General features: G+C 44.9%; 59 protein-coding genes (1 of these 59 running past the window's edge). 21 read left to right on the forward strand and 38 right to left on the reverse strand.

What is annotated here, in order from left to right; translation table 11 throughout:
- The first annotated feature begins 79 nt into the window (after window positions 1-79).
- A complete protein-coding gene (locus QME20_RS09025) occupies window positions 80-718 on the forward strand; it encodes a substrate binding domain-containing protein (RefSeq protein ID WP_281715811.1) in 639 nt (212 codons plus the stop codon).
- Between the two features lie 62 nt (window positions 719-780).
- On the opposite strand, the gene QME20_RS09030 is transcribed toward QME20_RS09025, so the two are convergent.
- The 5 genes from QME20_RS09030 to rluD form a co-directional block, all read right to left on the reverse strand.
- Complete coding sequence (locus tag QME20_RS09030; RefSeq protein ID WP_014976971.1) at window positions 781-1,908, reverse strand: DcaP family trimeric outer membrane transporter; 1,128 nt, start codon at window positions 1,906-1,908, stop codon at window positions 781-783.
- 180 nt (window positions 1,909-2,088) lie between these two features.
- Window positions 2,089-2,409 carry a hypothetical protein gene (locus tag QME20_RS09035; RefSeq protein ID WP_281715812.1) on the reverse strand — a complete coding sequence of 107 codons (321 nt, stop codon included), beginning with the start codon at window positions 2,407-2,409 and terminating at the stop codon, window positions 2,089-2,091.
- Window positions 2,410-2,640: 231 nt separating this feature from the next.
- Entirely contained in the window at window positions 2,641-5,217 is a 2,577-nt protein-coding gene (clpB, locus tag QME20_RS09040) for an ATP-dependent chaperone ClpB (RefSeq protein ID WP_014950068.1), read from the reverse strand.
- A gap of 249 nt (window positions 5,218-5,466) precedes the next feature.
- Entirely contained in the window at window positions 5,467-6,222 is a 756-nt protein-coding gene (gene pgeF / locus QME20_RS09045; RefSeq protein ID WP_281715813.1) for a peptidoglycan editing factor PgeF, read from the reverse strand.
- A 16-nt stretch (window positions 6,223-6,238) separates the two neighbouring features.
- The gene (rluD, locus tag QME20_RS09050; RefSeq protein ID WP_014950071.1) at window positions 6,239-7,222 is read right to left on the reverse strand and encodes a 23S rRNA pseudouridine(1911/1915/1917) synthase RluD; all 984 of its coding nucleotides are present in this window, start codon (window positions 7,220-7,222) and stop codon (window positions 6,239-6,241) included.
- Between the two features lie 186 nt (window positions 7,223-7,408).
- On the opposite strand from rluD, the gene QME20_RS09055 reads away from it, so the two are divergent.
- Complete coding sequence (locus tag QME20_RS09055) at window positions 7,409-8,173, forward strand: outer membrane protein assembly factor BamD (protein ID WP_014950072.1); 765 nt, start codon at window positions 7,409-7,411, stop codon at window positions 8,171-8,173.
- Between the two features lie 109 nt (window positions 8,174-8,282).
- Here the strand turns inward: QME20_RS09055 and QME20_RS09060 are convergent, their stop codons facing one another.
- The 3 genes from QME20_RS09060 to QME20_RS09070 all read right to left on the reverse strand — a co-directional run bounded on the left by QME20_RS09060 (window position 8,283) and on the right by QME20_RS09070 (window position 10,324).
- Window positions 8,283-9,026: a ChrR family anti-sigma-E factor gene (locus QME20_RS09060; RefSeq protein ID WP_075177093.1), complete on the reverse strand. Its 744-nt coding sequence runs from the start codon at window positions 9,024-9,026 to the stop codon at window positions 8,283-8,285.
- Window positions 9,019-9,630, reverse strand: coding sequence for a sigma-70 family RNA polymerase sigma factor (locus QME20_RS09065; RefSeq protein WP_049586614.1), 612 nt, complete (start codon window positions 9,628-9,630; stop codon window positions 9,019-9,021). Before QME20_RS09065 ends, QME20_RS09060 begins: the two co-directional genes overlap by 8 nt.
- A 118-nt stretch (window positions 9,631-9,748) precedes the next feature.
- Window positions 9,749-10,324: an LON peptidase substrate-binding domain-containing protein gene (locus tag QME20_RS09070; RefSeq protein WP_014950075.1), complete on the reverse strand. Its 576-nt coding sequence runs from the start codon at window positions 10,322-10,324 to the stop codon at window positions 9,749-9,751.
- A gap of 256 nt (window positions 10,325-10,580) precedes the next feature.
- On the opposite strand from QME20_RS09070, the gene QME20_RS09075 reads away from it, so the two are divergent.
- The 5 genes from QME20_RS09075 to QME20_RS09095 are packed head-to-tail and all read left to right on the forward strand — an operon-like array spanning window position 10,581 to window position 15,027.
- A complete protein-coding gene (locus QME20_RS09075) occupies window positions 10,581-11,036 on the forward strand; it encodes a nuclear transport factor 2 family protein (protein WP_049586611.1) in 456 nt (151 codons plus the stop codon).
- Window positions 11,033-11,752 carry an SDR family NAD(P)-dependent oxidoreductase gene (locus QME20_RS09080; RefSeq protein WP_049586609.1) on the forward strand — a complete coding sequence of 240 codons (720 nt, stop codon included), beginning with the start codon at window positions 11,033-11,035 and terminating at the stop codon, window positions 11,750-11,752. Before QME20_RS09075 ends, QME20_RS09080 begins: the two co-directional genes overlap by 4 nt.
- A gap of 10 nt (window positions 11,753-11,762) precedes the next feature.
- Window positions 11,763-13,028 carry an FAD-dependent oxidoreductase gene (locus QME20_RS09085; protein ID WP_049586608.1) on the forward strand — a complete coding sequence of 422 codons (1,266 nt, stop codon included), beginning with the start codon at window positions 11,763-11,765 and terminating at the stop codon, window positions 13,026-13,028.
- Window positions 13,025-13,768, forward strand: coding sequence for a DUF1365 domain-containing protein (locus QME20_RS09090; protein WP_080986395.1), 744 nt, complete (start codon window positions 13,025-13,027; stop codon window positions 13,766-13,768). Before QME20_RS09085 ends, QME20_RS09090 begins: the two co-directional genes overlap by 4 nt.
- Window positions 13,769-13,770: 2 nt before the next feature.
- Window positions 13,771-15,027 carry a cyclopropane-fatty-acyl-phospholipid synthase family protein gene (locus QME20_RS09095; protein ID WP_049586606.1) on the forward strand — a complete coding sequence of 419 codons (1,257 nt, stop codon included), beginning with the start codon at window positions 13,771-13,773 and terminating at the stop codon, window positions 15,025-15,027.
- Between the two features lie 86 nt (window positions 15,028-15,113).
- Here QME20_RS09095 and QME20_RS09100 read toward each other — a convergent pair whose 3' ends face one another.
- Together QME20_RS09100 and pomA are read right to left on the reverse strand one after the other, a co-directional pair.
- Entirely contained in the window at window positions 15,114-16,043 is a 930-nt protein-coding gene (locus tag QME20_RS09100; protein WP_014950081.1) for a flagellar motor protein MotB, read from the reverse strand.
- Window positions 16,043-16,804, reverse strand: a complete 762-nt coding sequence (pomA, locus tag QME20_RS09105) for a flagellar motor protein PomA (protein ID WP_014950082.1) — start codon at window positions 16,802-16,804, stop codon at window positions 16,043-16,045. The genes QME20_RS09100 and pomA overlap by 1 nt, the downstream gene beginning before the upstream one ends.
- 410 nt (window positions 16,805-17,214) lie before the next feature.
- Here pomA and xseB point away from each other — a divergent pair, with 410 nt between their 5' ends.
- From xseB to dxs, 3 genes are read left to right on the forward strand one after another with little or no spacing between them, the layout of a single operon-like run.
- Complete coding sequence (gene xseB / locus QME20_RS09110; protein WP_014976981.1) at window positions 17,215-17,457, forward strand: exodeoxyribonuclease VII small subunit; 243 nt, start codon at window positions 17,215-17,217, stop codon at window positions 17,455-17,457.
- Window positions 17,458-17,486: 29 nt separating this feature from the next.
- The gene (locus QME20_RS09115; protein WP_014950084.1) at window positions 17,487-18,377 is read left to right on the forward strand and encodes a farnesyl diphosphate synthase; all 891 of its coding nucleotides are present in this window, start codon (window positions 17,487-17,489) and stop codon (window positions 18,375-18,377) included.
- A 32-nt stretch (window positions 18,378-18,409) separates the two neighbouring features.
- Window positions 18,410-20,290, forward strand: coding sequence for a 1-deoxy-D-xylulose-5-phosphate synthase (dxs, locus tag QME20_RS09120; RefSeq protein WP_281715814.1), 1,881 nt, complete (start codon window positions 18,410-18,412; stop codon window positions 20,288-20,290).
- A gap of 135 nt (window positions 20,291-20,425) precedes the next feature.
- Here dxs and QME20_RS09125 read toward each other — a convergent pair whose 3' ends face one another.
- The 10 genes from QME20_RS09125 to lpxD all read right to left on the reverse strand — a co-directional run bounded on the left by QME20_RS09125 (window position 20,426) and on the right by lpxD (window position 29,115).
- Window positions 20,426-20,926, reverse strand: coding sequence for a phosphatidylglycerophosphatase A (locus QME20_RS09125; RefSeq protein WP_187446180.1), 501 nt, complete (start codon window positions 20,924-20,926; stop codon window positions 20,426-20,428).
- A gap of 41 nt (window positions 20,927-20,967) precedes the next feature.
- Window positions 20,968-21,933 (reverse strand): thiamine-phosphate kinase, encoded by a 966-nt coding sequence (thiL, locus tag QME20_RS09130; protein ID WP_014950086.1) that lies wholly within the window; start codon window positions 21,931-21,933, stop codon window positions 20,968-20,970.
- Window positions 21,934-21,981: 48 nt separating this feature from the next.
- Window positions 21,982-22,404, reverse strand: a complete 423-nt coding sequence (gene nusB / locus QME20_RS09135; RefSeq protein WP_012518940.1) for a transcription antitermination factor NusB — start codon at window positions 22,402-22,404, stop codon at window positions 21,982-21,984.
- A 12-nt stretch (window positions 22,405-22,416) separates the two neighbouring features.
- Window positions 22,417-22,890, reverse strand: a complete 474-nt coding sequence (ribE, locus tag QME20_RS09140; protein WP_014950088.1) for a 6,7-dimethyl-8-ribityllumazine synthase — start codon at window positions 22,888-22,890, stop codon at window positions 22,417-22,419.
- Window positions 22,891-23,133: 243 nt separating this feature from the next.
- Window positions 23,134-24,234, reverse strand: a complete 1,101-nt coding sequence (gene ribBA, locus QME20_RS09145) for a bifunctional 3,4-dihydroxy-2-butanone-4-phosphate synthase/GTP cyclohydrolase II (RefSeq protein WP_014950089.1) — start codon at window positions 24,232-24,234, stop codon at window positions 23,134-23,136.
- A gap of 20 nt (window positions 24,235-24,254) precedes the next feature.
- Window positions 24,255-24,917, reverse strand: a complete 663-nt coding sequence (locus tag QME20_RS09150; protein ID WP_014950090.1) for a riboflavin synthase — start codon at window positions 24,915-24,917, stop codon at window positions 24,255-24,257.
- Between the two features lie 20 nt (window positions 24,918-24,937).
- Window positions 24,938-26,077, reverse strand: coding sequence for a bifunctional diaminohydroxyphosphoribosylaminopyrimidine deaminase/5-amino-6-(5-phosphoribosylamino)uracil reductase RibD (gene ribD, locus QME20_RS09155; RefSeq protein ID WP_281715815.1), 1,140 nt, complete (start codon window positions 26,075-26,077; stop codon window positions 24,938-24,940).
- Window positions 26,078-26,127: 50 nt separating this feature from the next.
- Window positions 26,128-26,577, reverse strand: a complete 450-nt coding sequence (gene nrdR / locus QME20_RS09160; RefSeq protein ID WP_012517538.1) for a transcriptional regulator NrdR — start codon at window positions 26,575-26,577, stop codon at window positions 26,128-26,130.
- Window positions 26,578-26,675: 98 nt separating this feature from the next.
- Window positions 26,676-27,932: a serine hydroxymethyltransferase gene (gene glyA / locus QME20_RS09165; protein ID WP_049586601.1), complete on the reverse strand. Its 1,257-nt coding sequence runs from the start codon at window positions 27,930-27,932 to the stop codon at window positions 26,676-26,678.
- Window positions 27,933-28,086: 154 nt separating this feature from the next.
- A complete protein-coding gene (gene lpxD, locus QME20_RS09170; RefSeq protein ID WP_281715816.1) occupies window positions 28,087-29,115 on the reverse strand; it encodes a UDP-3-O-(3-hydroxymyristoyl)glucosamine N-acyltransferase in 1,029 nt (342 codons plus the stop codon).
- 292 nt (window positions 29,116-29,407) lie between these two features.
- Here lpxD and ettA point away from each other — a divergent pair, with 292 nt between their 5' ends.
- Together ettA and QME20_RS09180 are read left to right on the forward strand one after the other, a co-directional pair.
- Window positions 29,408-31,075, forward strand: coding sequence for an energy-dependent translational throttle protein EttA (gene ettA, locus QME20_RS09175; RefSeq protein ID WP_281715817.1), 1,668 nt, complete (start codon window positions 29,408-29,410; stop codon window positions 31,073-31,075).
- Between the two features lie 191 nt (window positions 31,076-31,266).
- A complete protein-coding gene (locus QME20_RS09180) occupies window positions 31,267-31,674 on the forward strand; it encodes a PilZ domain-containing protein (RefSeq protein WP_281715818.1) in 408 nt (135 codons plus the stop codon).
- Window positions 31,675-31,782: 108 nt separating this feature from the next.
- Here the strand turns inward: QME20_RS09180 and radA are convergent, their stop codons facing one another.
- Window positions 31,783-33,150, reverse strand: a complete 1,368-nt coding sequence (gene radA / locus QME20_RS09185) for a DNA repair protein RadA (RefSeq protein ID WP_014950096.1) — start codon at window positions 33,148-33,150, stop codon at window positions 31,783-31,785.
- A 189-nt stretch (window positions 33,151-33,339) separates the two neighbouring features.
- On the opposite strand from radA, the gene QME20_RS09190 reads away from it, so the two are divergent.
- The gene (locus tag QME20_RS09190; protein WP_014950097.1) at window positions 33,340-35,865 is read left to right on the forward strand and encodes a PilZ domain-containing protein; all 2,526 of its coding nucleotides are present in this window, start codon (window positions 33,340-33,342) and stop codon (window positions 35,863-35,865) included.
- A gap of 171 nt (window positions 35,866-36,036) precedes the next feature.
- Here the strand turns inward: QME20_RS09190 and serB are convergent, their stop codons facing one another.
- Complete coding sequence (serB, locus tag QME20_RS09195) at window positions 36,037-37,020, reverse strand: phosphoserine phosphatase SerB (protein ID WP_039231744.1); 984 nt, start codon at window positions 37,018-37,020, stop codon at window positions 36,037-36,039.
- 118 nt (window positions 37,021-37,138) lie between these two features.
- On the opposite strand from serB, the gene QME20_RS09200 reads away from it, so the two are divergent.
- A complete protein-coding gene (locus tag QME20_RS09200) occupies window positions 37,139-37,855 on the forward strand; it encodes a hypothetical protein (protein WP_014950099.1) in 717 nt (238 codons plus the stop codon).
- Between the two features lie 17 nt (window positions 37,856-37,872).
- Here QME20_RS09200 and QME20_RS09205 read toward each other — a convergent pair whose 3' ends face one another.
- The 10 genes from QME20_RS09205 to rpoE form a co-directional block, all read right to left on the reverse strand.
- The gene (locus QME20_RS09205; RefSeq protein WP_110289207.1) at window positions 37,873-38,694 is read right to left on the reverse strand and encodes a TatD family hydrolase; all 822 of its coding nucleotides are present in this window, start codon (window positions 38,692-38,694) and stop codon (window positions 37,873-37,875) included.
- Between the two features lie 115 nt (window positions 38,695-38,809).
- The gene (pdxH, locus tag QME20_RS09210) at window positions 38,810-39,448 is read right to left on the reverse strand and encodes a pyridoxamine 5'-phosphate oxidase (RefSeq protein ID WP_014950101.1); all 639 of its coding nucleotides are present in this window, start codon (window positions 39,446-39,448) and stop codon (window positions 38,810-38,812) included.
- A gap of 226 nt (window positions 39,449-39,674) precedes the next feature.
- On the reverse strand, window positions 39,675-40,619 hold the full coding sequence (gene era / locus QME20_RS09215) for a GTPase Era (RefSeq protein ID WP_281715819.1): 945 nt from the start codon (window positions 40,617-40,619) through the stop codon (window positions 39,675-39,677).
- Window positions 40,606-41,292: a ribonuclease III gene (gene rnc / locus QME20_RS09220; protein WP_281715820.1), complete on the reverse strand. Its 687-nt coding sequence runs from the start codon at window positions 41,290-41,292 to the stop codon at window positions 40,606-40,608. Before rnc ends, era begins: the two co-directional genes overlap by 14 nt.
- Window positions 41,292-42,194: a signal peptidase I gene (lepB, locus tag QME20_RS09225; RefSeq protein ID WP_281715821.1), complete on the reverse strand. Its 903-nt coding sequence runs from the start codon at window positions 42,192-42,194 to the stop codon at window positions 41,292-41,294. Before lepB ends, rnc begins: the two co-directional genes overlap by 1 nt.
- Window positions 42,194-43,990 (reverse strand): translation elongation factor 4, encoded by a 1,797-nt coding sequence (gene lepA / locus QME20_RS09230; RefSeq protein ID WP_202942250.1) that lies wholly within the window; start codon window positions 43,988-43,990, stop codon window positions 42,194-42,196. Before lepA ends, lepB begins: the two co-directional genes overlap by 1 nt.
- Window positions 43,991-44,313: 323 nt before the next feature.
- On the reverse strand, window positions 44,314-44,775 hold the full coding sequence (locus tag QME20_RS09235) for a SoxR reducing system RseC family protein (protein WP_039228286.1): 462 nt from the start codon (window positions 44,773-44,775) through the stop codon (window positions 44,314-44,316).
- Window positions 44,776-44,793: 18 nt separating this feature from the next.
- Entirely contained in the window at window positions 44,794-45,978 is a 1,185-nt protein-coding gene (locus tag QME20_RS09240; RefSeq protein ID WP_239219173.1) for a MucB/RseB C-terminal domain-containing protein, read from the reverse strand.
- 123 nt (window positions 45,979-46,101) lie between these two features.
- Entirely contained in the window at window positions 46,102-46,683 is a 582-nt protein-coding gene (locus QME20_RS09245; RefSeq protein WP_014976995.1) for an RseA family anti-sigma factor, read from the reverse strand.
- Between the two features lie 99 nt (window positions 46,684-46,782).
- The gene (rpoE, locus tag QME20_RS09250; RefSeq protein WP_012518957.1) at window positions 46,783-47,361 is read right to left on the reverse strand and encodes an RNA polymerase sigma factor RpoE; all 579 of its coding nucleotides are present in this window, start codon (window positions 47,359-47,361) and stop codon (window positions 46,783-46,785) included.
- Between the two features lie 197 nt (window positions 47,362-47,558).
- On the opposite strand from rpoE, the gene nadB reads away from it, so the two are divergent.
- Window positions 47,559-49,244: an L-aspartate oxidase gene (gene nadB / locus QME20_RS09255; RefSeq protein WP_281715822.1), complete on the forward strand. Its 1,686-nt coding sequence runs from the start codon at window positions 47,559-47,561 to the stop codon at window positions 49,242-49,244.
- Window positions 49,245-49,555: 311 nt separating this feature from the next.
- Here nadB and QME20_RS09260 read toward each other — a convergent pair whose 3' ends face one another.
- From QME20_RS09260 to QME20_RS09270, 3 genes are all read right to left on the reverse strand, one after another.
- Window positions 49,556-50,428, reverse strand: a complete 873-nt coding sequence (locus QME20_RS09260) for a MaoC/PaaZ C-terminal domain-containing protein (protein WP_039228294.1) — start codon at window positions 50,426-50,428, stop codon at window positions 49,556-49,558.
- Between the two features lie 13 nt (window positions 50,429-50,441).
- Window positions 50,442-50,837, reverse strand: a complete 396-nt coding sequence (locus QME20_RS09265; protein ID WP_049586634.1) for a hypothetical protein — start codon at window positions 50,835-50,837, stop codon at window positions 50,442-50,444.
- 121 nt (window positions 50,838-50,958) lie between these two features.
- On the reverse strand, window positions 50,959-51,210 hold the full coding sequence (locus tag QME20_RS09270; RefSeq protein WP_014950112.1) for a succinate dehydrogenase assembly factor 2: 252 nt from the start codon (window positions 51,208-51,210) through the stop codon (window positions 50,959-50,961).
- A gap of 187 nt (window positions 51,211-51,397) precedes the next feature.
- Here QME20_RS09270 and QME20_RS09275 point away from each other — a divergent pair, with 187 nt between their 5' ends.
- Window positions 51,398-52,444, forward strand: a complete 1,047-nt coding sequence (locus tag QME20_RS09275) for a glycine cleavage system protein T (protein WP_049586589.1) — start codon at window positions 51,398-51,400, stop codon at window positions 52,442-52,444.
- A 59-nt stretch (window positions 52,445-52,503) separates the two neighbouring features.
- Complete coding sequence (locus QME20_RS09280) at window positions 52,504-52,989, forward strand: peptidylprolyl isomerase (protein ID WP_014950114.1); 486 nt, start codon at window positions 52,504-52,506, stop codon at window positions 52,987-52,989.
- Between the two features lie 84 nt (window positions 52,990-53,073).
- Here the strand turns inward: QME20_RS09280 and QME20_RS09285 are convergent, their stop codons facing one another.
- Window positions 53,074-53,412, reverse strand: a complete 339-nt coding sequence (locus tag QME20_RS09285) for a P-II family nitrogen regulator (RefSeq protein WP_014950115.1) — start codon at window positions 53,410-53,412, stop codon at window positions 53,074-53,076.
- A 2-nt stretch (window positions 53,413-53,414) separates the two neighbouring features.
- Window positions 53,415-54,251, reverse strand: coding sequence for an ammonia-dependent NAD(+) synthetase (nadE, locus tag QME20_RS09290; RefSeq protein ID WP_014950116.1), 837 nt, complete (start codon window positions 54,249-54,251; stop codon window positions 53,415-53,417).
- Window positions 54,252-54,664: 413 nt separating this feature from the next.
- Between nadE and QME20_RS09295 the strand changes: the two genes are divergently transcribed.
- Window positions 54,665-55,210, forward strand: coding sequence for a GspH/FimT family pseudopilin (locus QME20_RS09295; RefSeq protein ID WP_281715823.1), 546 nt, complete (start codon window positions 54,665-54,667; stop codon window positions 55,208-55,210).
- A 38-nt stretch (window positions 55,211-55,248) separates the two neighbouring features.
- Here QME20_RS09295 and QME20_RS09300 read toward each other — a convergent pair whose 3' ends face one another.
- Window positions 55,249-55,641: a prepilin-type N-terminal cleavage/methylation domain-containing protein gene (locus QME20_RS09300; protein ID WP_014977002.1), complete on the reverse strand. Its 393-nt coding sequence runs from the start codon at window positions 55,639-55,641 to the stop codon at window positions 55,249-55,251.
- Window positions 55,642-55,719: 78 nt separating this feature from the next.
- Between QME20_RS09300 and QME20_RS09305 the strand changes: the two genes are divergently transcribed.
- The 3 genes in view from QME20_RS09305 to QME20_RS09315 are tightly spaced (each overlapping or abutting the next) and all read left to right on the forward strand, a layout consistent with a single transcriptional unit that may run on beyond the window.
- Window positions 55,720-56,274, forward strand: a complete 555-nt coding sequence (locus tag QME20_RS09305; RefSeq protein WP_281715824.1) for a prepilin-type N-terminal cleavage/methylation domain-containing protein — start codon at window positions 55,720-55,722, stop codon at window positions 56,272-56,274.
- Window positions 56,268-56,906, forward strand: a complete 639-nt coding sequence (locus tag QME20_RS09310) for a potassium:proton antiporter (protein WP_281715825.1) — start codon at window positions 56,268-56,270, stop codon at window positions 56,904-56,906. The genes QME20_RS09305 and QME20_RS09310 overlap by 7 nt, the downstream gene beginning before the upstream one ends.
- Window positions 56,893-57,671: the 5' portion of a hypothetical protein gene (locus QME20_RS09315; RefSeq protein ID WP_281715826.1), read on the forward strand. 193 nt of this gene lie beyond the right edge of the window; 779 of the gene's 972 nt are visible here — the first part of the coding sequence; its start codon is at window positions 56,893-56,895; its stop codon lies off the right edge, out of view. The genes QME20_RS09310 and QME20_RS09315 overlap by 14 nt, the downstream gene beginning before the upstream one ends.

Here is a 57,671-nt window from a genome sequence, read left to right on the forward strand (position 1 = left end):
TTCCGGCCATTTACTTTCTCCAGCTAAAGTTCAATTATATCCTTAACTGGACTGGTCAACTCAATTAAACCACCTCAAAGTGCGTGGAAAAATCCGAATTACTATGCCCAATGTATCGGCAAAACTGGTCTTAAATCGCGCAATTGCCGAGTTTTGCAATTTACACGAAGAGGTGGATGTAGAGCTTGCAATTACCAATCGCGTTACCAATATCATTGAAGAAGGCTACGATCTCGCCATTCGTACAGCACATCTTGAGGACTCCTCTCTTATTGCTAAACGCCTTATAGATTCAAAATGGATAGTATGCGCAAGCCCCACATATCTTAAAAACAAAAGCCGCCCAAATCATCCTGATGACTTAACTGAACATAATTGTTTAATTTACAAGTACGATAGCACTGGCCCAGACTTCTGGCCGTTTCATATTGAAGGAGAGCTTCACAACGTGCAAATTGGCGGGCGAATACAGTCAAATAACTTGGATGCGTTAAGGCAAGCCGCTATTGCAGGTGTGGGTGTAGCATTTCTTCCCAAGGCATTAGTGCATGAAGATATCGAAGATGGGGCGCTTTCGCCTTTACTTGTCGAGTACGTAACTAAGACTATGGGTATTTATGCCGTTTATCCTCGTTCGCGTCAGCCTGACAAAAAGCTAAAGCTACTGGTCAACTACCTTCAAGAGGCGTTTGGCAATAGAAGCGCCTATTTTTATTGATAAACATTGAAGTAATCTCCGTTTACATCAAAAACATGGCGCTAAACATAATTGAAGCGATCTTAAAACGCGAACTTAGCTGACGCTTGGATGTAATTGGAGTCAATGCTGTCTATGTTGTCATCATTGATAGAATAAGCACCAAACTCTAGGCCAACATCAAGACGCGGCGCTACCGTATCAATTACATTCACCGCCCAGTGCGAACGTTTGCGCCCCAAAATATCTGTTTTAGCTGCTCCATAAAATACAGTGCTGCGGAGGGTTTCGGTCCAAAAATGGCGATACGCTACGGTATAAGCCAGCGTACTTTCCGTTTCCAATGTTTGAGTTGCAGGATCCTCAACAACATCAGCAGTCATGCCGGCCGCAGCATACCGACCTGGCTTACCCGCGGTTAATTGAAAACGTAGATCATCTTTTGCAAAAAGTGGTATTTTGCCTGCGATATTTACTGCTGCTGTAACTTCTTCAACCCCTCCTTGATCGACAAGTCGTATTACAGAGCCGAAAGCATATTGCCCATATTGACTATCTAAATTGTATCGTACAACAAAGTCGGGCGTAGACTCATCAGGGTCAGCGGCTACACCTGTAAGCCCTACGGCATTGGCAGGTGCGTCGGTATCACCATCCCCAATGGTCTCTGGGCTTTCGATGGCAAATTGCCAGTTTCCAGAGGTGTATCTAACCTGAACTTGCCTTGCAAACACTTCTCCTACATGAGGACCACCAAAATCTAACGACTCAGGAATAACGTGAAGCGGCATAAAGGTGCTCCAGTTTTGCCCCGCACTCCAGTTCTTATAGGTGATGAAGAAGTGACGTAATCTCAAGTTAGTAGAGTTACTTACCGCTTCGTTACCGCCTCCGCCATACATATCGACTTCTATAAAAGTACTCACCTCCCCTATAGAAACGCCCATATTTAAGCGTGACTCTCCTACATTGAAACCTGTGTGTGATGTCTCTATTGCTTCCCCGCCAGGAAAATTACCAATCCAATAATCCTGATAAGCAATATCCCCTTCAACATGCCTGACATCTACTTTGGCATAACCTCCAACACTAACCTTAACGTGTTCGTTACCGACCTTCCCGTTGAACAACTCTATGCCGTGAGAAGGGTTAAGAATTAGCGCTAATGCACAAGCAGATAAGCGTAGGGTGTATTTGTTGTTTGTTTTCATTATTCGTCCTAATAGCTGAAACTATTTAACATGTCGTTAACGGGCGGATAATGTATTCGTTCGTGCTCAGAGGATAAACCGAGTTTAGAATATTAACTTTTTCCTAAATTCGCATAATCAGAGGTTTACTTTTTGAATGTTAATTGTGTAAAGAGATGAAGAATATTGAGCATAAATCGCTCAATAGAAAAATAATAAAAGGCTACTTGTTGCTAATACTATAAATGAAAGTAATGATATTGACTGAAGTGCCTTACCCCAACTTTGCAAAAACCAACTTAAACACAAAGACAAAGAAAACACGGTAAGTGCAGACATAATAGTATCTGCAGGCGAGAATGTCGCTTGATTTACACTCAATGCAAATACGGCAAAACCAGTACCTATGGCACCGACTGCGCTCACAATCATGCATAATATGAAATGCGCACAAAGCTTAGCTATATCTCGGGGCATTGAGCGCACAGAAACTACCCCTTCGTTTGAATTATATAACTGCATCGCAACCTCTTAACCCTCTCAACAATAAGTTAATGATAATCGTTATCATTATTAAATCAAGAAAATTAATTAGCTGTATTAGGAAAATTCATTAAACAAGAAAGCGTAATCTGTCGCTATTCGACCAGTGGCTTTTTGGTAAATCGTTTTTTGTTATGAAGCTGCCGATTAATGGTCTTTCGCGGAATCTACTGGCAATAAAAAAGGCACTGTCTCCAGTGCCTTTTGGTTTTAATTGCTGACAACGAAAAGTCCGCTGTCATCTGCATCAATACGAATGGTTGATTCCGGTATTAATTCGCCAGCGAGTAATTGATGCGCAAGTGGATTTTCCACCTGCACTTGTATCGCTCGCTTAAGCGGACGTGCGCCAAACACTGGGTCGAAGCCCGCGTCCGCCAATTTATCCATAGCCGCAGCAGACAGAGTAAGCTTATATCCTTTTTCTGCGAGCCTAGCGCGAAGTGAGGCAAGCTGAATTTTAGCAATAGATTTTATTTGCTCCTTCCCTAATGGATGGAATACCACAATATCATCGACGCGGTTGATGAACTCCGGTCTGAAGTGTTGCCCTACAACACTCATTACCGACGCTTTCATATCGTCATACTGACTTTCGTTGTGCTTATCTTGAATGATATCTGAACCTAAGTTGGACGTCATGATCACAACGGTATTTTTAAAATCTACAGTACGTCCTTGCCCGTCAGTCAACCGGCCGTCATCCAATACTTGAAGCAGAATATTGAATACATCTGGATGTGCCTTTTCAACCTCGTCCAACAAAATGACCGAGTATGGCTTGCGACGCACCGCTTCGGTTAAGTAGCCACCTTCCTCGTAGCCAACATAGCCAGGAGGTGCACCCACTAAGCGTGCTACCGAGTGTTTTTCCATAAACTCTGACATATCGATACGTACCATGGCATCTTCAGTATCGAACATAAAGCCTGCCAAGGCTTTGCAGAGCTCAGTTTTGCCCACGCCAGTTGGCCCTAAAAATAAGAATGAGCCAATAGGTCGATTTGGATCCGCAAGCCCAGCACGTGAACGGCGAATTGCGTTTGAAACAGCTTCAACCGCTTCTTCTTGTCCAACAACCCGTTTGTGAAGTACGTCTTCCATACGCAACAACTTCTCACGCTCGCCCTCAAGCATTCGCGCTACAGGTATACCCGTCCATCGAGAAAGCACATCTGCAATTTCAACGTCCGTCACTTTATTTTTAAGTAACGTCGTCTCGCGAGTTTCGTTTTCAGCCGCTTGCTCTAACTTTGCTTCAAGCTCTGGAATACGGCCGTACTGAAGTTCCGACATACGATTCAAATCAGATGCACGTCGCGCTATCTCCAAGTCAAGTTTAGCCTGCTCAAGCTCCCCTTTTATGGTTTGAGTGCCCTGCATGGCGTCTTTCTCATCCAGCCACACTTTCTCAAGCTCTGCGTACTTGGTTTCCGCTTGCTCACGCTCTAGCTCAATCATCTCAAGTCGCTTATGACTCGCATCATCTGTTTCTTTGGCCAGAGCTTGCTCTTCCAATTTTAGCTGGATGATACGACGCTCCAGACGATCCATCTCTTCGGGCTTGGAGTCTATTTGCAATCGAATGCTAGACGCAGCCTCGTCTATAAGATCAATGGCTTTGTCTGGCAATTGGCGGTCGCTAATATAACGATGCGACAAACTTGCCGCTGCAACGATAGCGGGATCAGTAATATCTACCGAGTGATGGAGCTCATAGCGCTCTTTTAAGCCACGCAGAATAGCAATAGTGTCTTCAACGCTTGGTTCTTCAACTAATACTTTTTGGAAACGACGTTCAAGTGCTGCGTCTTTTTCAATGTACTGACGATATTCATCCAGTGTTGTAGCACCAACGCAGTGAAGTTCACCACGGGCTAACGCAGGTTTAAGCATATTACCTGCATCCATCGCTCCATCGCCCTTCCCTGCACCTACCATGGTGTGCAGTTCGTCAACGAATAAGATCACGCGGCCTTCTTCTTTAGCCAGCTCATTAAGCACTGCTTTAAGGCGTTCTTCAAACTCACCGCGATATTTAGCTCCCGCCACTAACGCGCCCATATCAAGGGCAAGAACACGCTTGTTCTTTAAGCCCTCAGGCACTTCGCCATTAATGATGCGCTGAGCCAACCCTTCAACAATAGCCGTTTTACCTACACCCGGCTCACCAATGAGTACTGGGTTGTTTTTGGTTCGACGCTGCAGTACTTGAACAGTTCGGCGAATCTCATCGTCTCGACCAATGACCGGGTCGAGCTTGCCTTGTTCTGCTCGCTCGGTTAAATCTGTCGTGTATTTTTCAAGCGCTTGACGTACATCTTCAGCATTAGGATCCGTGACCTTCTGGCCACCACGCATGTCGTCTATTGCGCTTTCAATAGCTTCTTTAGTGATATTCAGGCTTTTGAGGATTTCCCCCAAGCGCCCTTTATCTTGTAGCGCCGCTAGAACAAAGATTTCTGAAGTGATGTATTCGTCTTTTCGCTGCTGCGCTATCTTGTCACAAAGATTTAGCAAAATGCCGCTGTCTTTACTTAATTGAACATCTCCCCCAATGCCTTCAATACGAGGTAGGCGCTCAATAGCTTGGCTCAGTGCTGAGCGTAGCGCATTTACATTGATGTTTGCTTGGTCAAGCAAAGGGCGTACTGACCCGCCTTGCTGATTTAGCATGGCAGTCATTAAATGGACAGGTTCAATGTATTGATGATCTCGCCCCAATGCGAGTGATTGAGCATCGGATATTGCGAGCTGAAATTTACTGGTAAATCTATCTAGTCTCATAATTTCAACCTAATTAATGAACAACTATACCTGCGGTAACACGCCGCAATTACGAACATTTTAACTCTCGCTGAGTGGGTAATGATCTATGCGGAATGGTATTCTTTATGTTCTAGTTATGTAGGCTGCTCAATTGCGATTCAAGTATGAGATTAAAAAGTTAGCCAAAAAGATAACAAATAATGTATGAAGTTTGATCTAGCGCAACTGTGTGATCAGACTAAAACTGCCGCCTTTTTTCGAAACAATTTAAAGCAGGCCTATTACGCTAACTATACGCCCAGTCGTGCGCTTGTTTTGATGCGTAGCTCTTCGATGGGAGTAAAAACGCTGTTCGTCAGTGTAAGTACACAAGTTACTTTGTGTAATACTCTCAACGCCAGCTTGCTGCAATTGCACCTGTGCCACTAGAGGTAGATCTAATAAGTACTTCCCTCTATCAGAGCTATTGGCAATGGCACCGTCTATATGGCGAAACTTACTCGCCAACTGTGCATCAACTTCGTAGCAGGGCCCGCTGATTGCAGGACCAACCCAAGCGATGAGTTTTTTTGCGTCGCTGCCAAAGTGTGAAACTGCACTTCCGATAATGTTAGTATCGAGACCTTTCCAACCAGCATGTACTGCCGCCACTTCTTGACCGCTTTCATCACACAATAAAATGGGCACGCAGTCTGCGGTCATTACCGCACAAAAATGCGATGTTGAAGAAGAATACGACGCATCAGCGGTGGTATCTGCGCTCGGCAATGACACCACGCGGTTGCTGTGCACTTGCTCCAACCATGTGATCTTTTCACTATGTGGAATTAGGCTTCTATTGGCTTTCACTAGTAGGAGGTCGTCCCCCACGTGGGCGCCAACGTTCAAACCTGCAAAATCACCTATGCTTGTACCTCCCATTCTTGTCGTTGTGTATGCAACAACATTTGCGGGACATGACCACGCTGGCGTAATCAAATCCAGCGTGGATGAAATAGGTGAATTCGCAGCTGACAATGTCATAAGTTCGCCTTACTCATTAAAGCATATCTTGTGGATTGTCCGCGGTGTCCTTTTTCACGGCTTTAAGCAAGTCCTGCATATCTTGAGGTAGGGGAGCTTTCCACGTCATCCACTCTTCAGTTTCAGGGTGAAACAGCGAGAGCTGTGCGGCGTGCAACGCCTGACGTTGGAATCCGCGAAGCGCAGCGATAAATTCTTCTGACGCCCCTTTAGGAAGACGAGGACGCCCGCCATAAACTTGGTCGCCAAGCAAAGGATGCTTAATGTGGGCCATGTGTACGCGGATTTGGTGCGTACGGCCAGTTTCAAGCTTCAAACGCAGGTGCGTGTATGCGCGAAATTTTTCGATAACACGAAAATGAGTGACCGCTGGCTTGCCCATTTCACGTACTGCCATATGCGTACGTTTTGTTGCGTGTCTACCAATAGGCGCATCTACAATACCACCAGCGACCATCGTACCTAAGGCAACGGCTTCATATTCACGACTCATTTCTCGACGTTGAAGTTGGTCAACAAGATGCGTTTGAGCAGGAATTGTTTTTGCTACTACCATTAACCCCGTCGTGTCTTTGTCAAGGCGATGGACAATGCCCGCACGTGGAACTTTGTCTATCTCTGGACAATGATTTAACAAGGCATTTAGCACGGTACCGCTTGGGTTTCCTGCACCTGGATGCACAACTAAATCTGCAGGTTTGTTTATGACTAGGATGTGTTCATCTTCATAAACAATGTTTAACGCGATGTCTTGCGCTTCGCTCGTTACTTGTACATCCATTTCGGCCTGTACAGTAACAAGTTCATCCATTTGCATTTTGTGGCGAGGCACGGTGATTACTTCACCGTTTACAGCAACATTCCCATCTTGGATCCAAGTTTTTAACTTAGAACGAGAATATTCAGGGAACAAATCAGCCAAAACCTGATCTAACCGTAAACCAAAATGCGCAGCTTCCGTTGAAGCTTCTAATTGTATTGTGTTCGGCGACTGTGTCATAACACCATTGATTACGTCTAAAAAAGGGTATTATAACAAGTATTCACGCTGTACACTGCCTTGTTTACGTTTTTGTATGGTTTTTCTCATCGTTAGTACGTTAGAATGCAATTAAAGTGTTGTTGTTTAACACATGAGCTTAGACAGCGAAGTATTAAAACTGTTTAGCAGGAAAATAGAATTATTATGAAATCATTTCGTCTACTGGCCCCCGTTTTATTGGGTGCTATGGTATCTGTCGCAGGATGTAGCTCTTCAGATAATGAAGAAAAAGCCGTATTAGCTAACATGGGTGCGCAGCAACTGTACGACAGAGCAAAGCAGAGCATGGAAGTAGGTAACTTCAGCGCTGCAGCACAAACGTTAAGCGCGCTAGATTCGCGCTACCCGTTCGGTCCCCTATCCCATCAGGTACAGCTAGACCTTATTTATAGCTATTATAAGTCAGGTAAAAACGAAGAAACGCTTGCCACTATCGACAGATTTATTCGTCTGAACCCAAACCATTCAGATGTTGATTACGCGTATTACATGCGTGGATTAACTAACATGGAATCAGATAGCAACCTTTTCCAAGAGTTAATGAATATTGACCGTACGGATAGAGACCCGTCGAAGTCTCGTGCTGCGTTTGAAGATTTCCGTAGACTGATTCAACAATATCCAGATAGCAAATATGCCGCAGATGCGAAACAGCGCATGGTTCATATTAAAGACCGCTTGGCTCGCTATGAAATCGCTATTGCACGTTTCTACATGAGACGCCAGGCTTATGTCGCTGCAGCAAACCGTGGTCGCTATGTTATAGAGCACTTCCCGAATACCACTCAAGTGCAACAAGCACTCGAAATTATGGTTTCAAGTTATGAGCAGCTTGGCCTAGATGAATTGCGTAACAATGCGATGAAGACACTAAAGCTTAACTACCCTGACAGCGAATTTATTAGCTAGATTTGGCTATTCTGTTTTGCTAGAGCTTTATGCAACCAATAAAAAAACGCACATTTGTGCGTTTTTTTGTATCTGGATGTCACATATTGAGCGTTCGCTTGATAGATTACTAGCGGAAAAACAAGTGACTAAAAGGGTTTAACAATCTTGCAAGGCCCGAAGTAAAGTGCAATGGCTGATCGACAATGCTAAATACAAGGCAGCCTTCTTTACCTTCGGATTTTGGCGTGTGCGTTTTATCACCATCCATGAAAATAAAGTCGCCGGTATCATAACGACTTAGCCCATCACTGAACTCACCATCAATGACTAATGTATATTCCGTTCCACGGTGCGTGTGCTCAGGTACACTACCACCACTTCCCATAAAGATAAAATTAGCTACACCTTGGTTTCCAAGGTCAACTGGCGCCTGCCACAGCTTCCCGACCAAACTTGACCAGTTACCTGTCTTATCGATGTAGCGGTGAAGTGTTCTGGGTAAAGTGAATACCCTTCCATCTAACTCGATGGTATTTGCGCTTGCCTGCGCCTGCAAGGCCGCCCGCCTCTTTACGGGCTCACGATACGCTGTGGGCTGTTCCATCAAAGCATTATTTTGTTTCGATGATGGGAGCTGCGTAATTTGGGATAGCATGTCACCAAACTGAAGCGACATTTCAGCTCTGTCGCTTGCCGATGAATTGGCGTTCGAAACCATTTGAGCAGCAAGACTTTCCGTTTCAATTTCAACAAAACGCTGACATTTTTCACACATGTCACAATGTGCAGAGACCATCAGTGATATAGCAGGTGACAATGTGCCCTCAACAAAATCTTTAAGTTGCTGGGCACTTGGGTGAAACCTAATCATTATCGTTTAACATGACCTTTAATCGTTGAAGTGCCAAACGTGTCCGCGACTTTACTGTACCTAATGGAATTGAAAGCTCATCGGAGACTTCTTGTTGTGACTTGCCATCAATATAGATAGCTTCAACCACTGCTTTCTGTTTTACAGGTAATGATTCGAACAAATGGCCAATCTGCTCTAAAGTAACTTGTTCGTCGAGTGGCGCCTCGTTTGCATCGGCTGTTTGCTCGCATAAAACTGGCCATAAATCGTCAGAACAAACATCCTCTTTCCTATTCCGCAGCTTTCGAAGCATATCAAAGCGGATGTTACGCGCAATTGTGAAAATCCACGTTGACGGAGAACCTTTTTCTGCATTGAACAGGTGCGCTTTCTGCCACACATTTGACATAGTATCTTGTACCAGTTCCATGGCCAGTGCCTCATTACCCATCTGTTTGAGTGCATAAGAGCGCAGCCGAGGCGCGAAATAGTTGAACACTCTTGCAAATGAGCGCTTGCATCGGGTGTCTGCAACCGCGACAAGGTAATCAGACATTTCAGTTGCACACTCTTTAGGCTTGATTGTGCTGTTGCTTTGTTCCAAAGGAATTCCAACTAACATAAGATTCGTCCGCTTTTCCGTTTTGGTTGTATCATTCTACGGCGTTATGACTTAAAACGTATGCGAAAATCGCTAATATTGGATTACGAATTTGTAATGTCTTTAACCGACTCAACGACTAAGCAATTAATGCAGAGAGATAGTTCAGTAAACTGGTACATTCTCTTTGCGCTAAAAAGTGCTGTTTTTGCGAGCCGTCTACTGGCAATAATTCTAACCACCGATTTAATACCCAATTAGGGCAATCAAACTTTGGTGATTCATAAAGCGATGCCAACTCTTCGTAATTTCCAAAAATTTCTTTAAGTCGCTCGTCCATAGGCGCTATTTGTTGAGGAGCCAAATCGCACTGCCAAGGTTCTAACACCTTGCAACTACCGGTACGAAGTCCATCTTTTTCAACTTCTATGCTACTCACCTCAACTAAATGAGAACCAGCAACCTTTATGCCAAGCAACCCATCATCGAGCATGTCGAAGTCAACAACCTGCGCATAAGTACCTATTTTATGAATATGCTCATTCAAATTTTTGTCACCATTAGCATTAAGCATACACATCACAAAGCCTTTATTTTCGGCACATGCCTGTTTGACCATTCGCACGTATCGCGGCTCAAAAATACGCAATGCCATTCTACCTTCCGGCAGAAGGTGCGCAGATAAAGGAAATAAAGGAAAACGTTCTACACTCATACTCAGCACTTCCGAAAACACGAAAATAATTACGCAAGTGAGAACAATTAGGATCGAATGGGAAAATTTTTCACATATAAATGGAAAAACATGATCTTTAGCACGACGATTAATGTAATTTAGTTTTTAAATAAAACATTAACAGATTTCATATCAGAGACTTGCAATTTGAACGTGAAAATAACCGCGAATTTTTTTAAGCGTCGACATTACCGATATGCAAATCTGATTTTGAATTATGAGTTAAGGAAAGGCCATGGACGTCATTGGACGCTTTTGTAAAATTTACACAGACATATGTCAAATTTCTCCAGACGACCTAGAACATATCTATGCCGACGACATACTGTTTATCGACCCAATCACTACACACCATGGCATTGATGAAGTAAAACGCTATTTTTCCAACTTATTGACGCAAGCCGAAAGCTGTAAGTTCGACATTGCGGACATTTTTACTTGCTCGCCCAATGGCACAGAAGAGCATCCATCAAGTCATTCAAAGGTTACCCATATCGCAAATTGGACGATGACCCTTACGCTGAAAGATAGTGATAAGCAAATTACGCTAGATGGCACCACGCAACTTGGTGTCAGCGATGACAGCATTATTTACCACAAAGATTATTACGACTTGGGCGAAATGGTCTATGAGCACGTACCCATCCTAGGTTTTGTCGTTAAAAAAATTAAAGGGAAGCTAGCAAAGTGAAAAGTATTCTAATTACTGGCGCCACATCGGGTATTGGTAAAGCATTAGCAATAACTGCTGCAAACAGCGGTTATCAAGTGATTGCCTGTGGTCGAAATGAAGACACACTCAACGAGCTAAGTAAGTACAATAATATTAGCGCATGCCAGTTCGATGTCACTGATCTTGACGATACTCGACGGGCGCTAACAACGGTTAAATTTGACATTGCTGTACTCAACGCTGGTACCTGCGAATATGTAGATATCGACGACTTCGAGCCAGACATGTTTCGCCGCGTATTCGAACCTAATTTCTTTGGCGTTGTTCATTGTGTAGACGCTCTTCTTCCACGACTTAAGCAAGGCGACAAGCTTGTGATTGTTGACAGCATGGCTCGCCTACTCCCTTTCACACGAACGCAAGCGTACGGTGCGAGCAAAGCTGCCCTACATTATTTTACTAAATCATTAGAAGTAGACCTTCACCACAAAGGCGTGAAAGTGCAAGCGGTGTCTCCTGGATTTGTAGAAACGCCCCTCACAGATAAAAACGATTTTGAAATGCCAATGAAAATTAGCGCTGAAGAAGCCGCTGACGCTATGCTTAAAGGAATAGAGGGCAACAAACAAACAGTTTTCTTCCCTCGGTTCTTTGGTTTTATTCTGCGCTTTATGCATATACTGCCAACCCCACTGCAAAAGCGATTGTCGTTGGCAATGAGAGAAAAACAATAAGAGAAGATGAATGAACAATAAGATTGCCATCATTGGCACAGGTATTTCTGGTTTGACCTGCGCGCACCTTCTAAATAGGCAGCACGACATCACAGTGTACGAAGCAAATGACTATATAGGTGGTCATACTGCAACGAAGAAAATAAGCGACAATGGGGAAACTTACCATATCGATACAGGCTTTATCGTTTTTAATGATTGGACCTACCCTAATTTTATAAAGCTCATTAATCAGTTAAATGTTGAGTATCAACCAACAGAGATGAGCTTCTCTGTAATGAGTAAAAAGGCAAACCTCGAATACAACGGCAATAACTTAAACAGTTTATTTGCACAGCGGCGTAATATTCTGAGGCCTAAATTTTGGCGCATCGTGAAAGACATATTGACGTTTAACAAAGCGTGTAAAGCGATGGTCGCAGAAAACCGTGATACTTCTTCACTTACGTTAGAAGACGTCATTAGAGAATTAAAACTCAGCGATGACTTTGCACGTTATTATATCTTGCCTATGTGCGCCGCAATTTGGTCCAGCAGCTTAGAGCAAACGAGAAAGTTTCCACTCACGTTCTTTTTGCAGTTTTTCAACAACCATGGCTTGCTCAATATTACCGACCGTCCTCAGTGGTACACAATTAAAGGTGGGTCAAGCCAATACATTCCGCCTTTAATCGCACCATTTGAGTCTAAGATAAAACTATCGACGGCCGTTCTGTCGGTAGCGAAAAGCGATGATAAGTGGCAGGTTACCGACTCTTCAGGCAACGCTGCGATGTATGATCATGTGGTATTTGCGTGCCACAGTGGCCAAGCGTTAAAAATGATTCACTCACCGACTTCGCTGCATCGAGATATCCTTGGAAATATCCCTTACGCAGAAAACGACGTGGTGATGCACAAAGATATTTCACAGCTGCCTAAAAGAAAATTAGCTTGGGCGAGTTGGAATTACAGCTTAAAAGAAGACGCAAGTGAGGAAGCCCGCCCCGCTTCTGTCACTTATAACATGAATATTCTTCAACGCCTTGAAGCACAAAGCACCTACTGTGTAACGTTAAATAATACGGCGGAAATAGACCAAAAGAGTATTCTTCGAAGCTATCAGTACGCACATCCGCAATACAGTGCCAGCATGGTCAACGCCCAAGCAAGAAGAAATGAAATTTGTGGCGTAGACAACTTACATTTTTGTGGAGCCTATTGGTATAACGGTTTTCATGAAGACGGCGTAACTAGCGCACTTGATGTTTGTTCTCGCTTTGGTGAAGCCCTGTGATAGAAAGTGCCATCTACAAGGGTAAGGTTTATCACCAACGGTTTAAGCCTACCCAGCATAAATTTGACTATGACATTTATTTATTTTGGCTAAAGCTTGAGAGCAACGAACTCGAAATCTTGTCCAGTTCGTTAAAACGCTTCTCTGCATACGACAAGGCTAGAGTGCGTTTCAAGCGTGAAGACTACTTAGGTGATCCCTCTTTTCCTCTAGGTCAGGCAGTAATAGACAGAATGACAGAGTTAAACGGAGGGAAGACGCTTCAAGGCGATGTCTTTATGCTGGGACAACTGCGTATGTGGGGGCTTTATTTCAGCCCGGTGAATTTCTATTACCTACGCAATGCCGAAGGTAAGTATACACATATGCTTGCCGAAGTAAGTAATACGCCGTGGAATGAGCGTCATCACTACCTTGTAAATCTAGATACTCAAGACGATACGCCAAAAGCTTTTCATGTTTCCCCGTTTAACCCAATGGATATGACCTACAAATGGTCGATATCGCAGCCGTCGGCTAGACTGTCACTTGCGATGGATTGTGTAAGAGACGACAAAGAGTTCAGTGCAGGGATTAATTTGACTAAATTTACTTTAGATAATGCGAATCTATCTGCGGCACTTAAACGTATACCCAGTATGACAATAAAAACAGTGGCTGGAATTTATTGGCACGCGCTTAAACTATTGCTTAAACGAACGCCACTGTATACACACCCAGAAAAAAGTCAGGAACAATAACAATGTCTTTTGGTGAATCTGTACTACTGACCACCTCAGAGGTCTCCTTTGTAGATAAAGCGTGTAGAACTCTATTCCTACAATGCTTAAAACAACTGCCTTTTGGCAGTTTAACCATTCAAGAAAACGGCGATGTCGTTGCGCGTTTCGGCACCGACGAAAGCGATTTGCGTGCAACGGTAAATATCAAGGATGTACAAGCCTATCGACGCTTATTGCTTGGCGGAAGTGTGGGCGCCGGAGAAGCATTCATGGATGGGTTATGGGACAGTGACGACGTAACAGCCGTGGTAAGAGTGTTTGCTAGGAATTTATCTACCCTTGACGAATGGGAGAATAAATTTAAATGGGTGACTATGCCCATCAACAAGATTCAACACTTTGCACGTCGAAATACAAAGGACCAAGCCAAGAAAAATATCGAGGCGCATTACGATCTGGGTAATAAGCTTTATACCCGCTTCCTTGACCCAACAATGATGTATTCGTCAGCCATATACCCAGATCCGAATGCAACTCTCAATGATGCACAAAATTACAAGCTCAAAGCCATTTGCGACAAGTTACAGCTTAGCGAAACCGATCATCTTCTAGAGATTGGCACGGGCTGGGGCGGGCTAGCCGTCTATGCTGCTAAGCATTATGGTTGCCGCGTAACGACCACTACCATTTCAGAAGAGCAGCATGCATGGGCAAAAGAATGGATTGCCCGAGAAGAACTTGAAAGCAAAATCACTTTGCTGAAAAAGGATTATCGCCTACTTGAAGGCAAGTACGATAAGCTCGTGTCTATCGAGATGATTGAAGCTGTAGGCAAACAATTTTTAAGAAATTTCTTTGAGAAATGCTCGTCACTTTTAAAAGACGACGGCCTAATGCTGCTTCAGTCAATAACCATTGATGACAGACGTTACGACAGCTATTCAAATAGTGTCGACTTTATTCAGAAATATATCTTTCCGGGGGGATTTTTACCTTCTCAGCACCAGCTTAACGCTCACCTGAAAAAGTACACTAATATGATGATTCGTGACTTACACGACATCGGGATTGACTATGCGAAAACATTGAACCATTGGTATGAAGCATTTATTTCTGCAAAAGATGAGCTTTTAAACGACGGTTATGACGAGCGTTTTATGCGAATGTGGACCTACTACCTGAAATATTGTGAAGGTGGTTTTTTAGAAAGAACAATCAGTACCGTTCAGCTTGTGATTTCAAAGCCTCATTACAGACTTGATTTGGCTCGTGTTTAACAACGCTAATTATCGATAGTAGTGACAAAAAAAGCGGCGCCCTTTGGCGCCGCTTTCTTGTTTGAAGCTGACACTAGGTCAAAGCACTACTCATCTACAACTGATATAGGCTTAGACAGCATTGGCTTACCCTGATTAATATTAATTTCAACGCGACGATTTTGCGCTCGGTCTGAAGGTGAAGTGGCATTTTCTACAATTGGATCGGTATCTGCCTTACCCACTACCGACATACGACTTTCGTCAAACCCTGGCGCGGTCCGCATGGCTTCAGCGACCGCTACAGCGCGCTGCGCTGACAAGTCCCAATTAGAACGATAGAGTTCATTAGCAATATGCTGACCGTCACTGTGCCCTGAAATTTCGATTTCTCCAGGCACATCCGCCAACAGCGTACCGATTTTTCTCAACACCGGTTGGAATTGGGGCTGCAAAAAGGCTGAGCCCGCCGAGAAGGAACCGTTCTCACGAATTCGAATGGTTAACTGCTGACCCAACGATTCCATTTCCACCGAACCATCTAGAATTTGTTTTTCTAATTGCTGCGCTACTTTTTTCATCAGTTCAGCCATTTGCGACTGATCGGTGCTTTGCTCAGCCGATGAAGACGACTCAGTAGCCGTTTGTTGAGATTGTCCGCCACGCTGCTCGCCGCGCTGCTTCTGCCTTCCGCCGGCAGAGTCTTCGTTACCAGCCTGAAATTCCAGCATTTGTTGGGTCATTTCGTTGGTTTGCTGCTGAATGGACTCAATAGGCGTAGGGTCAGGCTTGCCAGGTCGAAACTCCATTGCAATAACACTGGTACCCTTTGGAATATCTTTTACTTCAATTTTATTTTGCACACCAAAAGCAAACTTCATAGAGCCCGCAATTTGTTTAAACTTCAGTACGTCCATTTCCGAAAACGAAAGTAGCAGTACAAAGAAGCACATAAGCAACGACATCAGGTCTGCGAAGGTTCCCATCCAGGCTGGAAGCCCCTCGGGGGGACATTTTGGGCATTCTTCTTCGGCCATTACTCTTCCTCTGCGCTTCCGCGTTTACTCGCCGCAAGGTAGTTCTTTAATACCCCTTCGATAACACGTGGGTTCTGGCCGTCGGCAATACCCACAATACCGTCAAGAACAAGACTCTGGTTTAACTTCTCTTCACCGGCTCTTACCGCCAGTTTAAAGGCAATTGGCAAACACACGACGTTGGCAAAAAAGGCACCATAAAGCGTGGTTAATAGCGCTACCGCCATGGCAGGGCCGATGGCTTTAGGGTCATCCATGTTTGAAAGCATGGCAACCAGACCGATCAAAGTACCAATCATACCCATCGCTGGTGCTACGTCACCCATTCCTTTAAATATAGAAGCGCCGAACTCATGCCTTTCCGTTGTCATAGAAATATCTTTAGCTAACGTTTCTCTCACCACTTCAATGTCGTGACCGTCCACCAGCATGTCCACACCCTTCTGCATGAACTCATTTGAAATTTCCGCTTCTTCTAATGCCAGAAATCCGCCTTTTCGTGCAGCGTCTGCCATTTCAACAATCTTTTCGATAAGCTCTTCAGGCGTTTCGATTTTGAACATGAATGCTTTGCCAGCAACTTTACCCGCACTGAAGAATTGGCCCAACGTAAACTGAGATAGGACAACAAATAGTGTTCCCCCGAATACAATAAGTATTGATTGCACGTCGATGAACATGCCCAAGCTGCCGCCCAGAATCATAGCCATCACTATGAAACCAATGGCGCCCAACATACCTATGACGGTTGCTAAATCCACTCACTCTTCCCCATTTATGCGCAGTCAGTGCTGTTAGTGTACAAATACCCTATCGGCAAAAGATAGAAATACTAAAACGACATTATTGAAAAATATCACATTTATTTGTTTATTATGAAGTAGGTTCTATGCAAAAGCGCAGCTTTGTCTTTTTTCTAAACTAAAATACCTAGCGCTTTTTCAGCTCCTTACTTTTTCCTTCACAGTAAATAACACGGTTACTTCTGAAAGGTTAGTGAACCCTGCATCGAATATAGCACAATTTGCTTGTATGTTGCCTTTTGAACTGGATGAAAAAAAAGCTATGTTACTGTGATATAGGCGATATACGGACAAACCATTTGACCCTTGTGCAACCCTCGGTTAATGTGCGCGGTATACGTATTTTGGCCACTATATTGAGTGTTTTTATGACGACAGAAAAAGCATCAGCGTCTTTTGAAGAAACTTTATCAGAACTAGAAGCTATCGTTAACGAAATGGAAAGCGGTGATCTGCCTCTTAATAAAGCACTAGAAAAATTTGAGCGCGGTATAGCACTTTCCCGCCAAGGCCAACAATCTCTTGAAAACGCCGAGCAAAAAGTAAAGATACTGCTCAGTGAACAAGGCGAAGAAACGCTCCATCCTCTTCCTGAAAGTGAACAGCCATAAATCGTTCATTTTTAACTAACAGGCAATCTATGAATTTTTCTGCTTTGCATCAGCAAGTTAAACAGCAAACTGATGCATCTCTTCTTACATTAATTGACGAATTACCCGATTACGCGCCGCGCTTGAAAGACGCAATGCGTCACGCCTTACTTGCTGGCGGTAAACGGATGCGGCCACTACTTGTTCAAGTAGTAGGTAACACCCTAGACGTGCCCAAAAAAGACCAAATGGCTATTAGTATGGCCATTGAATGTGTGCACGCCTACTCGTTAGTCCACGACGATTTACCAGCCATGGACGACGACGACTTGCGCCGCGGTATGCCAACCTGCCATATTGCCTTTGATGAGGCTACCGCTATTTTAGCTGGCGATGCGCTGCAGGCACTTGCATTTACAGTGTTAGCTGATGCGCCATTAAGCACGTATGCTGAAACAAAGCGTAGCCAGTTACTGTCTGTACTTGCGAAAAGTGCGGGTTACATAGGTATGTGCGGTGGGCAAGCTATCGATTTAGCCAGCACCGGCAAAACCATCTCGCTAGAAGAACTAAAACAGCTGCATAGATTGAAAACCGGTGCATTGTTAAAAGCCTGCGTTGAAATGGTCGCCATTGTTAGTGAAGGCTTACTGCCTCAAACTAAAATTGACTTAATGGCTTATGCCGCGGATATTGGGCTAGCTTTCCAAGTTCAAGACGATATTTTAGATGTGGAAGGCAGTAGCGAAAAATTAGGTAAGCCCGCGGGGTCAGACGAAGCGTTAGGGAAAAATACCTTTCCAGCCAAACTTGGTATTACAGGCGCTAAACAAGAATTAGAAATGCTTCACGATAATGCACTTCAAGCATTGGCGCGTTTACCCTACAATACTGACAGTTTAATTGCGTTTAGCGAGCTTTTGGTAAAACGCGACCATTAGCCACGCGCCATGTTGAAAAAGATAATAAGTACATGAGTTTAGATCTCCAACATTACCCAACGCTTGCGCTTGCGCAAACACCCGATAAATTGAGGCAGTTGCCCCAAGACAAATTACGCGAGCTCGCCGATGAGTTGCGTGAGTACTTACTTAACAGCGTAAGCCAAACTAGTGGGCACTTTGCATCTGGTTTAGGCACAGTGGAACTGACCGTCGCTTTGCACTATGTGTACGACACCCCCTTCGATCGACTGCTGTGGGATGTAGGTCACCAAGCTTATCCGCACAAAATCCTTACAGGTCGTGCAGAGCGCATGAGCACCATTCGCCAAAAGAATGGTCTGCACCCTTTCCCATGGCCGCCTGAGAGCGACTACGACACCTTTGCAGTTGGTCATTCGTCTACATCGATTAGTGCAGGGCTGGGCATGGCTGTGGCTGCCGAAAAAGAAGGCAAAAACAGAAAGGTTGTAGCGGTAATTGGCGACGGTGCTATGACCGCTGGTATGGCGTTTGAAGCCCTTAATCACGCTGGTGATATCAAGAAAGACATGGTAGTTGTACTTAACGACAACGAAATGTCTATTTCTGAAAACGTAGGTGCGTTGAACAGTCACTTAGCTCGCTTGCTTACAGGCAACTTTTTCAACTCTATACGCGATGGCGGCAAAAAGCTGCTAAGCAATGTACCTCCTATTAAGGAGTTTGCCAGCCGTGCAGAAGAACACATTAAAGGCATGGTTGTCCCGGGCACGATATTTGAAGAGCTTGGCTTTAACTACATTGGCCCTATCGATGGCCACGACGTAAATGGTGTTGTCGATACGCTACGCAATATGCGCAAGTTTGACGGCCCGCAGCTACTTCACGTAGTCACCAAGAAAGGTAAAGGTTACGCGGTTGCTGAACAAGACCCTATCAAGTTCCACGCGGTACCAAAATTCAATCCGGCTGACAATGCTTTGCCAAAATCTAAGCCTTCAGCCCCTACCTACTCTGCAATCTTTGGGAAATGGCTGTGTGATATGGCGGCACAAGACCCTATGCTAATGGCGGTAACGCCAGCCATGCGCGAAGGTTCAGGCATGGTTGAGTTTTCTCAGCGTTTTCCAGAGCAGTATTTCGATGTTGCGATTGCTGAACAGCACGCGGTGACCTTTGGCGCAGGCCTTGCCAAAGACGGTATGAATGCGGTTGTTGCTATTTATTCGTCGTTCCTGCAGCGCGCCTACGACCAGCTCATTCACGATGTGGCGATTCAAGACTTACCCGTATTGTTTGCCATTGATAGAGCCGGTATTGTTGGCGCAGATGGCCCTACTCACCAGGGGGCGTTTGATATCGCTTTCCTGCGCTGTATTCCGAATATGGTGGTTATGGCGCCTTCAGATGAAAATGAATGTCGTCAAATGCTCTACACGGGTCACAAGCTACAAAAACCAGCTGCTGTTCGTTACCCTCGCGGTGCTGGCATGGGTGTCACGCCTGACGAAGCTATGACAGAGCTTGAGATTGGTAAATCTCGTACGTGTCGAGAATCATCAAAAGGCAAGTCTGAAAGTATCGCCATTTTAAACTTTGGCTGCCTACTGCCCTACGCGCTTGAAGCTGCAGAGGCGATTGACGCTACCGTTATCGACATGCGTTTCATTAAGCCGTTAGACGGCGACGCAGTATTAAAAGCTGCCAGTGAGCACAGTGCACTTATTACGTTGGAAGACGGCTGTATTATGGGTGGAGCTGGTAGTGCCGTACTAGAACACTTGCAGCAAAATGGCGTATTAAAAGCGGTGAAGATGTTAGGGCTGCCTGATAGTTTCATACTGCAAGGCACACAGCAAGAAATGTACAAAGAGCACGGCCTTGACGCTAAAGGTATTATTACAGCGGCTAGCAGTTTAAGCGCTAACTAATTGAGCTTTAAAATCACCACTAAGACATTAAAAAGCCCGCTATTTTGCGGGCTTTTTCGTAAATAGTTTGCTCACCGTCAACTGGCTTTCCTTTGAGGTAAGTCTAACAAAATGGCGGCGAATATTCGTAATGAATTAAAACAAAGCCAATGCGGCAGGCCAAAACGCTATTAATAAATGTAGACAACCGCATGCCATGGCGCCAGCGATAAGATCGTCAAGCATAATACCTGTACCGCCGTGTAAGCGCTTATCGATAATACCTATTGGCCAAGGCTTTAAGATATCGAAAAGCCTGAATAGAATAAAACCTACAAGCAAAGAGGACGCTGAAATAGGTACAAACAGAAAGGTCACAAACATGCCCGCTATTTCATCCCACACAATAGAGCCGTGATCGTGAACCTGCATATCGTCAGCAGTCTTGCCACACAGGTAAATGCCTACAACTGAGAATATCAGCGTAAGCGCGATAAAGGAAATTAGGGAAATCTGGCTACAGGCAATAAGTAGGGGCAACGCAGCAAGTGAGCCAAAGGTTCCCGGCATGAAAGGAATAAGTCCACTGCCAAAGCCTAGTGCGAGAAAATGCACGGGATTTTTCATACTCACTCTAGCGCGAAACTCAGCCTGCATGCTTTTTCCTTTTTATTGCTTTTGTCGGACAAATAGGCCGCCTAAAAGGCGTGCTCGTAACCTGACACGTTAACAGGTGTGTACTTTTCGTTGTCTTTGAGTAATGAAAGTGTGCCGTTATGACCGGTTAATTGGCCAATACATGTGGCTTTCACGTTTGTGCTTGCCAACGAGGTTTCAAGACTTCCGCGCTGCTCTTCACTTACAGTGAAAATAAGCTCATAGTCATCGCCTGCAGACAGCGCGTATTCGATAGCTTGCTCTGGTGTAACCGCGCTTGTTAATGCTCGTGACAACGGTAAACGCTCTACATGAACATTTGCACCGCAATTAGACGCTTTTAGGATATGACCTAAATCTGAAATTAAACCATCAGAGATATCAATGCACGACGTTGCAATACGTCGGATAGCTGTGCCCACCGCTACGCGAGGAGTTGGGAAGTAATGACGATTTACCAAGACATCTTTCGCTTCACCACTTACACTCAGCTTATTTTGCAGGATGTCTAAACCTGCACCCGCGTCACCAAGCGTTCCTGTGACATAAAGCCAATCACCCGGCTTAGCGCCGCTACGCGTTAGCTCAGAACCCGGCGGTATAAAGCCTTGAGCTGTAATCGTGAACGCCATTGGGCCTTTAACCGTATCGCCACCGATAAGCTGTACAGAATAGTACTGAGTTAGCTCATAAAGGCCCGAAACAAAGTCATCTAGCCAAGCTTCGTCCACTTCCGGTAATGACAGAGATAAGCTAATCCACGCTGGCTCTGCGCCCATTGCGGCAAGGTCGCTTAAGTTTACCGCCACTGTTTTATACGCAACAGACTTCGCCGGTGCGTCTTTCAAAAAGTGCACACCTGCAACCAGGGTATCTGTGGTAACGGCAAGCTGTTGGTTTTCAGGAACCGTTGTTACAGCACAGTCATCACCAATACCAATAACAACGTCTTTGCGTTTGTGGCCGCTGTTTGAAAAGTAGCGGCCGATAAGATCAAATTCTTTCACGGTAATTTTTAAACCCTTTTAGCGGCAGTCCATGCCGCCACGGTAAGGTTAGTCGCGCTCGTCTTTGCGCAATGTGCGCACTGCTTTATCCAGTGCACCATTAATGAACTTGTGACTTTCTTCAGCACCAAATGCTTTAGCAAGCTCAATCGCCTCATTAATAATTACGCGGTAAGGGACGTCAATGCGCTCGGTCAGTTCCAGCGTCGCAATGCGCAAGATTGCTTTTTCAATAGCGTCTAACTCTTCAGGCAAACGGCCAAGGTAAGGCTTGATGGTCGCATCAAGTTTGCTTGCGTTGTGTGCAACACCGCGAAGCAGAGCTTGGAAATACGCCATATCTACCTTTTGCATGTCGTTACTGGTGGCTAGCGCCAGTTCAACCTGCTGAATATCGTTGTGACTCATTTGCCATGAATACACGCCTTGCAGAGCGAGTTCACGGGCTTTACGACGAGCTGAAACTTTCACTTAATGTTTACCTTAAAGCTTTTCAACAGCATCGATAACGTTAACCATTTCCAGCGCACCAAGTGCAGCTTCTGCACCTTTGTTGCCCGCTTTGGTTCCTGAACGCTCGATAGCCTGTTCAATTGAATCTGTTGTAATTACGCCAAATGATACGGGTACACCGTATTCAAGAGAAACTTGCGCAAGACCTTTGTTACATTCGCCTGCTACAAAATCAAAGTGTGGCGTACCACCACGAATAACCGCACCTAGTGCGATGATGGCGTCAAATGACTTTTTCTCAGCTAATTTCTTAGCTACTACAGGTAACTCGTAAGCACCAGGTACACGTACTAACGTGATATCGTCATCACTCACTTCACCGTGACGCTCTAGTGTATCTAGTGCACCTTCAAGTAAGCTTTCAACTACAAAGCTATTAAAGCGTGATACAACGATAGCAAATTTCTTACCGGTTGCTCTGATATTACCTTCAATTACCTGCATGGATTCATTCCTCGAGAAAAAACGGCGCGAAGTATACCACAACTGCGCCCAAACTAAATCGATTGTTTCTTTAACTTCAACTATTCGTAAACGGGTACGTTAGCTTAACTCAATGTGGGAAGGGAGTGCTTGTCGCAAACCCTCCACCGCATGGATGCGGTGGCGGAGCGTACAAGGGTGTATTCACCGCGTGTTTGCGACAAGCACGCCCTCTCCACTTTAGCTCCGCCATACAGCTAAGTACTAGTCGTGCACGTACTCCACGACTTCAAGGCCGTAACCTGAAAGTGCGTGATATTTAATTGGCTTACTAAGAAGACGCATTTTGTGTACGCCCATTGATGCTAGAATTTGACTGCCTACACCAATAGTGCGTGACGACCCCTGCCAGTCAGCGCCAGTCGGGCGCTCGCCTCGGTCTTCTGCGGCAAAGCGGCGTACCTGACTTTCAATATGCTCTTCTTTACCTAATAGCACCAATACGCCACCGTCTTCTGAAATTTTGCGCATGCCATCTGCAAGCGTCATCGAGCGATGAATACCGCGGGTAGACCCAAGAAGATCACTAAACGTATTGTGAAGGTGTACACGTACAAGTGTCGGCTCATCTTCTTTAATTTCGCCTTTTTTAAGTGCGAAATGAAGTTGGTTGTCGATGCTGTCTTTAAACGTGTGAAGCTCGAAATCACCATACTCGGTTGGCATATTGCATTGAGCGACCTTTTGAATGGTGGTTTCGTTGAGATTGCGATATTCAATTAAATCAGCAATGGTGCCGATTTTAAGATTATGTTTTTCAGCAAACTTTTCTAGTTCTGGACGACGGGCCATCGTGCCGTCTTCATTGAGGATTTCTACAATAACCCCAGCAGGCTCTAACCCTGCCAAACGCGGTAAATCTACACCGGCTTCTGTGTGACCTGCGCGGTTTAACACGCCACCGTCTTTAGCAATTAGCGGAAAAATATGACCCGGCTGTACAATGTCTGTCGCTTTCGCGTCTTTCGCTACAGCAGCTTTAATGGTTGTTGCGCGATCTGCCGCCGAAATGCCTGTGGTCACGCCGGTTGCCGCTTCAATAGAAACAGTGAAGTTGGTAGAAAATTGTGCTTCGTTTTTATCCACCATAAGCGGAAGATTCAGGGTGCGACAGCGCTCTTGCGTCATTGGTAAACAAACTAAACCGCGAGCGTGGGTTACCATAAAGTTAATGGCTTCAGGCGTCACATGCTCTGCCGCCATTATCAAATCGCCTTCATTTTCCCTGTCTTCGTCATCCATCAAGATAACCATTTTACCTTGGCGAATGTCTTCAATTATTTCTTGTGTAGTGTTAAATGCCATGTTGTGTGCTTCTTGTAGGGTTATTTTCTTAAAAATCCGTTCTCGGCAAGAAATGCCATGTCAATGCCTTTGCTTTTTGGCTCGGCGGCTTTGTCGCCCAACATCAATCGCTCTAAATAGCGCGCAATAACATCAACCTCTAAGTTCACCGCTGTGCCCACCTTATAGCTCCCCATAATGGTTTCTTGCAATGTATGAGGAATGATCCAAAGCATAAATTCTGCGCCATTAACTTCGTTAACAGTTAAGCTGATACCATCAACGGTGATACTACCTTTATGCGCAATATATTTAGCCAAGGCTTCTGGCGCTTTTACCCAGAACTCTACGTAGTCTGAGTGCTTAATGATTTGTGTAACCTCGCCTACACCATCAACGTGACCAGAAACGATATGACCACCTAAACGGTCGCTTGGACGCATCGCTTTCTCAAGATTCACCGTAGAGCCTGCGCTGTAATGTGCAAACCCCGTTAATTTGATGGTCTCTGCCGACACATCTGCACAATAATAATCGGGGCCCATATCAGTAACGGTTAAGCAAACACCATTGGTCGCAATACTGTCGCCGAGTGCGACATCAGACATATCAAGCGTAGGCGATGAAACGGTAAGTCGAATATCGTTGCCACGGTTATCAAGCTTCTTAATTGTACCTAGCGCTTGAATAATTCCAGTAAACATAAAGTTCCTCTTTAATCGCGTTAACCACGGGTGTTGCTAACATCAGGACGGAAGATAAGCTTAATATCGTTACCCACTTGACGATTTTCAATAAGCGAAAGCGAAATACATTCATTTAGCGACGTGAACGCGGGTAAATTAACCATACTGACTCCCTTATCACCTAAAAGCTTAGGCGCTTGGTAGCATATAAGTTCATCCACCAGCCCTTCTTGCAATAATGCACCGGCAAGGCCTGGGCCTGCTTCCACCCACACTTCATTATATTGCTTATCGCCTAGTGCTGACATAAGTGAATGTAAATTGAGTTTACCGTCTTTTTCGTCCAGTTGGAGATAGTGCTGAGTAGCGGTGTCTGGGTGAGCCTGTGACGTCGCCGTGAACGTAATATTGCCGTCGTTAAAAAGTGTGTAGTCTCTACTAAGCTTACTTTTGCTATCTACAACCACACGGGCTGGTTGACGAATGTGTTCCAGAGGATAATTAGTGAACTGTGCTTCTTGTTCTCTAACCAACAAACTAGGGTTATCGGCTTTCACCGTACCCGAACCCGTCAATACTGCGCAACTTTGTGCACGATACTGTTGCACATCCCGCCTTGCTTCTGCACCAGTAATCCACTGACTTACCCCATTTTGAAGGGCTATTTTTCCATCTAGGCTAATGCCTAATTTCACGCGAACAAAGGGCCTACCGGTAAGCATGCGTTTAATAAACCCGGGGTTTAGCGCTGCGGCCTCAGCAGCCATCACTTCGCTTACCACTTCGATGCCTGCTTCCTGCAGAATGCTAATACCGTTACCGCATACGTTTGGATTCGGGTCGGTCATAGCAATAACAACACGCGCTACCTTTGCTTCTACCAAGGCAACAGCACAAGGCGGTGTGCGACCAAAATGACTACAAGGTTCAAGTGTAACGTATGCCGTCGCGCCCTTTGCGCCCTGCGGACGTGCGTTAGATGCTTGTCTTAATGCATGCACTTCGGCATGGGGTGTACCAGCTTGAATGTGATATCCCTGACCGAGCAATTGATTGTTTTCGTCAACAATTACACAGCCTACGCGAGGGTTAGGAGAAGTGGTAAAACGCCCTTGTTGGGCAAGCTGAATGGCTTTTGCCATCCAAAAATAATCGTTTTTAACCGTATCGTGGTTCACTTGGATTCCTGTTGTAGCCCTAAGTGCCTGATGTTTGAGAGGTCGCCGACTTAATCTCCTAATCGTGCAATCTCTTCTCCGAATTCACGAATATCTTCGAAAGAGCGATAAACGGAGGCGAACCGGACATAAGCAACTTTATCGAGTTCTTTGAGGGCTTTCATAATTAGGTTGCCGAGCAGTTCACTGCTCACTTCGCGTTCACCGGTTGCGCGCAACTGTGACTTAAGTGAGAGGATACATTGTTCAACTTTTTCTGTGCTCACAGGGCGCTTTTCGAGTGCGCGTTGCAAGCCTGCACGAAGTTTATCTTCGTTAAACGGTTCACGAGAACCATCGCGTTTAATAACGCGAGGCATCACGAGTTCGGCACTTTCAAAGGTCGTGAAGCGCTCGTGACACACCATACATTCACGGCGTCTACGCACCTGTTGCCCTTCTGCAACCAAACGAGAATCAATGACTTTTGTTTCTTGTTCTGAACAAAACGGGCAAAACATGAATAATCCTTAAATATTGCGTACTTAGGTATCTAAATTGAACCTAGACTAGTTAGTCCAGCATTAGTACCAAAGTACGCAATAAAACACAAACCTATTTATTTATAAACAGGGAATTGTGCGCAAAGTGCAACCACTTCGTCTTGAACACGTTTGATAACAGACTCCTCACCCATGTTATCTAGAATGTCGCAAATCCATGTTGCAACTTGCTTAGCTTGTTCTTCTTTGAAACCACGGCGAGTAATCGCTGGGCTACCAATACGAAGACCGCTGGTTACAAACGGTGAACGCGGGTCATTTGGCACTGAGTTTTTGTTTACCGTAATATTTGCGGCACCAAGTGCTGCGTCAGCATCTTTACCGGTAATGTCCTTGTCGATAAGGTCAAGAAGGAATAAGTGGTTGTCAGTACCGCCAGAAACGATGTTATAACCGCGCTCTTGCATTACAGAAACCATAGCTTTCGCATTTGCAACAACCTGCTGCTGATACACTTTAAATTCTGGCTGTAGTGCTTCTTTGAATGCAACCGCTTTAGCTGCGATCACGTGGCAAAGAGGGCCACCTTGGTTGCCTGGGAATACAGAGCTGTTTAGCTTTTTGTAAATCGCTTCATCGCCGCATGAAGAAAGGATTAAACCACTACGTGGGCCAGCAAGGGTTTTATGAGTAGTCGTTGTTACCACGTGAGCATGGGGAAGCGGGTTTGGATAAACGCCCGCTGCTACAAGACCTGCTACGTGCGCCATATCTACGAGCAAGTACGCGCCAACGCTATCAGCGATTTCACGGAATTTCGCCCAATCAACAATGCCAGAATACGCAGAGAAACCACCGATAATCATTTTCGGCTTGTGCTCTTTAGCAAGTGCCTCAACCTGAGCGTAATCGATTTCACCGGTTTCTTTGTTCAGACCATACTGTACAGCATTGTAGGTTTTACCAGAGAAGTTTACGTGTGAACCGTGAGTAAGGTGACCACCTTCAGAAAGGCTCATTCCCAATACCGTATCGCCTGCGTCAAGTAGTGCCATGAATACGGCAGAGTTAGCTTGTGAACCAGCGTGCGGTTGAACGTTCGCGTAGTCTGCACCGAATAGTGCTTTTGCACGATCGATAGCAAGTTGTTCAACAACGTCTACGTGCTCACAACCACCGTAGTAACGCTTGCCTGGGTAGCCTTCCGCGTACTTGTTAGTAAGCTGCGAACCCTGTGCTTCCATTACACGTGGGCTACAGTAGTTCTCAGAGGCAATTAGCTCTATGTGATGTTCTTGACGCTCAACCTCTTTAGACATTGCATCGGCTAATTCAGGATCGAAGTCGGCTATATTCATTTCGCGAGAAAACATGGGGGCTCCTTAACTGCGGTTTTTATATGGCGTTACGCACTGATTGCTCAAATTCGAGCCATATTCTAGTCATTTTCGGGGGCTTGTATACCGCTTTGTGACCAAATTAATATAAATGGCGCAGGTTTAACGAAATACCTGCGCCAGCGCGAGATCAGACCTGTTTTTCTAAGGCCTTAACACGGTCAAATAAACTACCAATTTTGGCAAGGCGAACCGTATTTTTGCGCCAGTCACGGTTGGTTTGTGCTGGCTGGCCAGAAGAATAAACGCCCGGTTCAGTGATATCTTGTACAATCATGGTATAGCCAGTCACCTGAACATTATCGCAAATGCTAATGTGGCCATTAATGCCCACTCCACCACCGATAATAACGTGCTTGCCGATATGACAGCTACCAGCAATACCTGTAGCGCCGCAAATACAAGAGTGATCACCAATAATACAGTTGTGGCCAATTTGTACTTGGTTATCGATAATAACGTTAGTGCCTAAAATCGTATCTTCCATGGCGCCGCGGTCAATGCTGCTGCTTGCGCCAATCTGACTGTCGTCACCAATGCGAACCGACCCTGTTTGTGGAATAGGGATCCAAACGCCTTTATCATTTGCGTAACCAAAGCCTGCCGCACCAATAACTGTTTGGCTATGAATTGTCACGCGCTTACCAATCACAACGTCATGATAGATAGTTACGTTCGGGTGAATGGTACAGCCTTCACCAATATGGGTACCTCTACGAATAACCGTATTCGCGCCTACAGTAACTCTATCGCCTAAAACCACGTTCTCTTCAATGATTACATTGTGGCCTAGCGATACATCACTGCCGATGCGGGCAGATGGCGCAATAACCGCTGTCTCAGCAATACCTGTCGCTACCGCTGGAGTAGTATCAAACAACTGAGCGATAAGGGCGAACGCTGCATGAGGGTTTGCCACAACCAACGCTGGAACTGGGCTATCATCTATTAAGTTTTTGTGCAGAATTACCGCACCAGCCTGAGTATCTTTTAACTGCGGCTTGTATTTAGGATTGGTCAGAAACGAAATTTGGTGCGATGCTGCACCGGATAACGTACCTACTGCAGAGATAGTAATGTTTCCATCGCCCTGCACTTCCCCACTTACATGTTTGGCAAGCTCTTCCAGACTGTATGTGCGTTTACTCATAGCGGTCATCATAATTACCTGTTCAGAGATATGAATAGTGTTGAGTCTATCGCTTTGGGTTCTTTATTGCTGTTTGCTAGCTCACCCTAAAGCCCATGTTTACTCATGCTTATAAAAACAAGTTTACCTTAAATCAACTCGCCAACCGATGCATAAATCGATCTTTTTGGCATGAGTGATTAAAATATCGCCAAGCACAAATACACTAAGCGTAAGTAACTGGCACAAACTACCCTGTTACGAGTAGAATAGACCACAATCACTTTTTTATTTTTCACCGCTTATTCAGCGAGGATAGAGCATGGCGCAATACGTTTACAGTATGCATCGCGTGGGCAAAATCGTCCCACCTAATAGACACATTCTAAAAAATATCTCACTTAGCTTTTTCCCAGGCGCCAAAATTGGTGTGCTAGGTCTAAACGGTGCAGGTAAATCTACCTTACTTCGCATTATGGCCGGCGTAGATACCGACATCGAAGGTGAAGCGCGTCCTCAACCGGGCTTAAAAGTGGGCTACCTTCCACAAGAGCCTCAGCTTGATGAAACAAAAGATGTTCGCGGCAATATAGAAGAAGCCGTCGCCGACGTTAAACACGCATTAACTCGCCTAGATGAAGTATATGCAGCTTATGCAGAAGTAGACGCTGATTTTGACGCCCTTGCTAAAGAGCAGGGCGAGTTAGAAGCTATTATTCAAGCCAAAGATGGCCACAACTTAGAAAATGCATTAGAGCGTGCTGCTGATGCCCTTCGCCTTCCAGCGTGGGATGCGGACGTTAGCAAACTATCTGGTGGTGAACGCCGCCGTGTAGCGCTGTGCCGCCTACTTCTAGAAAAGCCTGAAATGTTGCTTCTAGACGAACCCACTAACCACTTAGACGCAGAATCAGTCGCATGGCTAGAGCGTTTCCTTCACGATTATGAAGGTACGGTAGTCGCTATTACCCACGATAGATACTTCCTTGATAACGTTGCAGGTTGGATTTTAGAACTTGACCGTGGTGAAGGTATTCCGTGGGAAGGTAACTACTCTTCTTGGTTGGAGCAAAAAGAAAACCGACTTGAGCAAGAAGAGCGTACCGAAACGGCGCGTATGAAGAGCATGAAACAGGAACTTGAGTGGGTACGCTCAAACCCGAAAGGTCGTCATGCTAAAAGTAAAGCTCGTATGGCCCGCTTTGAAGAACTATCTACCAGCGATTACCAAAAGCGTAATGAAACCAATGAGATTTTCATTCCACCAGGTGAACGCTTAGGTGACAAGGTTATTGAAGTAAGCAACCTTAAAAAGTCGTATGGCGATCGCGTACTTATCGACGACTTAACGTTTAAAGTACCAAAGGGTGCCATTGTAGGTATCGTTGGCCCTAACGGCGCGGGTAAATCAACCTTGTTCAGAATGCTTACCGGTGCTGAGAAACCTGATTCAGGCACCATCGATTTAGGTGAAACCGTTCAAATTGCTGCGGTAGAACAGTTCCGCGACCACATGAACGAAAACAACACCGTGTGGAAAGAAATTTCTGACGAACAAGACATTATTCGCATTGGTAACTTTGAAATTAACAGCCGCGCCTACTGCAGCCGTTTTAACTTTAAAGGCACCGACCAGCAGAAGTTCATCAAAGACTTGTCAGGTGGTGAGCGTAACCGTGTTCACCTTGCGAAACTGCTTAAAGCAGGCGGTAACGTATTGCTACTGGATGAGCCAACCAACGACCTAGACGTAGAAACACTTCGCGCCTTGGAAAACGCGTTGTTGGAGTTCCCAGGCTGTGCCATGATTATCTCGCACGACCGTTGGTTCCTAGACCGTGTAGCAACACACATTATGGATTACCGCGATGAAGGTAACATCAACTTCTTCGAAGGTAACTACTCAGACTACGAAAGCTGGTTGAAGCAAGAATTTGGACAAGATGTGGTTGAACCGCACCGCCTTAAATATAAGCGTATGTCTAAATAACACAAAATCAGAGATGTAAGATCTGTATCTCTGCTTTACGCCTAAAGCCGCTATCGCTGATAGCGGCTTTTTTATTTGTTCGCTTTTCATTGCGAACCCTCGCAAATTAGCCAATACTAATACCAGTTCGCATAGGTCATTACCCATGCGGACTGGTATAACAGCGTTAATGATAACTGGGTATTTGAAAAATGACGGACAAGCGCCAATTTCAACGGGTGTCACTGAATGTAAATGGCACACTAGCACACAATGACATTAGTATTGATGTGGTAGTCAGCGACGTATCGCTTCAAGGCATTAAACTTCAAGCTACCGAAACGGCGTTGTCACAATTACCCTTCGACAGTCACGACCCTTATACTGCTACCTTCCAAGCAAATGAAGACAGTCCTGTAATAACCCTCTCTATTTCGCAGTTGTATCGTCATGCCGACAGTAGAAAAGAACGGGTTTCATTAGGCTGTAAAGTTGAACGAATGGATGTAGACAGCATTAGCGCTCTTCGCCGTTTAATTACCTTAAACAGCGACGACGCCAGTATTGAAGAGAAAGACCTGAATGCATTAGTTAATGCGGTTTATCAGGCGCCACATTAACCTTTAAAAAACGCGTTTCACTCGTTTAATGCAGGAAAGGCCTATTAAATGGGCCTTTCAATTTAACAGGCACCGTCAACACTTTACTTAAATGTTGAGCCTTTCGCATTACTCAAGCGCGTCTAACGCCTCAGATAAGCGCGCTACCGGCACCACTTTCATACCATTAATGGCTTGCTTAGGCGCATTGGCTTTTGGCACGATCGCCCGCTTAAAACCATGTTTCGCTGCTTCGATAATGCGTTCCGTTCCGTTAGGAACCGGGCGAATCTCGCCGGCTAGCCCGACTTCGCCGAATACAATTAAATCTCTGGGCAGCGAGCGATTTCTAAAGCTTGAAATCATGGCCAATAATAAGGCTAAGTCTGCACTGGTCTCTGATACTCTTACACCGCCTACCACGTTGACAAAAACGTCTTGATCGTTCATTTGCACATTGCCATGGCGATGCAAAACCGCGAGCAGCATAGACAAACGGTTCTGATCCAACCCTACAGCGATTCGCCTTGGGTTCGACATCTGCGAATAGTCTACCAACGCCTGTATTTCTACAAGTAACGGGCGGGTGCCCTCCCAGATAACCATAACGCTAGACCCTGGCGTTTCATTGTCACCTCGACTTAAAAATATGGCCGATGGGTTGCTTACCTCTTTAAGGCCTTTTTCTGTCATGGCAAACACGCCGAGCTCATTTACCGCACCAAAGCGGTTTTTATGACTTCGAAGCGTACGGTAGCGACCATCACTTTCTCCTTCCAGCATCATAGAGCTGTCGATACAGTGCTCAAGAACTTTCGGACCCGCCAAGTTACCGTCTTTCGTTACATGGCCAACAATGAACATAGCAATATGATTTTGCTTGGCAAAGCGAGTTAAATACGCCGCGCTTTCTCGTACTTGCGACACACTGCCTGGCGCAGACTGAACGTCTGACACGTGCATCACCTGAATAGAGTCGATAACCATAATTTTAGGCTTTTTCGTAAGGGCTAAATCGCAGATAGTTTCCACGTTTGTTTCGGCTAACATCATCAGCTTGTCGTCAGGTAGATTTAAGCGCTTTGCTCGCATGGCGACTTGCTGAAGCGACTCTTCCCCCGTGACATAAAGCGCGGTTTCACTTTTTGCCATCTGACACATTACTTGAAGCAGAAGCGTACTCTTGCCTGCACCTGGCGAGCCACCAATTAACATAGCTGCCCCAGGGACTATCCCGCCCCCTAGCACTCTATCTAGCTCTTTAAATGTTGACGAGAATCGCGGTAGTGATTCGAGATCTATTGCATTTAATGTCTCAATTTTGGCAGCGGTTTGCCCAGCATAGCCTGACGTGGTTTGGCGTGCGACACTTTTGGCACTTGCAACCACAAACTCACTTATCGTATTCCACGCTTTACACTCCGAACATTGACCTTGCCAGCGAGGGAACTCTGCACCGCAGTCAGAACACACATAAGCAGTTTTACGTTTTGCCATATTCCAGTTTTATCCATTGCTTAAAAAGAGTATTCTAACACTTAACAACGGTGAAATAAGCACAAACCTAAGGTCAGTTCTCCTCCAGTAAAACGGTACAAAAGTATAACGACTTTACGGGTTAATGAGTTTTGCTGATTTGCCGATAACAACTAAAATAATGATACTAAACAACAAAGTTGCGCATTCATGAGTCAAGATTTAAAGCAATATGCTGATATTATTGAACAGCTAAAGCCCATGGTTAATGAGCCGGAGTTTAACCAGGTATTGCTTCAAACTGCATCTGATGTGCCGAAAGAAAAGCGCTTCCTCATCAAAATGGAAGTGAAACGCCTAGCCAAACCCTGTATGCGCACCATAGACTTGCGTGGTCATGTTGACGGAAAGTGCAATAAATATGTACACGAAGGACGTAGCCATTACATGGATGACGTCGCTGTTGACAAGTTTGAAGAGCAGTTGAGGGTATTTGGCCGATATACTTACGGTGTTTACGAAGCGGTACAAAACACCGAAAACAACTTTCGCTTAATGCGCGAAAAAGAACTCGCACAAGAACGCGCTGATAAAGAAAATCCTGAACTCAAAAAGCGCTCGGCAGTATTGGAGCAGTTTAAAGTTCCTACCGTAAACCTGCTTGATTACAGACAGCGCAACACTGAACGCATGAACTTCGCTGTGGCTGTAGAGTTATTTAATAGCGCCAATCAATCAATGCGCGGTTTGAGTGTTGATATATCTCTTGAAGGCTTGCAGGTAAAACTCTCTAAAGACGCGTTTTTCAAAAAAGGAGAAACGCTGTTTATATTCTTTAGGGGCTTAGAGAATGAATTTGCCATGGACAAAAAGAATGGCATTGCATATAAGCTCGTAAAGATAATAACTAAAAACGATGTTAACTATCTTGCCTTGCAACGAGATAAAGAAAAGCCAAGCCCCGCATTCGACAAATTCTTAGAAAGCTTTATACACGGCAATAAACGCCGATATAAAGTTAATATGAGCAATACGATTGAGGCGATTACCAGTAAAATTTGTGAGCAGTACTTTTCGCCGCGTAGCCCCACGCTGCCGGTGTATATAGACGTCATTAATAAAACGCTGGTTCCCCGGTTTGCTATGGTTAACGAAGTGAACCGCGAAACCGTACAGTATTGGCAAGACGAAGACGATAACTGTCGATTGAACTTCTTACTCACCCAGGAAAGGCTTATGCGCTTATTGCAGAAGTCAGAAGAAGTAAGAGAGATTTTCGTATTTAGTTTTACTCATTTGCAGAACGACAAGGTCTACTTTTACTCAGCGTCTTACGAGGAACTCTTGCAAAAAGACGTACTAACCCGAGTATTTTTAGGGTTTGGCTCTAAAAAAGCGAGTTGGCGTGTATTTAAAATAACCTTAACAGAGGTTGACCCTGAGCAGGCCCATATTCCGCTTTCCATTCCGGATTCTGTCGGTAATAAAGTTAAAAAACTGAACACTCCGCCATCGGCTCGACTAATGTCAAAGCTGAAAAACCTGCGATTCTTGGCACACGTAACCGATGTAACCTCAGTAACAGGGCAAGAGACCTACAACGAGTTTAAGTTTAATCGAGAAAACCTCTCTCATCTGCGAAATTTTGGGCATCCGCGCAATCGCGCTCCTTCGAATGTTCAGGTTGTCAGGTTTAAATATGAAGAGCAACGCATTGAAAGTCGCTATCAGCTGAGAACCCAAATTGAAGCTCGCTTCAATAATGAAGAACTGGTGCACAAAGGGATCAGCGAAGATATTTCGGTGCATGGACTTGGACTTCGTATAGAGTTGAGCAAAGAATATAAAGGTAATTTAGAGGGCAAAGTAGAAGTCGCTTTCCCTCGTCTGCAAGAAATTGCCAGTTCCTTTGATGTCATGCATTTGCAATACGAAATCATTTATCACAATGTCGACAAGAACATTCTTCATTTAAAAACTATGCCGGGCGACGAAGGCAAAAGTGCTAGAAACTTCTTTGAAGAACTGATTAAAAAGAACAAAGGCAGCCTTAAAGTAGAGAACGACGAAGAAGAAGTACCAGGCATGGGACAGGCGCTTCGATGTATTAATGCGCGAAACGCTACTTCCCTATCCTTCTTAATGAGTAAGGAAGGTGTTCGCTACACTCCACAGGCTTGTATTGTTGGAAAGCAGGACGAACGCATAACCACCCTAACCACGCAATACGCCGAACGTGGGCAAGTGAATTTAGAGTTTCTCTTTAGAGACAGAAAACAAGATATACCTTTTGTACAAAGTGGCATTAAGGCCGTTAAGCTTGAAAATATGCCGTTGCGACAGGAATTATTTATCTCATTCGATGCATCACAAAAAGAGCCGCGAATGGCGATCATTCCTCGCTATTCCGATAAATTCGAAAATAACGAGCAGCGCCGAGCGTTTATTAGAGAAGCTATGGTTCGCGGCCAGTTCGTAGCTATTCATGTCATGCTAACCACAACTGGCAAGCCAGACATGACCATGCTGCAAACGGAAATCAATTACGTCACCATGTACGCCATGCACCGGGCCCGTGAGCTAGAGAAGAAAATGTGGAGTATTGCAGCGTGTTCTCACCTGGTCGATGTCACAGATGAAGTGCTTATAAGATACGGCTTTACAGTAGAAGATATCACGGCTAATAAAACGTTAAAAAGTGCGGTTCAACCTAAAGCCATTGCGCGCAACGCGTAGTGAAATCGCAAAGCCTATCAATTTAAATGAGCCCGTAGGTTAAGACCCATCACGGGAGGATTTTAATCACAAGATTTTGAAAACTTGTGGCCGGTGAAAGGTAATCGATAAAGTGTGAAGCGCTAGTTTTATTGCCCCAAAACTAGCGCTTGTATTACAGACTCTCGTTAACTACTTGTCTAGAAAATACAGAAGGCTATGTAAACTGCCAATGCGGATTGCCACATCCGCCTTTTCATTAACCAGTGGCTTACCGTGACACGCCACGCCTAGCGCTGATTCAGCCATCATGACCAAATCGTTAGCCCCATCCCCCATAGCAACGGTTTGTTTGGCTGAAATTTGCCACTTCTCGGCAAGGGCGTTTACGGTTCGCGCCTTAACGTCTGCATTGACAATTTCACCCTCTACTTTTCCAGTCAGCTGCTCGTTTTTCACCGCAAGCGTGTTAGAAATGGCAAAATCGAGTCCAAGCCTTGCTTTTAGGTGGTCAGCGAAAAAGGTGAATCCACCTGAGGCGATCGCTAATTTCCAATTATGCTGTTTCAAGTGAGTAAGCAAGGCTTGAATGCCGGGCATGATAGGTATGCTGTCACGAATTTGATTAAGGTGACTAACTGGCACGCCTTCCAAGCAGGCCACTCTATGCGTTAAGCTATCATTAAACGCAATTTCTCCACGCATTGCCTTAGCGGTAACTTCTGCCACCTGCTCGCCAACACCCGCCAATTTAGCTATTTCATCGATACATTCAATCGCGATGACAGTGCTATCCATGTCCATGACCAGTAGTCCTGGCTCAGACAATGAGGGGCGAGAGCCCTGCAAACCAACATCAACATTATATGCCTTGGATACGTCGCCCAGCAGTGGCTTAATCTGCTCAAGTTCAGTGTTTTGCAAAGCACCTCTAATTTCTATTACATCATCCCCCATTTGCTTGTGTAAATGATGGAAAGCAGCGCTAGAAGGAGTAAACACATCGTTGAGTTTAATTAAAACGCTGTGCAGTAGATAAGGTGTTACAGCTTGACCAATAACGGTTAACGTATGTGAATACGCACTGTCGTTGTGACTATTGCTAACTACATGAGACAAAAAAGAAGCTAAATGGATATCGTCATTATCGATATTATTAAGAAGAGTGTCTTTCATAACGCACACAGAAACTGCGGTGATTGGCAAATGGTGCTCTAATGCTAACCAATTAGGCTAACTAATAAAATATCTCCTTTTAAATTATTTCGAATTATCCTACTGTTAGGCAACCCTCGTGACTTTATGGAAAAGCGAATTGGTAGACGGGCTAAGCAAAGCAGCTTCACAAACAAAGAATGACTCGCATTCGTTGTACACAGTTCTAAAGCGATTGTTCCACACAATAGTAGTTAGTGCGGTGTTTGCTTTGATAGTGGTATTGCTTCTGTTATTCCAACAATACCAAAACGACTGGCTTACCGTGCAAACTCGCTTCTCTGGTGAGAGCATAGCAAGGCAGTATGCAAAACTGCTACAACCTGCCTTTATCGCTGACGCACTTTCGAATCAGGAAACTGAGAACAATGTAGATTCCGCGCTATCTGATACTCTCACTCAACGGGAGTATATTGAAAGTGTCGCCTCTATTTTGGTCGACGAGCCACACATTCTTGCCTTGTCTGTGTTTGATAAGGACGGGAGGTATATTGCTCCTTTGCCTCAAATTGCCAGTGTGGTGTCGATGAGTCAGTCGCAAAGTGTAACGCCGCTAACCTATGTTGGCGTTATCACTGACGATAATGAAAATTTACTAGGTTATGTGAATATTCACATGAACACGCAGGCTGTCCTCGAGAGTCCACTGACATTGCGTTACCAGCTTGCTCTTATTGCGTGTATTCTCGTCTTTTTAGCGCTCATGCTAGGTATTTACCTAACCCGGGCCTTTTATAAATCTCGTCCATGGTTTATTCAGGTAATCGAATCAAAAAGAAATAAAGAGAAGCGCTAGATAGCTAGTTTGGAAGTCTATGCTTCACTTCCAGCATCAATATTAAATAGTCGAGTGTAGTTCGCTGTGGTGGTGGACACTATTTCTTTATGTGACATGCCATAGCGGTCGCTTATAACATCAACGACATCTGATAAATAACGAGGTTCGTTTGCTTCTCCTTGTCTACCGCACATGGGCATATCCGGGGCATCCGTTTCTAAAAGCAATTTATCAAAATGGTGTTCTAACAAAAACCCAAGGGTGTTTCGTGTTTTTTGAGCACGCTCATAGGTAATCGTACCGCCTATACCTAGGTAAAACCCTCTTTCAATATACCCTTTGGCCGCTTCAATACTTCCTGAAAAAGCATGTACAACGCCTATACCTTGGTATTTGGTTTGCTTCAATGCTTCAACTAGCAGGTGATGACTTTTTCTGTGATGTAAAATTACGGGTAACGATACTTTATCGGCAAGTTTCAAATGGTTATGTAGCGCTTCCTTTTGAAGCGCTAATGGCACGCTTATATGCCCATCGATACCTGTTTCCCCCACGGCTTTTACCGAAGGGTGCAAGTTAGCCGTAGCGTCCTCAAGTTGACGAAGACTCTTCTTGAGTGTTTGCTCTGGCTTTTCAAGCTCACTGCCAGTTAAAAAATAAGGATGGAGTCCAAGCGCAGTATCAATAGATAAAAGGCTTTCATAGCGTTCATTGAGCGCTTGTAACGCCTGCCAAGATTCGGGGGTAATGCTAGGCGCCATGATGCGGGTAAGCCCTGCGGCTTTGGCGCTTTCTAATGCAACTCTAAGATCTTTCTTTTGTGCAAGTAAGTCGAGATGGCAATGACTATCAATCACGGTTTCGATGCCTCCTTGTTACTTATCTCGCCGCACGCTATCTACAAGCTCAATAGTTAAACGGGCTCACATTCTAGTGAAGTACTTTAGCGGGAACGAAAGGTGAACGTATTCCCTACGGCATAAGGCGCTGTGTTACCCACGCGCCATCTTCAGTTTTGTTGTATTCAAAGCGGTCATGTAGCCTATCTTCTCCACCTTGCCAAAACTCAATTTGATGAGGCACGATCCTGAAACCGCCCCAAAAGTCCGGCACGGGAAGCTCTTTGTTAGCAAACTTATCTTTTAACTGCTTAAACTGGGTCAGTAGAAGCTCCCTGCTGCCAATAGGTTTGCTTTGTTTTGACGCGTACGCTGCTAGCTGACTGTCTTTCGGTCGCGAAAAGAAATAAGCAGCATTCTCAGAAACAGAAAGCTTTTCAACGCTGCCACATACGCGAACCTGACGCTCCATAAAAAACCAGGGAAAGTGGCACGACACTTTAGGGTTTACCGCTAACTCTTGTGCCTTACGGCTGCCTAAGTTAGTGAAAAACACAAAGCCCTTTTCACTGACATCTTTTAACAAAACAATACGCTGAGAGGGTTGGCCGTTGGCATCGACGGTGGCAACCGTCATTGCAGTAGGATCAGGAATTCCGGCGTCTATGGCGTCTTTTAACCATTTATCGAACATGATAAATGGACTTGAAGTAATATCTGACTCACTCAAACTGCCCTTTGAGTACTGCCTGCGCATATCTGAAATTGCCATATACCGCTCCTAAAAAGAAGTTGTTGTGCCTGCTAGAGATGTTGGAACCGAGTAAATAAACCACCGTGTAAATGCTCACATAAGCGCATCTAACTGAGGTAGTTGTCCACAAGCCATCAGCTACACCACTTGGCGAAAATGCTGACTCACTATCTTTGCTAATATAACGTGCTAATATAACGCCAGTTACAGCTAACTAGCGTTATAAAGATAATATTAGCGTGAACTAGAAGTTACTGTCGTCACCGTAACCTAGAGAGCGTAGAGCACGTTCATCATCAGCCCAGCCTTGTTTCACTTTCACCCAAAGTTCTAGAAATACTTTGTTGTCGAACAAGTTTTCCATATCTTTACGCGCTTGCTCACCAATGGTTTTCAAATGCTTTCCGCCTTTGCCGATGATCATGCGTTTTTGGGTTTCACGCTCTACCAAAATCAGACCGCTGATACGATAAACACCGTTGTCAGCCATTTTGAATTGCTCAATTTCCACAGTAGTAGAGTAAGGCAGTTCATCGCCGGTAAAGCGCATAAGCTTTTCGCGAATGATTTCAGCAGCCATAAAGCGGCTTGAGCGGTCAGTAATGTAATCTTCTGGGAAGAAAAACTCACTTTTAGGTAGCGACTTGGCCACTAACTCTCTAATTTCGTCAACCATTCGGCCCTGTTTAGCACTGATAGGGATCATGTGCTCAAACGGGTGCTTTTCGCCAAGCTTTTTAAGGTGAACCATAAAGTTTTCTTTATCTTCAACCTTATCCATCTTGTTTACGATGAGATAGCAAGGAAGGTTTGCTTGTTTAACCTTACTTAATACCATTTCATCTTCGGCGTTGAATCGGTCGCCCTCTACAACAAAAAGAACAAGGCCAACTTCAGCCAAAGAGCTTGATGCCGCGCGGTTCATATAGCGATTGATCGCGCGCTTTTCGTCTTGGTGAAGCCCAGGGGTATCAACGTAAATCGCTTGATAATCACCGTCGGTGTCTATACCAAGAATGCGGTGGCGAGTAGTTTGCGGTTTACGCGAAGTTATACTTACTTTTTGACCTAGCAAGCGATTGAGCAAGGTCGATTTACCCACATTAGGGCGACCTACTATGGCAACTAGGCCACAGCGAGTTTGAATATCAGGCGTTTCTGGCAAATTCGATTCATCATGCGTTGTCATCAAGCTTCTCCAATGTTAAACGAGCAGCTTCTTGTTCTGCTTTTCGGCGGCTATTGCCAGACGCCACTACCGCTTCTGGTAGACTTTCTACCTGACAGCTAACTTCAAAAGTCTGAGCATGATCTTTCCCTGAAATAGATAGCACTTCATAGGTTGGCAGCGCTTGTTTACGACCTTGTAAAAACTCTTGGAGACGAGTTTTACTGTCTTTAGGGTGGGCATTAGGGTCTAGTTTGTTTATGCGGGTTTCCCATAAACGGCCTATAACGCCTCGTACCTCGTCCATACCGGAATCGAGGTAAATTGCGCCCAAAATAGCTTCAACTGCATCGGCTAAAATCGAACTCCTGCGATGACCACCACTTTTGAGCTCACCGGGACCTAAGTTAAGTAGTTCACCCACGCTGGCTTCCTTTGCAAGTTCTGCCAGTGTGTCTCCTTTAACCAAAGTAGAGCGCATTCGTGTGAGTTTGCCTTCTGGCACCGTTGGAAAACGTTTAAACAGCGTTTCCCCGACAATCATGCCTAAGATAGCGTCACCCAAAAATTCTAGTCTCTCGTTGTGCTGTTTAGCCGCACTGCGATGAGTAAGCGCTTGCTCCAATAGAGCTTCATTGGTAAATGTGTAGCCTATCGCCTTGTACAGACGACGATATTTATCAATTCCCTGCATTAATGAATGCCACCTGCTCGCTCAAATCGAACACCTGTTGGTACCCAAGTTGGAAGGAAGTCTGACGGGCTGCGCTCAAATTCAAATGAAATCCAAATCGCCACCGCTTTTCCAACCAAGTTTGCATCTGGCACAAAACCCCAGAAACGGCTGTCGCGGCTGTTGTCACGGTTATCGCCTAGCACGAAATACTGACCTTCTGGTACAATCCACTCATTGCTGCGCGTTCCAGGCTGGGTATAAAAATTAACCGGCGAAATTTCGCGCACTGGGTGACGCAAAATGTCATGCTCTACTGTGCCTAAATCTTCGGTGTAACGCATAAGTTGCGCCATGTCTTGTACGAACTCACCACGCTCTTGGAACGTCAGCGGTACGGCTTTCAATTTAGGACAGTTGTTACCAGTCTCACACTTCGGTTTGATATAAACCTGTTTATTTTGGTAAACCACAGTATCGCCCGGTAAACCGATCACGCGCTTAATGTAGTCTATTGAAGGCTCTTCAGGGTACTTGAAAACAACCACATCACCACGCTCTGGAACACCAGTTTCAATAAGCTTACTTCTGAAAACCGGGTCTTTCACGCCATAGGCAAATTTTTCAACCAAAATGAAGTCACCCACTAACAGGGTAGGCATCATTGAACCTGAAGGAATTTGAAATGGTTCATATAAAAACGAACGCAATACTAATACGAAAGCAATAACAGGGAAAATCTGTTGCGAAGTATCAACAAGGTACGGCAGCTGAGGATCTTCTCCATAGCCCGCTCCTTCTGCGATTGCCGCAGCCTGTAAACGTGCTTTTCGCTTTGGTGCAAACACTAGGCTATCCACTAGCCAGATTAATCCTGTTATTAAGGTGAGTGCCACCAAAATCAAGGAGAAGTAATTAGCCATTATTTGCCCACCTTTAATACTGCAAGGAACGCATCTTGTGGCAATTCAACATTACCCACTTGCTTCATTCGCTTTTTACCTTCTTTCTGCTTTTGAAGTAGTTTCTTCTTACGGCTTACGTCACCGCCGTAACACTTCGCGATTACGTTTTTACGTAGCTGTTTCACTGTACTTCTAGCAACAATATGGTTACCGATAGCCGCCTGAATAGCGATATCGAACATTTGTCGTGGAATAAGCTCGCGAAGCTTTTCGACCAGCTCACGACCACGGCCTTGAGAGTTTTCTCTGTGCGTAATTACCGCTAACGCGTCTACACGTTCACCATTAATAAGAATATCAACACGTACCATGTCTGATGTCTGGAAACGCTTAAAGTTGTAATCAAGCGATGCAAAACCACGGCTCGTAGATTTCAAACGGTCGAAGAAATCGAGCACCACTTCTGCCATTGGCAGCTCATAAGTTACCGCCACTTGCTTACCGTGGTATGTCATGTTGGTTTGCATACCGCGCTTTTCAACGCAAAGTGTAATTACGTTGCCTAGATACTCTTGTGGCACAAGAATATTGGCTTCAACCATCGGCTCACGAATTTCTGCAATATCGTTTACCGGAGGCAGTTTTGCTGGGCTATCTACGGTAAGGATTTCGCCCTTGGTTGTTTCTACTTCGTAAATTACCGTTGGCGCAGTGGTGATAAGACCTAAGTCATATTCACGTTCTAAACGCTCTTGAATGATTTCCATGTGCAGCATGCCAAGGAAACCAATACGGAATCCAAAACCTAGCGCAGCGGAGCTTTCTGGCTCATAAAACAGTGAAGCGTCATTCAGGCTTAATTTCGCAAGGGCATCACGGAAATCTTCGTAGTCATCAGAGCTTATTGGGAAAATACCGGCATAAACCTGTGGTTTAACCTTTTTAAAGCCAGGAAGCATTGCGTCAGCTGGCTCACGTGCCAAGGTAATGGTGTCGCCCACAGGCGCGCCTTGGATATCTTTAATCCCAGCAATGATAAAGCCTACTTCACCGGCTCTTAATGTGCCTGTATCGAGTGGTTTAGGCGTAAACACACCAATTTTATCCACCTGGTGAGTTTGTCCGTTAGACATAATTTGAATTTTATCTTTCTTACTCAACTGACCTTCGACAATACGTACCAGTGAAACAACGCCTTGATAGTTGTCAAACCAAGAATCGATGATCAGCGCCTTAAGTGGCGCTTCGCGGTCACCTTCTGGCGGCGGAATTTTATTTACAATAACTTCAAGTACATCTTCAATACCGATACCAGTTTTTGCTGAGCAGCGCACAGCGTCCAGTGCATCGATACCAACAATATCTTCAATTTCTTCTGCAACGCGGTCTGGTTCAGCCTGAGGCAGGTCGATTTTATTTAGTACAGGCACTACTTCCATATCCATCTCAATGGCGGTATAGCAGTTTGCCAATGTTTGTGCTTCTACGCCCTGACCTGCATCAACAACCAAAAGCGCACCTTCACAGGCAGCAAGAGAACGAGATACTTCATAGGTAAAGTCAACGTGTCCAGGAGTGTCGATGAAGTTAAGCTGATAAGTTTCACCGTCACGCGCTTCGTAGTTCAGCGTTACGCTTTGCGCTTTGATAGTAATACCGCGCTCTTTTTCCAGGTCCATTGAGTCGAGAACCTGTTCAGCCATTTCACGGTCTGTTAGCCCTCCACAATGCTGGATTAGACGGTCTGACAGCGTAGACTTACCGTGGTCGATGTGGGCGATAATACTGAAGTTACGAATGTGCGATTGTTGCATAATGCTGGAAATTACCTGCAGAAAAATTCATTAAACAAAAAATGCTGCTTGCCTTGCTTAAAGGGTTATACGCAGCGCGTGCGGATTTTACCCATTTCTGGCGCGAAAAGCGAATTGGCGTGGTGGAAAAATTATTACTTTCAAGAAACATAACGAATGGAAGTGGCAACCTGACGTGACTTCCTCGGCCTATCTCAAAACTTGGCTACATTGATGAGCGTGAGTTAACACTATAATCTCGTATAAATTGGCCTCGTATAAAACGGCCTCGTATGGAGCAGTCCTGTATTAAACCATTGAGCAGCGTAAAGCCCTTCAAAAAATCAATGTTCTACTGCACTGTGCTCTTGTTGACCCAATAGGACAGGTTGATATTTCGTACGTTCTACACGACGCAACTTGTAAGCAATTAGCTTATAGGTAAAGAAGGTTACTAACCCACTTGGCAGCATGGCCCATAACTCGTGAGTAAATCCGTTACTACTAAGTAATGATATCGACACCGAATATGCCCCGATAAACGCTATAAGCGGTAGCAAATACAACCAAGCCGATGCACTTAAAATACCTGCTTCCGGTATGCCTACAGTCACTTCTTGGCCAACCCGCACAGGCATGGGAGTACGCAGCGTCAACTGCTGCGTTTTCGGTGCAAGCGCACGAGAAATAACGCCGGTACCACAATCACTTTGTGCTTGGCATGCGTTACAGGTCGATTTAATCGCTGCTTCTACGGTGACCGTATCACCATTAACGGCAACTACGGTGGCGGTTTCTCTTATCATTGTTACTCAATTAAGCGGTTATTCACTTACACTGCTGACGGGGCGTAAAGACGTAGCAATAGCGTTAGCGGTTTGCAAAGGTATTTCTCCCACCACTGTCACCTGGGCTTTGCCGTCTGTCAACGTTAAGAACGTACTCACTTCATTGCGCAGCGCCAGCGTTTCACCTAACGCATCTTCCGCAGGCTGAACATACACAGATACGTCAACCAATCCATCTGAAAAGAGTTTATATTCTACAATCTGTCCTGTTAAGGCCAATCGTCTTGTATCTTGCTTTATTTCTCGCATGCCAGCCGGCAAATAGGTGACATCCCATTTGTGTGCACGATTTGGCGTGTTGCTCAGCGCCATGGGCGCGGGTAACGACGCAGAATTAATTCGTGAGAAATAATCAGCAGGCTCTGGCGATATCGCAAAGGCCGTGACCTGAATCTGCTCTAATAGCGCCCCTTGCAAATCAAGCATGTTCAGTTTGAGCAACATACCAGACGACTCATCCAGCCACAGTTGATAACCAAATCGCGTGTTATCTCGGCTGACTATTCGAATTTGTTGCGCTGAACGTCCTGCCACCCGCGCTCTTCCCACAGCGACGAACTCATAGGCTTCGGCAAGCTGTTCAGGATGATACAATAATACACTTGGTATTGGACCGTTGATATGCTTTGAACGCAAGCTATAGGGTTGTACATCTGGCTCAAATACACTCACCACATCGTTCACACGAATAAGCTCGCGGCCTGGTCCATTTTGAAGATTTAACTGCTCTAATTCAGAACCATCTTCCATTATCCCGTGGCGCCATAAATATGGAACGGTTTCCTTTCCTGCAATAGTTTGCACAAAAGACACTTGGAAATTGGCATTGGTTATAATGTTTTGAAGTTCAGCTAGCCACTGATTGGCCGATTGAGGCTCTCGTGTGCGAGAAGCAGATGCATTTTGCTCGCTTCGACTTTGTTCAAGTTGCTCTTGAATCACGTCTTCTCGCACTGCTTCTTCTTGATCGGCTTCATCTAGTGGGCCAGCTCTCGTGTTTGATTCTGGGTTAGCGTCTAATTTAACGTCGCCATCATTCACGTTTTGGACTGGGATAATAGGAGCTTTCGTTTCTTCGCTCAGCGAAGTGGTTTGGGCAACAGTGGGCTGAATAGCCGCGCCCGAAATGAAAAAAAGTGCAAGGATAGAACTACAGCGCATTTTTCCCGCCTTAAAACAAACATACCAGCAGTATATGCTGGTATGATTAAAATATGAAATGTATGTCAGTCGCAATTTACTTGCGAAAGCACATTCCAACTAATGTTGACTGGCTGCGATAACTTATGGGCGCTCTGGTCCACTTGTTTCGCTTTCACCTTCGTCCTCTTGCGCTTGCTTAAGCTTTATTTGCTGCTCATGATCAGCAATCAATGCATTAATTTTGCGCTTCTTCTCAAGCATTTCATTCATGTCGTTACGTGGTAACGTTCTGGTTTGTTCCAAACTCACTGGAGACAATCCACCTTGAGGAGCAATCGTTGGCGCTGTCATAAATGGCTCGGTAGGCGCTTCTTGATTAGTGTATTGAACACCAAAGATAACTGCCACTGCCACCGACGCAGCTACTGCAAACTGGCCTGACTGCTTCGCAAAAGGAACGACATTGCCAATCAATGGTATCGACTGCCAGCGCGAGCGTTTAGGTGCGACTATAGCTGGCTCGTTTTCAAGCGCAGCTGCTACGCTTGCGGTGATGTCCAACTGTGGAGCAACACTTGCTTCTTTTCGCATTGCACCGCGATACACATGGTAACGTTGCCATTTGGCCTGAAGCGCTTCATCTTGCTTAATCGCATCGATGATGTCATTGCCTTCTATCTCACCATCCATGAATGCGGACAATTTTTCTTGCTGTTGCGTCATATATTCATTTCCAGATCAAAGTGATCGTTAACTACCCTAACACAGCTGTTAGTCATCGTGGAAAAAAGAAAGTTCATCTTTTTTTGATTTTATTTCTTTTTAATTTTCTAACAACGGTTGAATAACTTTATCAATCGCCTCGCGAGCCCTAAAAATACGGGATCTCACCGTACCCACAGGACACGACATAACGTTCGCGATTTCTTCATAGCTCAACCCTTCAATTTCACGCAGCGTTATCGCCATACGTAAATCGTCCGGCAGCTTCTCAACTACCTTAAACAGGGTTTCTTCAATTTCCTCAGATAACAGGCTTCGCTCGGGTGTAGATTGCTCTTTTAATGCATCACTACCTTCGTAGAAATCTGCTTCGTCAGCATCGACATCGCTTGCAGGCGGCTTGCGACCTTGAGATACAAGATAGTTCTTGGCACTGTTTACCGCAATGCGATAAAGCCAAGTATAAAATGCACTGTCGCCACGAAAATTAGGTAAGGCACGGTAGGCTTTAATGAACGCTTCTTGCGTTACATCAGCAACGTCACCGGTATTTTTCACATAGCGAGAAACGAGATGCATCACTTTATGTTGGTAACGAGTTACCAACAAGTTGAACGCATTTTTATCGCCACGCTGTACTTTTTCGACCAGTTGTTGGTCGGTTATCTGCTCGCTCATTCGAGCCATTACTCCCTACTTCAACTACACAATAGCTCTAACAAGCATGTGTATAGACGCGTTCTTTTTACAAAAGTTCTGTAAAAGCATTAAATATTTAAAAAAATGCTTAGGCTAGGGGGCAAGAATGATTGTGTTTTGCTACTCATCCTTTAGACTTGCCGAACCTTTGCTCGTTTGAATTGATATAAAAATACATGAAATCTGTATCGTCTTCACTAACTTCCACATCAAATGCAATAGAACACCGTTGTGACGTATTGATTATTGGGAGTGGCGCGGCAGGATTGAGCTTAGCGCTTAAGCTTGCCGACCATTGTCAGGTTATTGTACTTAGTAAAAGTGACCGCAATGAAGGCTCTACCCGCTATGCACAAGGTGGTATTGCCGCAGTATTCGATGAACAAGACTCCATAGACGCACACGTAAAAGACACGCTTGCTGCAGGTGCTGGGCTTTGCGAAGAGCCAGCCGTAAGATTTACTGCAGAACGAGCAAAGGCGTCACTTGAGTGGCTTATCAGCTACGGTGTACCGTTTGATACAGAAAAAAGTGAATCTGGTGAGGAGCGCTTTCACCTTACCCGCGAGGGTGGACACAGCCACCGGAGAATTCTTCACGCTGCAGATGCCACAGGCGAAGCGCTTCAAATTACATTAAACGACGCGGTATCGACCCATCCAAACATCCACATATTTGAGCGCTATAACGCCATTGATCTCATTCCTTCAAAGGAAGAAAAGAACAGCGTGGTGGGTGCTTATGTTTGGAATAGACAACAAGAACACGTAGAGGTAATTCGTGCACCGTTTATTGCACTAGCTACAGGCGGTGGTAGCAAAGTATATCAGTATACCTCTAACCCCGATGTGTCCAGTGGTGACGGCATTGCTATGGCGTGGCGCGCAGGTTGTCGCGTAGCGAATATGGAGTTCAATCAATTTCATCCTACTTGTTTGTTCCACCCGCAAGCGCGCAACTTCTTGATTACAGAAGCGCTGCGCGGCGAAGGCGCAAACCTCTGCCACGCCGACGGTACCCGCTTTATGCATAAATTTGATGAGCGTGGCGATCTTGCGCCGCGCGATGTAGTCGCTCGCGCAATTGACTATGAAATGAAGCGATTGGGCGCTGACTGCATGTACTTGGATATCAGTCATAAGCCTGCTGACTTTATCGTTAAGCACTTCCCAAATATTTATCGAAAGTGCCGCTCGCTTGGTATCGATATAACCCGTGAACCTATTCCTGTTGTGCCCGCAGCGCACTACAGCTGCGGCGGAGTAATGACTGACTTTAATGCCAAAACCGATTTGAATAATGTATACGCTATCGGCGAAGTGGCCTATACCGGGCTGCACGGTGCCAACCGCATGGCGTCTAACTCACTACTAGAATGTGTTGTATTCGCGAGTGCGGCTGCAGAAGACATTATTAAAAATCTGCCCAGTGCAGATTGTGAAGAGTCAATTGCGCCTTGGGATGAGAGCCAAGTGTCTAACTCTGACGAAGAAGTCATCATTCAACATAACTGGCACGAACTTAGGCTGTTTATGTGGGATTACGTAGGTATTGTACGCACGGATAAGCGCCTTGAACGGGCCATGCGCCGCATTAAGCTATTAGAGCAAGAGATTACTGAGTATTACTCTCACTTCAGGGTAAGTAATAACCTACTAGAGCTTCGAAACCTTGTTACGGTTGCAGAACTCATTGTGCGATGTGCGATGGAGCGAAAGGAAAGCAGAGGGTTACACTTTAATTTGGACTACCCTGAACAGTTAGACAACCCCGTTCCTACAATACTTATTCCCAGAAAACAGCTGTCGGGCGCCGACGTTGGCTCGCTAATTACTCAAGACAGCTTCGCCGATGCCGACTAGTGCATAAAGTAAGGTCTATATCAGTCTAAAGAAGGCGCTAATGTTAATGCGCCTTCTTTAATAACTGGACAATACATTCACACAGCATCATTTAGCGCTCAATAAAACACTCAAACAAAAAGAGAGCATCGCAGCATGCTCTCTTTTCACCGTCCACAGTTTTTAACCAGTCTGTTCCCTTTCAAATTCACACGCTTTGCTAGGAAACTTGCCAGCGCCTTCTGAGTGAGCAATGATCTATGCAGATTGGTATTAACCTTAGGTTATCTCCCGCTTATCTTTTACAGCTCTACACCTGATTAAACGTTAATTCAGGCCTGATTAAACACTAAACTAGCAGATAAGTGCACAAGGCTGTCATTACTATCGGTAACGTCTATTAGCACACTATTATCCGTTTTACAGTGTTGTTGAATATGGATGTCACAGGGCAAAAACACGGGTTTTCTAAAGCGGCAATTTACTTCTTTTACGCTCATAGATTGTCTGAAGTCTTGATGACTTACAAACGCCGACACAGCGCGTGACAATGTCCACATGCCGTGCGCTATAGGCTGTTTAAACCCAAATGCTTTGGCAGATATTGCAGACAAGTGAATAGGGTTATAGTCACCAGAAAGCTTTGCATAGCGGCGACCTGTATTAGCCGAGGCACTAATTTCGCCGATGAGCGCCCTATTCTCTAATTCACAATCGTCATGTAAGTCATTTTTAGCACCAAGTGGAGCTACATGAACGGCTTTCACCTTCACTAAGTAACTACTTATCGCCCTGTAAACCAGATTCCCTGCCTGCAGCGCCTCTAACATCACATCCACTTCCCAACCTCGGTTATGCGGTCTCACATCGTGAAAGCGCACGCGACATTCAAAGGGTTCGCTTAAATCGCAATGGTCTATTACCGATACTTTGTTAGCGGCGTGAATAAGGCCAAGCAATGGAAATGGGCTTTGTTTGTCCAGCAAACACTGCATTTGCAATGGTAAGGAAAGCATCTGCAAATAAAGTGGATGGACATGCTCATTTGCCGGCCAGTCAACTTCCTGACAAAAAGAAGCGTAGTGCACATTGTCGACATTGAGCGTTTTGGTATAGATGCGCTGAGGCAACGTAGGCGGTTTAAACTGCATAAGCTGCCTGGCGTCAACGCGTTTAAATAACGCTTTGGTATACTCACGAAACATCTTTTTAATTCCTTTAAGGCGTTGCTTTTCGGGCCAAGATAATGGCTCTAGCCAACCGGCGATAGTCTGCTTCGCAGCACTCACCTTTTAAGATCCAAGCGAGATGGCTATGATCTTTTTCAAACCATCTGCGTTTTTGGCGCAGCACATTGATACACAGCCCCCAAGTAAAGAGCTGGGAAGAATGATGAATGTTCATTGATGTGCCGTCGACCTGAGCATCAACTAACAAGCTACCTTTTGGCATGCTTTGCAAATCCAGTGGGAGCGTGCTGTCGTCAACAACCCGGATAATACCATCGCTGGTCAAAGAGAGAGCGTATTGAGTAGCAGAAATTTTGTTACTAAACGCGTCATAAAGACGCCAGAAAATAACTAACGTAGTTGCAGCAGCAACAAGCGCTATCAATTTTGAGAAGCTCAGCCAAGACCACAAGTATTGAGGAAGGCTGCACAATGCTGCGAAAAGACAAACAGCAACGCATACTTCCCCAAATAACCTTCTAAACCTATTGTGCGTAATGCAAATTCTATACTTTGACACGGTTGACGATAGTCGCCACCATGGCGGCTAGTTCAGGGTCTTCGCACTTCTGGTGTCCCATGATCCATGCAAACAAATCAGGGTCATCACTGGTAAGTAAACGTTCAAATGTTTCTTGATCTTCATAACTTAAAGAATCGAAGGCTTCTTCCACAAAAGGAAGTAAAAGTACGTCTAATTCTAGCATGCCTCTGCGACACGCCCACTTTAATCGCGCTAATCTTTTTGGTTCAAACATATGTCTTTCATACCGTTTTTTATTCGCTAACAATAATACCATGCCCTATGCGTGGGGATCACTGCTCTTTTGGTCAGATAGGCAAACTAAATAGAACTTAATCTGCGCACATTCCCATGTATTGCCCTTGAATATTGGTGGTTTTACCATACCTTGAGTACATACAGCGAATTTTACAGTGGTGAATATGACATCTATCGCATCATTACAAAGTCTTCCAAGTGAATTTGTGGTCAAACTTTCAAATGCCATGATAATTTCTTTGGAAGGAGAACAGGCCGACAGTTACCTGCAAGGGCAAATTACGGTCAACATTAATAAGCTAACCGAGAATACTGCCAGGCATTTCGCCCATTGTGATAATAAAGGCAAAACGTGGTCTACCGGGTACGTAACTCGCCACCAAAACAAATTATTGTTGGTTACCAATGAAGATGCGGGTAGTCATTCATTAGCACAGCTTAATAAGTATGGTGTGTTCTCTAAGGTTGATATTCTCGACGACACACAAACATACAGCGCTTATTTTATTTCGCTTGATGCAGTGAAAACTAACGAAGTAAAGGCAGCGTTAAGCCAGCTTTTCTCCGAAAACGAAGTGGAACGCCTTCTTGAGAGCGATACTCCTGACAATGGTTCTCTTGAAAAGGTCGAGAGCGAACACGGCGTCGCCTATTTTGCCAATACTAGCTGCAAAGGAATTATTGTTCTTTTAGATGATAATGGCGCAAAGCAAATAAATTCGTTAATAGAGGCGCAAACCCTTTCTTGCTATCCCCAAACCGTGTTTGACGCTATACAAATTCAAAGCGTACACGCTTTAGTGCAAGGCGACGCAGTGGCGGAATACGTGCCCCAGATGATTAATGTGCAGGCGCTCAACGGTATCGACTTTGATAAAGGCTGCTATATGGGGCAAGAGGTGGTTGCGCGAACCCGCTTTCTGGGTAAAAACAAACGCGCCGCCTACAGCTTTAAGCTTGAAGGTAACGTAAATATTAAACCTGGCGATGCATTAGAAAAGCAGTTGGGCGAAAATTGGCGTATAGCGGGCAAAATACTCAATGTTGCATCGCTTGATAATGAAACCTGGTTTATTGCAGTGCTCAACAACGATACCACCAGCGAAGATTTACACAGATTGGCTGATAATAACGCCATTACCTGTTACCCTAATACTTTGCCGTACAGTATTGAGCAGAAAGCTAGCAATATTGTGAAAAAACGTCGATAAGCAGTTTTTACTGCATTACATTTATTGCCCTTTATTAAAGGGCCAAGATAGGATTTGTTATGACAATTACTTCTGACAGCGTTGTAACGCTACACTACACCGTATCTACCGAAGACGGCACAACGCTAGACTCTTCAGAAGGGAAATCGCCACTAGTAGTACTACTAGGCCGTCGCTTCTTAATTGAAGGACTAGAAGATGCACTTATTGGTAAATCGAAGGAAGATAGCTTCAACGTTTCAGTAAACCCTGAAAAAGCATACGGTGAACGTGCTGACGAACTTGTACAAACTGTACCACGCTCAATGTTTGACGGAATGGATGTTGAAGTGGGTATGTCTTTCCGCGCAACTACGCCACAAGGTGAGCAATCGGTCATTATCATTGAAACAACTGACGAAGAGGTTGTTGTTGACGGTAACCACCCTCTTGCCGGTATTCCGCTAACTTTTGACGTAACTGTTGTTGACGTACGAGAAGCAACGAAAGAAGAGCTTGAGCACGGTCATGTACACAGTGAAGGCGGTTGTGGTCACGACCACTAAGTCACGTTGCTATTAAGCTTTAATAAATACTTAATATATTAAAAAAGGAGCCATTGGCTCCTTTTTTTAATGAACACCATTTAATTAAATCGCGTCTTCGTTTTGTTCACCGGTACGAATTCGTACGGCGGTCTCAACGTTGTAAACGAAGATTTTCCCGTCGCCAATTTTGCCTGTCTTAGCTGACGTTTGAATAGCTTCAACCGCTTGCTCAACGCGGTCATCGTCCAATACAAGCTCAATTTTGATCTTGGGTAGGAAGTCAACTTGGTACTCAGCACCGCGATAAAGTTCAGTATGGCCTTTTTGACGACCAAACCCTTTCACTTCTGACACTGTCATCCCTGCGATACCGACTTCAGCTAGCGCTTCCCTAACATCGTCCATTTTGAACGGTTTAATGATAGCTTCAATTTTTTTCATGACTACAACTCATCGTAAATTGTTGGAATTGGCACACGTTTATGCTGTGTACGCTCATAAATATAGAGCAATTTCTCTTCCACTTCCGCAGAAACTGGCTTTCCTTCCAAAAAGTCATCAATTTGGTCGTAAGACATGCCCAATGCTTGCTCATCGGCTTTTTGCGGAGACAGGCTTTCCAAGTCAGCAGTTGGCGCTTTAGTGATGACGTTATGTGGTGCACCCAAATGGGCTGCCACTGCACGTACTTGGCGCTTACTGAGACCAAACAACGGCGCAAGGTCACATGCACCATCACCATACTTGGTATAAAACCCTGTAATATTTTCAGCCGAATGATCGGTACCTAAAACGAGGCCATCAACCATCCCAGCAATTTCATACTGGATAACCATACGAGTACGTGCTTTAACATTTCCTTTCACAAAGTCTTGTTTCGCTTCATTGTCGGGAAGAAGGTTAGCACTGGCAAGCGCTTGTGAAGTAGACGCATGAATAGCATCTGCGCCAGGTTTTACATTCACTGCAAGAGAATGAGAGGGCTGGATAAAGTCGATAGATTTCTGTGCATCGTCTTCATCGGCTTGGGTATCATAAGGTAAACGAACCGCGATAAATTGGTATTTTTCGTGGTGCTCATCGTTTAATTCATTTACTGCTAATTGAGCTAACCGACCCAATGTGCATGAATCAATGCCGCCACTAATACCCAGTACCAGCGAATTTAAACCAGAAGTAAGTAACTGCTTTTTTATGAACGAGACTCGACGTGCGACTTCGTACTCTACGTCAATTTCAGGCAGCACTTTCATTTCATCAATAACTGCTTGTTTTTGCATCATTATATCCACGTATTTTTGGGGCGTCCTGGAACTTGATTCTACGACAATCTGACCGCAGATGTTAGTGGTATCCGCACATCTATTTGGATTTACTCTTCTGGTATTGCAGTTGTGCAGCACTTAAGGTCAGCAATTTATTTATTATTAAGTTGAGATTCAAGCACAGCAGAACGACAAGCCATTAAACGTAAGGCGTATGGCCAAATATGCGGTTGCGCGGTAAAACATACCTTTGCCAACTCAAATTCGTTTACCCTAAAATATGAGTAAGTAGCGTAAAATTATGGCGCTACAACATTACATTGGAGAAAGGCGGCGCAAAAGCAAACCCGCCTGTTTCTCTTTATAGCAACGCGTGGAATCGAATACCGTTTATGACAAACACTAGGCTTACAGCACGACTATCCATAATGTCGAGACAGCAAGGACTAACCCTTCTAGAAATGCTTGTTGCCGTCGCTATTCTTGCCATTATTCTCACCACGGTTGCGCCTGGCATTCAAAATATCGTAATCAAAAATAGAATTACCTCTGACTTAAACAATTTAAGTGCAGTGGTTCAACGCGCTCGCTTTTCTGCGGTAGACGAACAAACCAACGTAGTGCTGTGCCCTACGCAAAACTATACAGCCTGCACGTCGAGTTGGCGCAATGCAAAAATGGTGTTTATAGATGCAAATGGAAACGGCAGCCGGAATAACAATGAGGTCTTAATTGTAGCAAGCGATCCACTTAGTAATGCCAATACCATCTCCGGTATAACCGGCAGCCTTATCTTCGACGAGCAAGGCGGAATAGACCGCGCCGCAACCATCACCTTATGTCCCAATAACAACGATGCAAACTATGCATCAGCACTTTTATTATCGCTTTACGGAAGAATATCTGTTGCCGTAGACAGTGATGACAACGGCAAAAAAGAAGACTTAGAAGGTAATGAGTTAAGCTGTAGCTAACCGTTCACTTTTCGTATCGTTAAGTTTCGAGCATTTTCTTACCAACATTCTGTGGGCGTCAGTGCGTCTTCACGTATTTTTATTACTCTACAGCTGTCCGTAGATGCTCTAGATGTCAGTGTAGCACTAATTTCATACATTCCCGTGTCGCTGATGGTTTGTGAGATGCGTACGCTGGCTATTCCAGAGGGTGGCAACGCATCGTGCGTTACGTACTCGCCTGTGAGTAGCCAACTTCGCGACTGAATTGCTTGGGCAGACAGAAGGTACGCTTTGACCTTGTTGAGCTGACTTAGTTGTTTGCTAGCGGTAATTGCCGACGTAGTCGCAACGCACAATATGCCTGCTATAGCCGTTGCAACCAGTATTTCTACAAGCGAAAACCCTTCAGTCAGATGATGTTGTATGTACGCTTTATAATTCCCTTCCATGGTACAGCTATCTCTCTAATTGAATTTCAGTACATTGAGATTACCAATATGAATTAAGCAGGGTAACTGGACTTACGCATGGCTTTTCACGCTTACACATCCAACAACAAGCTAAGCATTCCACAACGGAGATTGAATGGGTTTACGCTTGTAGAAATGCTAGTTGTACTGGCAGTAATCAGTCTCCTATCGTTAATTGCTATTCCTTCATTTGATGCATGGAATGAGCGAAATGCCTTTAAACATGCTGCCACCGGAATAGCCTCACTCGCAAAACAGGCGAGAATGAAAGCACTAATAGACAAAAAGAACATGTTCCTGATTGCGCAAATTGAACACAATAGCTGTGTGCTCGTGAGCGAAGAAAACTCGTGCTCTTGCGCCACCCGCCAAAGCTGTGCCTTGACTGAGTCGAGTTTCTTGTCACTGCCTTCGCGGTGGAATACAGAATTGAGCACAACCAATAATGAGGACAAGATTGTCGCGTTCAATAAAAACGGTACCCTCAATTTTGCCAGTAATACGACGCTAACGCTTTCAAGCCAGCGCTTCAGGGCAAAGTTAGTTATTAATACATTGGGGCGAATAAAGCTATGTAGCGTTCAGTCTATTTCTGGAATAGCGCCATGCTAATACATGTAATGCGTCGTGGCGCAATCAAGCCGTATTGTGGATATAGTCTCACCGAACTGCTGGTGGCCTGTGGCTTGGCAAGTATAGTGATTTCAGCCGTTGCAACTCAAGCGGCGCGGTCGCACATTGCACACTCATCAATTCAACACGCTACCAGCGTAGAAGACGACATACGTGCGCTACAAAGTACAATTACACAACACCTAAGCAAAGCGGGTTTTGTTTACTCCCCTAACACCCTATCACCTTTCGGTGCGACCACAATCGAAAATACGGTATTCGAAGTAACCACTGGCCACCGCGCAAATGAACCTGAAAATAGCTGTGTTACCTTTTCTTATGATAAGAACAAGGACGGCGTGGTATCGCAGGCTCAGGGGGAGTTTTTTGGATACCGATTGCACGACAATGCCATCGAGTACCGAGTAGCGGGACATTCCTGTATACAAAGCGGTTGGTACGACTTAACCGATACGCAAACTACCGTTGCCACCAAATTCACGGTTAACCGAAGGCACAGCAGTAGCTGGGGAAGTGCCTATGAAATTGAAATAGAGTTGCACAGTAAAGTTGATCCTACCGTCAAAAGCGCCAGAACGTTCATAGTTGAGGCTGTCAATGCCTACGACTAATACCGAAATGCAGTGCCCTCAAAGAGGCAACAGAAAAACTGAGTTTAGAACAAGCCATGGAGGGGTTGTACCTACACGCCCTACTGCACCGCTTCGTTTTCAGCAAGGCATCGCCGTGTTGGGAATTGTGGCCATATTATTAAGCGCTATTACCTTCTCAGCTATAAGTACATCACAGCAGGTTCAACAATTTTATACGATTGAAAAGACAAAGCGGGATACCGAGAAGGCGCATGTTACACACATGCAGCAAGTCAAAGAAATCGCCACGTTGTTACGAAGTCATTCGGTCTCGCAAACGTTGAATAGGATAGACACATCCAATGCAACGATACTTATTGAGCAGACCGATTTAGTTGGTGAAGAACAGCAGTCTTTGCAACACTTTGACGTGCGGGTTTCCCAAGACGAAAGTAATACGATTTTTACAGCTAAATTTCTGCGCTATCCGTCACTGTTAAGGCTACCTACTTCAACTCAACAATTATCATGGGACAATCAGCTTACCGAATGGCTGTTTAATCGAAGCATAGAGCACCTGAGTGCGACGTATTTTCCTCAAAGCGTTGCTAAACAGGATTGTGTGAACCTTCCGCCTGCCAGTATTTTCTGGATAGAGGGAGATTGCCAATTGGATAACGAAGATATAGCACACTCAGACGAAAACCAGCCTTTAATGCTACTGATAGTGGATGGCGACCTTTCACTTCACGCCGATACGCAATTCCATGGTTTGATAGTTATGCTTTCCACCACGCCATATAC

This window comes from Alteromonas sp. CyTr2, from assembly GCF_947311905.1.
GTDB classification, from domain to species: Bacteria; Pseudomonadota; Gammaproteobacteria; order Enterobacterales; family Alteromonadaceae; genus Alteromonas; species Alteromonas macleodii.

Excerpts from the sequence above, each read along its gene's own strand:
- QME20_RS09030 (WP_014976971.1), bottom strand. The coding sequence starts at position 1,908 with ATGAAAACAAACAACAAATACACCCTACGCTTATCTGCTTGTGCATTA.
- QME20_RS09035 (WP_281715812.1), bottom strand. The coding sequence starts at position 2,409 with ATGCAGTTATATAATTCAAACGAAGGGGTAGTTTCTGTGCGCTCAATG.
- clpB (WP_014950068.1), bottom strand. The coding sequence starts at position 5,217 with ATGAGACTAGATAGATTTACCAGTAAATTTCAGCTCGCAATATCCGAT.
- pgeF (WP_281715813.1), bottom strand. The coding sequence starts at position 6,222 with ATGACATTGTCAGCTGCGAATTCACCTATTTCATCCACGCTGGATTTG.
- rluD (WP_014950071.1), bottom strand. The coding sequence starts at position 7,222 with ATGACACAGTCGCCGAACACAATACAATTAGAAGCTTCAACGGAAGCT.
- QME20_RS09055 (WP_014950072.1), top strand. The coding sequence starts at position 7,409 with ATGAAATCATTTCGTCTACTGGCCCCCGTTTTATTGGGTGCTATGGTA.
- QME20_RS09060 (WP_075177093.1), bottom strand. The coding sequence starts at position 9,026 with ATGATTAGGTTTCACCCAAGTGCCCAGCAACTTAAAGATTTTGTTGAG.
- QME20_RS09065 (WP_049586614.1), bottom strand. The coding sequence starts at position 9,630 with ATGTTAGTTGGAATTCCTTTGGAACAAAGCAACAGCACAATCAAGCCT.
- QME20_RS09070 (WP_014950075.1), bottom strand. The coding sequence starts at position 10,324 with ATGAGTGTAGAACGTTTTCCTTTATTTCCTTTATCTGCGCACCTTCTG.
- QME20_RS09075 (WP_049586611.1), top strand. The coding sequence starts at position 10,581 with ATGGACGTCATTGGACGCTTTTGTAAAATTTACACAGACATATGTCAA.
- QME20_RS09085 (WP_049586608.1), top strand. The coding sequence starts at position 11,763 with ATGAACAATAAGATTGCCATCATTGGCACAGGTATTTCTGGTTTGACC.
- QME20_RS09095 (WP_049586606.1), top strand. The coding sequence starts at position 13,771 with ATGTCTTTTGGTGAATCTGTACTACTGACCACCTCAGAGGTCTCCTTT.
- QME20_RS09100 (WP_014950081.1), bottom strand. The coding sequence starts at position 16,043 with ATGGCCGAAGAAGAATGCCCAAAATGTCCCCCCGAGGGGCTTCCAGCC.
- xseB (WP_014976981.1), top strand. The coding sequence starts at position 17,215 with ATGACGACAGAAAAAGCATCAGCGTCTTTTGAAGAAACTTTATCAGAA.
- QME20_RS09115 (WP_014950084.1), top strand. The coding sequence starts at position 17,487 with ATGAATTTTTCTGCTTTGCATCAGCAAGTTAAACAGCAAACTGATGCA.
- dxs (WP_281715814.1), top strand. The coding sequence starts at position 18,410 with ATGAGTTTAGATCTCCAACATTACCCAACGCTTGCGCTTGCGCAAACA.
- QME20_RS09125 (WP_187446180.1), bottom strand. The coding sequence starts at position 20,926 with ATGCAGGCTGAGTTTCGCGCTAGAGTGAGTATGAAAAATCCCGTGCAT.
- ribE (WP_014950088.1), bottom strand. The coding sequence starts at position 22,890 with ATGCAGGTAATTGAAGGTAATATCAGAGCAACCGGTAAGAAATTTGCT.
- ribBA (WP_014950089.1), bottom strand. The coding sequence starts at position 24,234 with ATGGCATTTAACACTACACAAGAAATAATTGAAGACATTCGCCAAGGT.
- QME20_RS09150 (WP_014950090.1), bottom strand. The coding sequence starts at position 24,917 with ATGTTTACTGGAATTATTCAAGCGCTAGGTACAATTAAGAAGCTTGAT.
- nrdR (WP_012517538.1), bottom strand. The coding sequence starts at position 26,577 with ATGTTTTGCCCGTTTTGTTCAGAACAAGAAACAAAAGTCATTGATTCT.
- glyA (WP_049586601.1), bottom strand. The coding sequence starts at position 27,932 with ATGTTTTCTCGCGAAATGAATATAGCCGACTTCGATCCTGAATTAGCC.
- lpxD (WP_281715816.1), bottom strand. The coding sequence starts at position 29,115 with ATGACCGCTATGAGTAAACGCACATACAGTCTGGAAGAGCTTGCCAAA.
- ettA (WP_281715817.1), top strand. The coding sequence starts at position 29,408 with ATGGCGCAATACGTTTACAGTATGCATCGCGTGGGCAAAATCGTCCCA.
- QME20_RS09180 (WP_281715818.1), top strand. The coding sequence starts at position 31,267 with ATGACGGACAAGCGCCAATTTCAACGGGTGTCACTGAATGTAAATGGC.
- radA (WP_014950096.1), bottom strand. The coding sequence starts at position 33,150 with ATGGCAAAACGTAAAACTGCTTATGTGTGTTCTGACTGCGGTGCAGAG.
- QME20_RS09190 (WP_014950097.1), top strand. The coding sequence starts at position 33,340 with ATGAGTCAAGATTTAAAGCAATATGCTGATATTATTGAACAGCTAAAG.
- serB (WP_039231744.1), bottom strand. The coding sequence starts at position 37,020 with ATGAAAGACACTCTTCTTAATAATATCGATAATGACGATATCCATTTA.
- pdxH (WP_014950101.1), bottom strand. The coding sequence starts at position 39,448 with ATGGCAATTTCAGATATGCGCAGGCAGTACTCAAAGGGCAGTTTGAGT.
- era (WP_281715819.1), bottom strand. The coding sequence starts at position 40,619 with ATGACAACGCATGATGAATCGAATTTGCCAGAAACGCCTGATATTCAA.
- rnc (WP_281715820.1), bottom strand. The coding sequence starts at position 41,292 with ATGCAGGGAATTGATAAATATCGTCGTCTGTACAAGGCGATAGGCTAC.
- lepB (WP_281715821.1), bottom strand. The coding sequence starts at position 42,194 with ATGGCTAATTACTTCTCCTTGATTTTGGTGGCACTCACCTTAATAACA.
- lepA (WP_202942250.1), bottom strand. The coding sequence starts at position 43,990 with ATGCAACAATCGCACATTCGTAACTTCAGTATTATCGCCCACATCGAC.
- QME20_RS09235 (WP_039228286.1), bottom strand. The coding sequence starts at position 44,775 with ATGATAAGAGAAACCGCCACCGTAGTTGCCGTTAATGGTGATACGGTC.
- QME20_RS09240 (WP_239219173.1), bottom strand. The coding sequence starts at position 45,978 with ATGCGCTGTAGTTCTATCCTTGCACTTTTTTTCATTTCGGGCGCGGCT.
- QME20_RS09245 (WP_014976995.1), bottom strand. The coding sequence starts at position 46,683 with ATGACGCAACAGCAAGAAAAATTGTCCGCATTCATGGATGGTGAGATA.
- rpoE (WP_012518957.1), bottom strand. The coding sequence starts at position 47,361 with ATGAGCGAGCAGATAACCGACCAACAACTGGTCGAAAAAGTACAGCGT.
- nadB (WP_281715822.1), top strand. The coding sequence starts at position 47,559 with ATGAAATCTGTATCGTCTTCACTAACTTCCACATCAAATGCAATAGAA.
- QME20_RS09260 (WP_039228294.1), bottom strand. The coding sequence starts at position 50,428 with ATGTTTCGTGAGTATACCAAAGCGTTATTTAAACGCGTTGACGCCAGG.
- QME20_RS09270 (WP_014950112.1), bottom strand. The coding sequence starts at position 51,210 with ATGTTTGAACCAAAAAGATTAGCGCGATTAAAGTGGGCGTGTCGCAGA.
- QME20_RS09275 (WP_049586589.1), top strand. The coding sequence starts at position 51,398 with ATGACATCTATCGCATCATTACAAAGTCTTCCAAGTGAATTTGTGGTC.
- QME20_RS09280 (WP_014950114.1), top strand. The coding sequence starts at position 52,504 with ATGACAATTACTTCTGACAGCGTTGTAACGCTACACTACACCGTATCT.
- QME20_RS09285 (WP_014950115.1), bottom strand. The coding sequence starts at position 53,412 with ATGAAAAAAATTGAAGCTATCATTAAACCGTTCAAAATGGACGATGTT.
- nadE (WP_014950116.1), bottom strand. The coding sequence starts at position 54,251 with ATGCAAAAACAAGCAGTTATTGATGAAATGAAAGTGCTGCCTGAAATT.
- QME20_RS09295 (WP_281715823.1), top strand. The coding sequence starts at position 54,665 with ATGTCGAGACAGCAAGGACTAACCCTTCTAGAAATGCTTGTTGCCGTC.
- QME20_RS09300 (WP_014977002.1), bottom strand. The coding sequence starts at position 55,641 with ATGGAAGGGAATTATAAAGCGTACATACAACATCATCTGACTGAAGGG.
- QME20_RS09305 (WP_281715824.1), top strand. The coding sequence starts at position 55,720 with ATGGCTTTTCACGCTTACACATCCAACAACAAGCTAAGCATTCCACAA.
- QME20_RS09310 (WP_281715825.1), top strand. The coding sequence starts at position 56,268 with ATGCTAATACATGTAATGCGTCGTGGCGCAATCAAGCCGTATTGTGGA.